We start from the raw sequence: 57,671 nt of genomic DNA, 5'->3' as shown, positions 1-57,671 counted from the left end.
AAAGCACTCGATGTGGCCCATGCCTTACTTTCCACACAGCGCTATAAGAACATCCTCATTGTCTCATCTGAAATCGCCTCCATTGGCCTTGATTGGAGCGTAAGAGAAACTGGAGGCTTATTTGGTGATGGCGCCGCAGCATTAATTGTTAGCCAAGCAACGCAGAATGCGACTCGGGTCGTCGCCAGTCACTTTGAAACCTACAGTGAAGGCTTTGAATTTTGCCAAGTTAGAGGCTATGGTACCTTACATCAACCCTCTAAAACTGAAGGAGAATATCAGCCTTTTGAGTTATTTGAAATGAAAGGTAAATCGGTATTTAAAATGACCACCCATCATATCAAGGGCTTTGTCGAACGTACTTTAGCAAAAACCAACTATCAGATTGACGATCTGGATTGGGTTATCCCCCATCAAGCTAGCCAACTAGGGCTGCAACATATTGAAAAACGTCTCAATATTTCCCCTGGAAAAATGGTCAATATCTTAAAAAATAGAGGTAATCAGATTGCCGCTTCTATTCCATCAGCACTGCATGAATTATTACAATCAGGCAAAGTCAGCACAGGTGATAAAGTCATGTTATTGGGTACATCAGCGGGACTAAGCTTTGGCGCGATCATATTGGAGATCGGATGAAAGCCATTATCACCGGTGCCACAGGGTTTCTCGGCTCACACTTAGTCAAATACCTAGAAGAGCAAGGTTATCAGGTATTAGCTTTGGGGCGAAATGAAACGAAAGGGCGCACACTCAATTCCGCCCAAACACGCTTTAAAATGGTCGACCTAACCCTTAAAAGTGATGTCATCTCAGGATTTGAAACCGCAGATGTTATTTTTCATTGCGCCGCTTTTTCCAGTGCCTGGGGGGCGGCAGAGGCCTTCTATCTAGCGAATGTTGAAGCCACAAGGCATGTGCTCATGGCGGCTAAACATCATAAAATCAAACGTTGTGTCTATGTGTCTTCCACCAGCGTTTATTTTGACTTTACCGACAAGTTGGACATTAAAGAGAGCCAAGTCCTGACATCGGGGTTTGCCAATGAGTATGCTAAGACTAAATATCTGGGCGAACAAGTCATGCTCAATGAATGCGGTGACACTGAAGTCGTGATCATCAGACCACGAGGGATCATCGGTGAAGGCGATAACAGTATTTTCCCCCGTATATTGAATTTACTTGATAAAGGGTTTTTCCCCTTAATGGACCAAGGTCGCGCCTTGGTGGATATTACCTACGTCAAAAATGTCGCCCATGCTCTCTACTTGGCCGGTAAAAAACCAAAAATCAATAAACACTGTTTTAATATCTCTAATGATGAGCCAATGACAGTGAAAGCCTTAGTCGATTTGCTCACTCTTCACGCCAATAAAACGGTTCGATTTCTACCAATGTCCTATGCGCTTTTGGCTAATATTGCTCGTGTATTGGAAACCATTGCTAAAGCCTTCGACACAAAAGAGCCCCTGCTCACTTGCTATGGCGCAGGGTTATTAGCCAAGTCACAAACATTAGACATCAGCGCAGCAAAAACAATTTTAGGCTACCGTCCAATTTATCGCCTTGAACACGCTATTGTACAATATTTTAATAGGAAGCCCCCATGCTAACCTTACTAAAAGTGGGTCATTGTTTTCACCCAGAAGCCATGGTGATGCGAGGTCATTCTTGGAAAAGTATGCAATTTCCTGCCTATGTCGGGCTCATCAAACATCCCTCTCTAGGCTACGTGCTGTTTGATACGGGTTACGCAAAACGCTTTATACAAGCAACTCAGCCTTTCCCTGAGCGCTTATACCGCTGCTTAACACCAATGCACTTATGCGAAAAAGAGCAACTGATCACTCAACTCTCTTTACGGGGCATTGCAGCAGAAGAAATCAATTTCATTTTCATTTCCCATTTCCATGCCGATCACATTGCGGGGTTAATGGACTTCCCTCAAGCGACGTTTATCTGCTCTCAAGCGGCGCTCAATGCCATTAATGCCTCAAGTCGTTTTAAAGGATTACTCAAAGGCTATCTGCCTAAACTGCTGCCCAATGACTTTACTCATCGTTGCCGCTTTATCGAAGACAGTCACACTTTAGCCTTACCTCACCATTATGCGCCTTTTCAATTAGGTTATGACCTATTCAATGATGGCAGTCTGTTGGCGATTTCTTTACCGGGTCATGCCGCTGGGCATTTTGGCCTGTTATTAGAACAGTGTCAGCAAACCGCCTTTTTGATTGGTGATGCTTGCTGGACACAAGAAGCTTACACCCAAGGCGCAAGACCCAATAAATTTGCCAACATTATCATGGATAATGGGCAAGCATATCTCAATACCTTAGATAAACTCTCTCGCCTCTACTCCCGTAATAAAGAGATAGTGCTTATTCCCAGTCACTGCAAAAAAACCATTGAAGCATTAACGCCATGATGAAAAACAACCCTATACAGCACCCTAAACTCAACAACACCCTAAATAAACTAATCTGTTTAGGTGCCTTTGCTGGAAGTTTTGTTAAAGCAAAATACTATCATAAAAGAACACGGACAAAGCTAGAGAAGCATCAAGAAAAATGCTTCATTCGCTTCAAGCAAAAAGTGTTAACGCATTCACCTTATTATCAAGCATACCTTGACTTACCCTTAGCCGCATTTCCTGTGATCAATAAAAAAATTCACATGGCCAATTTTGATCGTATCAATACCGCCCATTTATTACGGGATGAAGCTTTATCGATTGCGATTCAAGCTGAAAACACACGGGATTTCAGTCCAAGTTATGGGCAATATGCCGTGGGATTATCATCAGGAACCAGTGGCAATAAAGGCTTGTTTATCTCATCAAAAGCAGAGCAAGCTCAATGGGCTGGCGATATGGTAGCTAAAGCCTTTCCCCAATATTTAAAACCTCAACGAATTGCTTTTTTTCTACGTGCCAACAATAAGCTTTATGAGAGCTCGCGTAGCGTATTGACGCAATTTCGTTTTTTTGATTTATTAACGGAGTTGGAGCACCATGTCAGCACGTTGGAAGCTTATAACCCGACTATCCTCATTGCGCCAGCCAGTGTACTTCTGCATTTGTCACGCTTACAACCTGCGATTATTCCTAAAAAAATCATTGCTGTCGCAGAGGTATTAGAAGAAGAGGATAAACAGCAAATATCTGCTTACTTTGGCCAAAAAATACATCAAATATACCAATGTACTGAAGGGTTTTTAGGGATCACTTGCTCCCATGGCAACTTACACCTCAATGAAGACAACCTCATCATTGAAAAGCATTGGGTTAATCAAGCGCAGAAACGCTTTTCCCCAATCGTCACTGATTTAAGACGCACAACCCAGCCCATTGTGCGCTACTTGCTGGATGACGTATTAATTGAAAACACCACGACTTGCCCTTGTGGTTCATCCCATACCCGTATTCAGTCTATTGAAGGGCGCAAAGATGATGTGCTGCAACTAACTAACAACAGCAATAAACAAATTGATGTCTATTCTGATTTCATTCGCAACACCATCGTATCTCATTGCGAAAAAGTCAAAGAATATCGCGTCACACAAACCCATACCAATGCACTGCTTATTGAATGCGAACCTTATGACAACAAAGACAACATTGTCAGCAGTTTGCACTCACTTTTTAACAAACTTGATATTAAGCAGCCCGATTATCAGTTCAGGCCGTATCAATACCCTAAAAAAGGGGAAAAACGGCGTAGAGTGATAAATACCGTTAAATCAAAATAATAAATCGATAGCCATCAATCCCCATTAGGAATGACATTGAAATGAAACGTTTTCTTATTACTTGTGCTAGAGCCCCTGTTTCACTGGAGCTGGCCAGAAATTTAGCCAAGCATGGACATCAAGTGTTTATGACTGATTCATTGCGCTATCCGCTCGCTAAAAATAGTCGAAGCTTAACCCAATTTATCCAGAGTCCCAGCCCAAGAAATAATATCGAACACTATCAAACGGCATTACTGGACATCATTCAAACCCATGAAATTGATTATCTGTTGCCCATGTGTGAAGAGAGCTTTTATATCTCAAAAATCAAAGACAAACTGACGGCACATTGCGAGGTACTATGCCCCGATTTTGAGTTAATGCAGCAATTACACAGTAAATACGATATTTTATCTTTATGCCAAAATACAGGCATCAGCCTACCCAAAACGGAGCAATTGGATTTTAGCAGCGCAATAGCCACTGAGATGTTGTCTAACTGTATTGTAAAAAGAGAGTTTTGCCGCTTTGGTACCGATGTTTTACTGTCTCCCACCCCTAAAAGTGTACAGCACTTGTTTGACACCGGTTATGGTCGCATTCTAAAACAAGAAAAAATTCAAGGAAATGAGTATTGTACTTATGCGATTGCGGTACAAGGAAAGGTCTTTGCCCAAGCTATTTACCAACCCACTCATAGATTAAAAGTCGCTGCGGGTATTTACTTCAAACCTATTGTAAACCAAAAAATAAGTGATTTTATTCAAGCCTTTTGCCAAAAACATCAATACACTGGGCACCTTGGGTTCGATATTATTGAAACACCTGATGATATTTATATTATTGAATGTAACCCACGAGCCACCAGTGGCCTGCACTTATTAGAAGACGCCAATTTGGCCGATGCATTGTTAGGTGTAAGCACTCAACATCTTCCCCATTTTCAACAGCCAAAAATGATTTCACTCATGATGGTATTGGCAGGCTTACCCTTTGCCATACGTCAACGAAAAGTGAAAGCTTGGTACCGAGACTATCAACAAGCAACCGATGTCATGACATGCAAAAATGATAACGGATTTTCATGGTTTCAATTTATTTCACTGGCAGAACTGGCTCAAATCGCTTTTAAAGAGAAAATCTCCGTCAGAGAAGCCGCCACACAAGATTTTGAATGGGATGGAGAAGCCATCAAATGAGTACAAAAACCACACTCACAACACAGGAACACCCCGCTGAAGCTTACTGCCAACACTTCATGCCCTCATCACGTATGATAGACAATGTCGATACCCAGCTACAGACACTCACTGTGGGAAAACACTGCAAGCTGCCAATCAGCCTTAATAGTACAGAGTTTCACAACAGCTATGTGTGCTCGCCCTATACGGCGTTTATCCCTTATTGCCTTGAGGAGTTAGATAAACTGAATAAACCTTGGTTAGAATCTCTCATTCGACCTTGTATTCGTTTATTGGGTCATTATCTTAAAAAAAATGATATTAACAAAGTATTACATGTTAATAATTGGCTCTTATCGACTAATTTATACCCTACAAGTTTTCATGCTGACGCGATTGATAAACTGACTAAGACGTTAATTAAAGACTACAGTGAACACACCATTATTTTTCGCTCACTCAACCCTTATTCAAATGCCATTTTAATTCAAGGCTTTAAGCAAGCAGGATATCTCTTAGCCCCTTCAAGACAAGTCTATATTTATGATAAAAAGCTAAGCGATTATCAACAGCGCCGAGATTATAAAAACGATCTCAATTTACTCAAAAAAACGCCTTATCAACGAGTGGATCAAGCAGAGATCACGCCCAATGATTATCCTAGGATCATCGAACTGTATAACATGCTCTATGTCAGTAAATATTCTCAACTGAACCCTCAATTTACTGAAACTTATCTCGACGCCATATTTAGCCACCCACATTTCTCGTTTGAGGGCTATCGAAATGCGCAAGGCACATTGGACGCAATTGCAGGGCGATTTTGCATCGAAGGTATCGTGACTTCCCCCATTGTCGGATACGATATTACTCAACCTAAAAAGCTGGGTTTATACCGATTGGCTGCATTTTCAGGACTAGATTTTGCGCAGAAAAATCAAAAGATTTTTAATGCCAGTTCGGGGGCCGCCCATTTCAAACGACAAAGAGGTGGCCAACCTTTCATTGAGTATTCCGCCATATATACCCAACATCTGCCTAAAAAAACACAACGAATGTGGCAACTATTATCTTGGATCACCAACAAGGTTTTTGTCCCCTTAATTAAAAAGCATCAATTATGACTCTATCTTTAGCACAGGAACACTGGCGCCCTGTCATACAATCACATCAATTAAGAAAAAGTAAACCACTGGCTGTGACTTATCATGATCAAGCCGTAGTGATATTTCGCGATGGCCATCAACTGCATGCCTTAAAAGATCAATGCCCACACCGAGGTGTGCCTTTATCCAATGGTTGCTTAAAACAAGGGATACTGGAATGCCCCTATCACGGCTGGCAATTTAATGGCCAAGGGCAATTAGCCAATATTCCCGGTGATGTGAATTTCAAAGCCCCTAAAAACGCCTTGGTTAAAACCTATTCAGTATGTGAAGCCTATGGTCTCATTTGGCTGAGTTGTGGCAAGCCCCTTCAGCCACCTTTTATTCCAAAAGTACACACCAGCCACCGTTATTCAACGCACATAGGTACCATTGAAGCCAATCTTGTGGATATTGCAGAAAATTTCTTAGATGCACTGCATACTCATACTGTGCACACAGGGATCATTCGCACGGATCAACCCAAACGTCACCTATGCCATGTCCGTATTACCGATCATCAAACGGGTTACCAAGCAGAATATATTGAGGAAAAAAAGCAAACGGGACTCGTTAGCCGTTTATTTGGCGGCCACATCATTAAAGGTGTGGGTCGTATTCATCACTCTGGCATCATTGAATTAGAGTACTTCAATAAAAAAGGCATTGCGCTTTCAGTGATCATTTATCTTATCCCAGAAACGGCACAAAAAACCAAAATGGTTGTACGAACCTATGTGGAAGGGAAAACCTTACTGAGCTATTTTAAAATGAAAGCCCTATTTCCTTTTCAATATCTTGCTTTTTTTCAAGATAAACGGATCTTAGAAATTCAACAAGCCAATCTTAACGGTGATCCCGCGTTTAAACCTATGGTGACAAGAACCGATCTGATGCGTCCTTATATTGTCAAAGCCTTTAACAATGACATAGTACCCACCTTCAGAGAAAAACAGCTTCTTTTGTAATGTAGGGCTGTTCTTAATCGACTTTATTCACAGGATAACATCTTGATAGACCATCATATTGATACACTTTTTGACAAAGCAAAAGTCTTGGCCAAACGCGCCAAATTACCGGGCTTGGCGATTGTTGTGCAGCATAAAGACAAACAGCATTTTTGTCTCTATGGCAAACAATCCATTGACACAAATATTCCCCTCAATAAGCACACAGTGTTTCCTATTTCTTCTCTCACTAAGGCCATGACAGCCTGCCTCGTTGGCATATTGGTTGCGCAAAAAAAATTGACATGGGATCAACCCGTCAATCTCATTTTACCCAATTTTAATCCGCGGTTTACCCTTGTGCATTTAGTCACACATACTCTAGGGCTGCCGCCATACGCTATGGACTATCTAGGTTTTTTAGGCTTCTCATCTGATGAAATGCTCAATGCACTCACCCATTGCAGCCAAACATCAGCGCCCTCTGAGTTTGCTTACAATAACCTGGGCTTTGTTGCCCTTGAAAAAATCATTGAGACCACCCTCAATTGCGCCTTTGAGAAGGCACTATCGACATTCATTCTTAAGCCACTGGGGATGCATCACAGCTCATGTGGTAAACAGGCCTATTTGCAACACAACAATAGAGCCTCACCTCACAAACGAACATTCAATTTGCAAGGTAATACCCCGCTCGCTCTGTCTCGTTTTCCACATCAATTATTGGGCGCAGCGGGGATCAATTGCAGCATTGAAGATATGGGGAAATGGCTCACGTTTTGGACTCATAATCAACACGACAAACTCAATATGACTGCCTATGAGCAAGCCTATTTAACCCGAGGGGTAATACCTTGTACTATCAATGCTAAAACAGGTCATTATGGCGGCGGCTGGCTCATTGAAAATCACTCCCCATACACAATTACCCGTCATACTGGCGGTTTTCCAGGGATCACATCGCTTTTACTCACAGTCAAAGAAAAACAATTAGGCATTGGTATTTTGTGTAATCGTTCTAGCATCATTCCACAAAAAATTGCCGATAAATGCTTACAGCTTTTCATTGATGCCGATTACCCTAATACCCAATTTGCAATGCTTTCTCCTCGCGCATTAGGGCACTATTGCTATTCAAAAATCCCTGCTCTGCGAAAGCCAAAGTCCATGCCAACAATCAAAGGCCGTTACTATAACCCCATTGTTGGCGACATCATTATCACTCCAGAGCTGACTTTTAGTATTGGCCCCTTGGATCACCAAATCCAGCTTAGCCTATTTAAAAGCAATACTTTTAAAGGTCGCTTTAAAAATCGCGATCTTCAACGCAGTCTTGGCAGCATGAAACTCAAAGTGTTAGCGGAGCAAGCTGGTCAAGCCATCAGTCTTCGCCTCTATAGTGACAAAATGGAATGTTTTATGGTGCCTGAAGGTGGTCGGATCACCTTCACCCGCAGTGATCAAGCAGAAGGAAAATAGTATGACTGCCATTCTCATTACGCCAACTAATCTCGATAAAATACCACTTCATTGTGATGATGCCGATTACATCAAAGCCATGATAACCAATACACCCGCACATTATATTAATAATGTTCACGCTCAATACCTTGCGATCCTCATCAATGACCAATTATTGCCATTAACCCTTAACTCATACCATAAACACAACTCATTTGTATGCTCTCTTTATACGGCATTTATTCGCAGCCCTCAAACATCCATCAGCCATCCGCTGCTACGCGGTACCCTGACGGTTATCGGTAAAATACTTAAGCTCTTTAAAATAGATAATGTTATATTTGTCAATAACTTCCTAACAGGAACAAACTTACATACTCGTCAATTAACCTTAGATGAATTGAGTGAAATTCATGCATTATTGGTCGAGGCTTTTCCTACCCATAGTCATGTTTATCGTTCAATACAAGAGACTTATTTATCACCAAAAAAAAACACATTGGCCGCATTAGGCTATCATCTAAGCCCAACGATGAATGCTTACATTTTTAATCCGAATGACAATTTACAACAAAGGCGGGACAATAAACGCGATTTAACCTTGCTAAAAAACACCTCTCTGACAGTGTTGCAACACGATGACATTCACCATAGGCATTATGCAAGAATAGCGGAGCTCTATCAGCAGCTCTTTATCATCCAATATAGCGCGCTTAATCCACAGCTTAACGCTCACTATATTGCGCTCACTCATCAAAACCGCTTCTTTGAGTTTACGGCCTTGTATTGCAACCAATTAAAACAAGTGATGGGATTTACCGCCATCAAACAGAAAGGCAATATGCTAATGAACCCCATCGTAGGCTACGACACCTCTGCCTCTCAATCTCTTGGACTCTATCGGATTTTATATGCACTGAATTTACAAATATGCCAACAACGAGGCATTAAACTCCATTGTGGCACGGGGGTTAAACACTTTAAAATCAGTCGAGGCGCGAAAGAACACCGAGAATTTGGCGCCATTGCCTTTCAGCATTTACCCCGTTATCAACGCTACTTTTGGCAAATGACATTGAAATTGATCCACTGGAGTTCAGAAAAATTTCTGAAAAAAATATCATAATGCCTATTAACCTATTTTCTACTGATAATATTAGCGAGCTTCACCTTGACGGCGTGGATCATCTGATTGCCCAATACATGCTCTTGGGCTGCCAATCCTTTATTACCAATGTCGATACTGAAATCAATATATTGCAGTACCAAGGTATGACACTGCCTTTTAGCATAAACAATAAAGAATATGAATCCTCTTATGTGTGCTCCCCTTTTAATGCCTTTGTCAGTTATGGACGCGATGCCCTACTCTCAGCCACCCCTAAGCTCCTAAAAAAAATGTTGGAATTATTGATTAATGGCTTAGCTTCCCCACTGAAATGGATGCGTATTAACCGGTGCGTGCAAGTTAATAATCGACTGTGGTCAACCAATCTCTATGCCAATAACACATCTCTGGCCGTCACCGCCATAAGAAAGAAACTGACTCAATCCTATCCAAATCATACACTCGCCTTTCGTTCGTTAACGGCGACTTTAAACGGTCAATTAATCGACTCATTCAAAGCCGATGGCTTCATATTATTACCTTCTCGCCCTATTTGTCTGATTGATTATCGCTGCCCCACGCTCATGAAAAAAAGAGCCAATAAAAAAGATCGCCGTTACTTCAATAAAACACCCTACCAATGGCTTAAAAAAGTCGATAAGACGGATGCCTATCATTTACATGATCTTTACCAGAAGATGTTTATCAAACAGCACTCAGTCCATAATCCACAGTTTACCCCACTATTTTTTCAGACATGCATTGAGCAAGATGCCTTAGAAATAAAGGCATTACAAGATCCTCAAAGCGGTAACTTGGTCGCGATGCTAGGCCTGTATATAGAAGGTCATATTCTCACGGTTCCTTTTGCAGGTTACGATACATCTTTGGATAAAAAAGCCTATCTCTACCCCATACTTAACGCACTCATCGCAAAAATATGCGAAGAAAGACAACTGATTTACCATGCCAGTGCAGGGGCAATGGACTATAAACGCGCCAGAGGGGGCATAGAAGAAATGGAATACACCGCCATTTATGTCAACCACTTACCTTGGTTTAGACAATGGGGCTGGAAAATACTCAGTCGGCTCAGCCGCGCCTTTTTCAAGGAGCAAACTCAATGAATAAAAATGGGTTTCGTGCCTTAATTTGGGTCAACTTTTCCGGCGCGACGGTAGATCATTTAATTAAAAATACACTGGTAATATTCATTGGCTTTCAAGCGCAATCAGAACAACTGGCCGCGCAATTCACCACGCTTGGCTTAGCCCTCTTTATGTTACCTAGTGTGCTGCTATCAGGCTTAGCTGGGCAATGGGGCGATAATCATCAAAAGTTGCCGCTGTTTAAAAAACTGAAAACCATTGAATATGTCATCATCATTGTGATCTGCTACGGTTTATACATAAACAACCTTTATTTACTCTGCTTACTCTTACTTCCTGTCGGCATTATCGCCTGTTTAACGGGTCCACTAAAATTAGCCATGATTGATGAAAGGGTCGAAAAACAACAACGCAGTCAATCTTCGACACTGTTTCAATTATCCAGCATTATCGCCATACTCATCGGTAGCGCATTGGCGGGCGGTTTGTTACATGTAGGCCTTAAAATGGCCATAACTGGAATTTTACTGTGCACATTCATCAATGCTATTGGGGTATATCAGCAAAAAAATATCGCGATTAAACATAAAATTACCCATAACAAATCACCTTCTCCACGCTCATTTTACACACAATACCAACACATGTTTAAAACGATCAAGCAAGATCCTAAGTTAGTCTTAGGTTGTTTGCTCATCAGCTTTTATTGGTTTTTTATCAACTTAAGTTATTCACAAATGACCACACTTGCAAAGTATCAACTCAATATCAATGAGGTAAATACCAGCATGTTATTTGTTGTCATGACTGTCGCGATTGCCTGTGGCTCTCTAGTGTTTTTAATACTCAACACACGTCTCTCACAAGGTAAAATCATCTTTGTAGGAAGTATGAGTTTCGCATTAGGTTATGCAGCTTTAAGCATGATGATAGCATTCAAAGAAAATCTTCCTATTATTAGCCTGCTAAGCGAATTCCAACAAGTCATCATTATCATTTCACTATCAAACTTATTTAGCTCTCAGCTGCTTTTTCTCGGGTATGCATTATTGCAAGTAAATGGCGTTGATACACAAAAAACCACTATTTTTGCTGCCAGTAATGTTATTTCAGCTGCAGGCATGATAGCTTCCGCCACCTTAATTAGCCTCGCCCTCCATTATAATGTGAACATAAAATCACTTTTTTTGATTTACAGTCTGCTTTCCCTCGGTGGTGGCGTAATGTTATGGAAGCTGTGCATTTCACAAGAAAAAAAGTCGCTACAGCAAACCGTTTTCCCATCACTCACCGACTAAAAAAGCGAGATCCATCACATAACGTTTCGGGCGCTTTTTATCCACATAAACAGTGATCCACCGCTTATCAAGATACGCGGTGGGATCACGCCATAAATTTTGACTTTTAAAGGTTTGTTTCTGGCTGGTACGAGGATTAATTCCCTGAGTAATAATCTGATAAGGATGACGCCCATTGACTCTTATTTGAAAATTGCACTCAACACCTTGTAGTTGTGTGTCTATCCTATCGCCATATATAGTCAGGCTGGCTTTTTTTCGTCGCCTTATCCAGGCCAATACAGGGCTGAATAACCCTATCCCTAAAAACACTAAGCCTAAGCCTCCCACAATAAGCTCCCCTATCCACAAAGAGAAAAAGCCATTAATACTGACATTTTGAGGCTGCTTAGTGGAATACAAAATATCCACTGGCTCACCAATCTCATAGGCAGGCGGATAGGCACTGGTTGACGAAACAAAATGGGCGGTTTTACCATCGGGTAATTGGTATTCAATAATCGGTGCATACGTCATCGAGCGACTCGAATAGACTTCTTTAAAATCAACAACCTTACCAACACCGCTCGTCGCACCATGAATATAATCTAACGTATTGGATGCCATATAAAAAGCCAAGCCTAACATCAAAACAGCGATAATAAGCACTATTTTTTGGAGTAATGGCATCGATTTCATCACAGGTACCTTCAGTTGACCATTAAACGTCTTTGTTCATATAAACCATGTTAACTACTATTTTTAAAGCTTTTTTACTTTGATTCAAAAATTTATCACTCAAAGACCCGATTCAACACGCAGAATAAACAAAACAGAAACATAAAATCATCAACTCCCTTTCCCCATTCATTGTCTCTATTTTTATCTGAGCATTTCACCTAAAAAGAGATACCAACGCGATCTATTCGAGAGTAAGATATCGAATGAGAATCTTTAGATCAGGACAACGCTATGCCTACTGCACTAATCACTGGGGGGAGTCGAGGTATCGGCTATGCTATTGCCTGTTACCTTGCCAGCAAAGACTACGACATTATTTTAGTGGCTAAGAATAAAGAAAGGCTGATCAAAGCCAAAGAAATGCTCAGTAAATTGTATCCCGACATCGATGTCAGCATTTATCGATGTCATTTCGCTGACACCAACTGTGTTGAACAACTCATCGATAGATTGTTAATGCTCTATTCCACTATCGACATTCTCGTCAACTCTGCAGGCGTATTAACCTCTGATTTTATCGAAGCCGATGGTAATACCGTTGAGAATTTGCTCAATACAAATGTCACATCCACCCTAATAATGACTAATAAAGTGGCCCAACTGATGCAGCGGCAGCAACATGGCACTATTTTTATGCTCTCTTCTAACTGCGCGATAACCCCTCTGCCCAAAATAGGCCTGTATAGCGCCACCAAAGCCACCATACTCAATTATAGTGAAAGCCTCTTTAAGGCCTTACTGCCCCATAATGTCAAGGTCACTTGTCTGTGTCCCAGTGTTGTGGATACCGACATGACCAATGATGGTCGCATAGCTAATAAAGATAAAATCCAAGTAGATGATATCGTCAAGGCTGTTGATTTTGTGTTGTCGCTTAGTCCGAATGCCTTATTACCGCAAATGACCATTTTGTGTCGACCCATCGAGGAGGAGCTGAATCATTAACCTCTTAGAAGGTCTGTAAGCATGTGTTTAAAGCAATTGTGTTATTGAACGCACAGAATCAATATGGTTACGTACGCAATGACTTAAGTCACACACAAGTCCATTTCTTTGCTTTGAACCCCAATAAAAGTGTTAACTTTCCCTACCTCACATCGGTATTAGCTGACTTGAAAGATCAAGATAATCGGTTTAATAAAACGCAAAACCTCTCGCTGTTTGCTTTGTTGATTGCCGCGATATCCTTAACAGTCAGTATTGCCGATAAAGTATCAGCCTTTGAAAAGAGCCTAGAGTCAACAGCAGAACTGGTAAAACAAACCTTTACAGGGAAATAAACACCCATGCGAGGATAAAAAAGAGGCAATGAAAACCATAACCATATTGAGTCATTACACAGGAAGCTTGATTTTGAAACAAGCATTAAGAGATAAAATACGCACCTAAATCGCCTTAACCTCTGATTTACAGAGATCAATGAATAACAGTACTGACCTCAATCAGATTAAACCACCAGATCCTTAACCCTGATTAAATAAGTTGTGAAGTCGTGTTATGCACTCTACCCTTGATAAATGAAATCAAGTGTACATGTCTAACTAAATGCACACTCCTAACGTAAGTAAAATGCCAATAAATAATCAAGGAAGGTCATTTTGAACGGGTTAATCACATTTTCTTCTTGGAAAAAAGCAGGCGTATTTCTTATCTTAAACTTTATACTACAAATCATTATTTTATTCTTCGTGTATCCATTAGTCTCTTCCACCATCGAACCTCTTGATGTGCAAGTTGCACTTAGTCCCGAAATCATAAAGGAATTTTTTAATACAATAAGTTCGAGTGGCATGGAAGTTTACCGTTTAAATGAAATAACTCTCGATATGGTATTTCCATTAATCTACGCATTTGCTTACTCACTATTGCTAATAGAACTCATGAAATCATGCCATGTTATCCATTCAACGCTGAAATATATTGCCTTGCTCCCTTTTGTAATAGCACTATTTGATGTGATTGAGAATATCAATGTCATCATTGCTATCAATCAACTCCCTGACGTTAATAAGTTAATATACAAGATACTGTTTGTGGCTAACCTATCTAAGCACACTGTTACATTGATAGTGCTATCGGCTCTATTGATATTAATAGTGTGGTTAGGTGCCTCAACAATCACAAATCGGTTAACGAATAAGAATAAATCGCACTTCAGCTGATCTTCACTATAAGGTATTTATATTTGATAAAATAAATAGCCCCGTTTGCAACAGCCTAGCTTGGCGCTATATGTTCAGATGAAGAGAGTACATTTGCTATTTATTGAAATACACTTGGTCAAAAAATCAACACATTCTTAATAAATTAAAAGTCAGCGTATCATATGCATCAGGGCCTGTTGATCTTTGATGATAATTTATACAATTGAATTAACATAATATGAAGTCACTTAACATTCTCATCAATAAGCGTTTAGTGCTATTTTTCAGCTTCAATAATATAGCGCTTAATGCGGACTCCAGCGTGTTCACGCATTTGAGGATGAATTTTATTCATATAATCATCCATCACATGCTGTGCAAATTGTTCTCTTATTGGGGATTCTAGATGACGAAACTGCGGAACCCATGACAAGAAGAAGTCCATAAGCTTATTTTGAGTGTCAAAATATTCCACATGGTGTATTTCATCGATTCGAGGTAAGTAAAATCCGGCTTTTTCGATAAAGCTCACCATCTCATTTAAGGTAAAATGGTGGTAAGGATCGTGAAAATCCACAAAATAAGATTGCCATTGGGGGACTTGCTGATGCGCAAACACCGTATCCCAAAAGTGCTCATGATCCACTTGAAAACCACACAACACTGTGCCTCTTGGTAATAAATGTTGATAGAAATCATTCCAAACTTTTGTTTGATCCGCAACCCAATGCAAACAGCTAAAAGACAAAATAAAATCAAAACGTTGATTAAAGCCGATGTCATCGGCACTCATCTGCAGAAAACGAATATTTGCTTGTTCCCCATAATGGGTTTGAGCAAAATTGACCATATTTTCGACCAAATCGATGCCTATGATATTGCCATGCTCAAGCTGTTTTGCCACATAGTGGGTAATTTTTCCATCACCACAACCCACATCGAGAATGCTATCGCAGGCCCTATAATCACAACGTGATAATGCCTCTATGGCCTGTCGCCACTGCATATCTGACGCTTTGGCATAATCTTGCGCTAACCATTTATCATGCCTACTATGCTTTTCCATTGATTTGGGGCCCCAACCAGACTCTCACTCTAATGAGTCTAGTTGAGTTAAATCAAAAAAATAATCACCTTTATTTTAAAATGTTCCGTGTAAAATATGTTTATCTCAAATGGGAATGTCTTCAGGCTGTATACACACCACTTCATCATGATAATCGGCCACACTCTCACGATGAGCGACACTGACAATCGCACAATTTGGCAATCTCATCTGCAATAATTGGTACAATCTACGCTCATTATCTTTATCTAATGATGACGTACTCTCATCTAAAAACACCCAATCGGGTTGACTGAGGATCACTCGAATAAACGCCACTTTTTGCTGCTCACCCAATGACAATATTTCGCTCCAATTCTTCATGATATTAAGCTCCCTTTTCAACCTTGGTAATCCAACATCGTCTAAGAGTGCACATAAGTGTGCATCACTTACCGCCTTCTCATCGGGATACATGAGTACCTCCCGCAGGGTTCCCTGCGGAAAATACGACCGCTGGGGCAAGTACATCACTGTTTTATTCTTGGGTAATGACACTGTCCCAGTAGCAAAAGGCCAAATCCCCGCTAATGCTTTAATAAACGTGCTTTTACCAACACCAGAAGGTCCTTTAATCACATATTTTTTATTGGCATCAAAGGTCATATTCAGGCCAGAAAATAATGTATGACCGGTTTGCGTTTGTAGCGTCAAATTTTTCGCCACTAAACTAGTATTAGTATGTATTTTTCGTTTAAATTCTGTGCTATTAGCGTAAGTATTTTCCACTTCCCGTACTTTATTCATGAACGTCGTCAAACGCATGACCACCGATCGCCATTGAGCCAGATCTGTGTATGCATTGACAAAGAAAGACAGAGAACTTTGCACTTGAGCAAAAGCATTAGAAATTTGCTGTATGCCACCAATTTCAATCGCCTTAGAAAAATACATAGGCAAAGCGGCAAGTAAAGGAATAATAATCGAGATTTGATTAAAGCCCGCAGTAAAATACAGCAACATTTTTTCGCGGTTAATCACTCTTAACGTCACATCAATCACTTGGTGGAAAACAGATACTATTCCCCGCTTCTCTTTATCTTGTGATTGATAAAGAGCAATATTTTCTGCATTCGCACGAATACGCACCGCATTAAAACGAAAATCTGCTTCTCGCTTTTGCTGTTCAAAATTCAAGGGAATGAGTTTCTTGCCCATTTTATGCGTAATATAAGTGCCCACCACACTATAAATTAAGGCTATCCAGACCAAATACCCCGAGATATGCAGCGTCCCTAAACTGCCCAAAGGGATCGCTAGTGGGCCGGATAATATCCACAATAATGTCATAAATGAACAAAGTGTCACCACGGCATCCACCACACCAAGAAACAAGGATGTCGTTAAACTCACAAACAAATTAACATCTTCTTGAATACGCTGATCGGGGTTATCGGTATAAGCATCAAAATTTTCAATATAATAATACGCTTTATTATTTAACCAAGTATCAATGACATGTTCGGTCAACCAAGCTCGCCAACGAATACTAAAGCGTGCCTGCACATAAAACTTATAAACGGCTGTCACCACAAAAACAGCTGCCAGTGCAATAAAAACAAACACCAATTGAAACACACGTTCCTTGTTATATTCTTGTATTGCATTCCAAAAATATTTATACCAATAGGTCACAGCCACATTCATTGCGACTAGGAATAAGGTCAAAATAAGTAAGGTCACCAGATAAAAATAGGCCGTCTTTTTTTGCTCTGATTGCCAATATAATTTGACCAAATGCCAAGTAGTCATGGGAGGGGATAACTCACTCTTTGGATCTTGTTCTTTCATACGTTCTCTGAACACATTCACAGTCAATTTCTTTGAGTGTATTGCGAACTTAAAAAACAACCAAGCATAGCCCGTTATAAAATGCTAGTTTCACAGTTAGCTTCAACAAATAGTAACACCTTGCTTTCAATGAGACACATTGTATGCACTGTTCATCAAACAGATAAAACAATAACGGTGACTTTACTCAGCATCATCCACAAACAAAGATTAAAATGCGAGTACTCCCCTCCATACACAAACCTAATCTCCCACCTAATATCCCGTTAATTCAGCAAAGCCTGACCCCTCAAAACCTCCCGTTACCTGTACTCGGCCTTCCCAATAAGGAAACGTTAATTGATTACGAGAGTCCTTGGTCACGCTTTTAATCACGATCACTGGACGATTTGGTAACTCAAGCTGCCACTTGCTCGGGTATTGACGGTTATCCAATATCACGGTTTCCAGCACGGTCAATTGAATATTCTCGTGAGCAATGTCGGTGGTTTCACCATTGGGCACTATATGTGCTCCGCTACAATACTCATAATCTTGGTTCTGGCCTCGTATGCAAAACAACATCAGCCCTTTCTCTGCGGCTTGCTTATCAACCAAACTAAACCAATCCCAGCCTAATTGATTTGAGTCAAGTAAACTGGCTGACCATTCTCTGTCGTACCAAGCATTCCCTGTTACTTGATACTTATTCCCAGCAAAGGTTAAATTTCCTTTTACTTTTAAAAACGGATAACTGAAATAATAAGACGCATGACCACTTTGGGTTTTCTGGCTATAGCCCTTATCTCCCTGTAATACCCTAGGACTATCACTTAATGTCAGTGCCACTTGATAGTCTTCCTGCGCCGCTGTGAGTGTTAGCGGTAAAAAAGGCGCTGTCATACTGGCTAACTGCCAATCATCAATCTCAGCCTTAAACGGTGAAACGGTTATCTCTGCTTGCCCCGCTCTACCAAACCGTTCAAACGCCACATGCGCTTGCTGGTGCTGTATCGCAAAGTGCGCAAAGTAAAGGTTATTATCCCACCAGCGTGAATCCAGATGACTCGGCATCAAAGTGCGAAAAAGTGTCCATTGCACCCCAAAGGTTTCGCCAGTATCACTTTCTACATTTGCCGTCACATACCACCATTCAATGCCCTGCTCAGAATGAATACCATGATCTTTGGGAAACACCAGCTCAACTCCTTTTTTAACCGCAATACCACTCTCTATTTGAAACGCTGATGAGGTCGGTTTTTGTACTTCTGGTTGGCAAGCACACAAAAAAAACATTAAAGAAGACAGTAACAAAGGATATAATTGCCCTTTCAACATTATTCACCACTCCTAGCGTCTAAATGTATGAGTTTACGAATCGGCAAATAGGCACAGACAATCGACACGCCAACCAAGGTTGAACAGGTCACGAATAAACTCATCCCATCTAAATAAAAATGAATACTCCAACCAAAGGCAATCGGCATCACAAAGGTTAATAATGCCCAGCCCAATGCAAAGCCAAGTGGAATAGCAAACACGGTCGTAAAACTGACCACCCCGACGGTTTGTAATAATTTCATCATTAATAACTGTCGCTGCGTGACACCTAAGTTGCGTAATATAATCAATTGCTTTAATTGATTAGCACTTAAACTCAATAAACTCGTACACAGACTTAGCAGTGCAATAGCGAGAATAAAACCATTGAGCGCTTCGGTAACCACAAATGTGTCATCAAACAAGGCATTGGCATATTCTTTAAAGCGTTTATTGGGTACTATAACGGTACTGTCTTGTTTAAACTCGTCTATTAACCGTTCACTAAAAGCGGCCAGTGTTGTCTGATTAGTGAGACGAATGGCATACCCCAAATAATCACTGTTTAGCGCGGCCATTTGCTGCCTATTTTCCAATGTCAGCAGTAATATACTGGGATTGCCATAATCGTAAAAAAAGCCCGTTATACGGCAATCAAAACGCGTATCATTTTGCTCAAACTCAACCATACTCCCTAACGTCATACCAAATTTAATATGACTTTGCTCATTCGCCAAACAACCTTTATCGCTGAAATTTTCAGGGCCTATTGCCCTCCCCGAAGTCAACGAAATATGCTGATAGTGATTAACACTGTTACCGAAGCTGGACAGGTGTGCCGGTATATCCTTCACCAGCTTATTACTCACGCGGCCATCACTTTGCATATAAATACTGAGTTGGGCGACTTCTGGCAACTGGCTGAGTGTTTGTCTCAATGTATTATCAAGCTGTGTAGAACGCAAATAAATATCGGCACTCAGCTGTTTTTCAAGATGGGCATGTAACGTATGACTAAAACTGGTTACCATTATTTGCATGCCTATCGCACTCCCCAAAGCAACCAAAATGGCAATAATGGCAATATGTAAATCTTTTAAATGGCATCGCGTATCGGCATGTCCCCATTGAGCCAACGGATGGGTAAAACTAATGGGCAATGCCACCAGACTCGATAGGGCTTTAGGCACTAATAAAATAAATATCAACAAAATCATAAAACACAGCAGTAGCGCTTGATATTCACTCACGGCGAAATGAAATAACCAGAGAAATCCTGTTGAGGTCGATAGCAATAAGCCGTAAAACACAGTCGAACCTTGCCTCATCACACGCTTACTTTGCGCCAGTATTATCATCGCTAATGCAAAGATGTTCAGTCCAAATCCCAATAACACATTTGACCATTGCCAATGGATCACAAGCGCCTTATCCAATTGGTATAAGCCAATTAAAGTACGATTAACATCAAGCACCAGTGTATTGGCAATGAAATACCCGCCTACAGTGCCTAATAGCGCAGTCACAAGACTCACCATTATCAGCTCAATAATCAGGCTTAACTGAATACTGATTGAGGTACAGCCCAGCAAGTGCATTTGCTGTAATAATCTTGTTCGTGCCGTTAAGGTGAGTTTGATGGCATTAAAGCTTAAAAATGCAGCAACAATATAGCCCAGCATGGCCAATGCTGCGAGATTGAAAAAAAAGGCTTCAGACAATACATCAAATGCTTGCTGCTGAGCATCAATAAGCTGCGCTTTTCCTGCGATCAATTGTTTGATATGAACGAGTTGCTGCTCGGTGACATGTGATAGCTCAATAAAACTAAGTTGCCCATTTGCCTGTAGTAAATCATCCGCATAGGCAAGATCGGTCAGCGCCCATAAGCCCACATCCTCCATAAAGCGAATATGAGGTTGCGCTTGCCCTTTTTTCAGCACAAAAGCACCTTGGCTATCTGACTGAGTGTCAAGGCGATCAGCAAATTGCAGATCAACAAAAAGAGTCTCAAGAGAAAACCCCAACGCGCTATTATTGGGATCCTTTTGTGTATATCGGTGACTCAACTGAGGATGATTTAACCACTGTAAAGTATCCACACCTTGAATCGCTAAACGTCGACCTTCACGCGTCGTTAACCTCCCCCGCAGTACAGGTTGCGCATTGATGAAGCCTTCTCTTCGTAAACTGAGCCAAACATTGCCATCGATATACTGCTTCCCCGTCAGTGGCTTAATTAAATGAGTGACTGGATTATTGATAAGCGCTGCGGAGCCCTGATAGCGTGTTTTAGCCTCTTGATTCAAGCCCGCTATGGCGGTTAGCAATGCACTACCTAAACTAAATCCCAACAGAAACAAAGCCATTAACCAAGGATGTCGACGGTAAAATCTGACATGTGTGACTAAAATCAATCTAATGTCATTACGCAAAACAGCCATCTCTTAGCACTTTCACTTGATCAAAATAATCCGTTAACTGATGGCTATGGGTCACCATTACCAGGTTGATTTTTCGCTCACGGCACAAGCTTGTAAGCAACTCAACCACTTGGTGAGACCGCGTTTGATCTAAGTTACCTGTGGGTTCATCGGCAAAAATGATCTGCGGTCTATTTAACAGTGCTCTTGCGATCCCGACTCTTTGCTGCTCACCACCAGAGAGCGCTTCTGGTAATGCATCGAGCTTGGTTTGTAGCCCCAATGCATGAACCAGGGGTTCAAATTCACTTGTGGCTTGTTTGGGAAAATTAAGCTGATATTGAAACAGCATATTTTGCTTAACCGTTAAACAATCAAGCAATTGATAATGTTGAAAAATCAATCCAATTTTTCGACGATAAAGCGCGAGCGCTTGTTCGTTTAAGGAAGAGAGCACTTGGTTATTCACACTCACCCAGCCACTATCTGCTTGCAACAAGCCTGCTAAAATATGCAAAAAAGTTGTTTTACCTGAGCCACTATCACCCAGTAACGCAAGTTGTTGCGCTGCCGGTACAAACAAATTAAGTTGATTTAAAATCTGATGTTTATTGTCACCATCATGACGACTAAAACATAAATCCTTAACTTCGATCACGATAACTCCTTGTTAATCGCTAGTAACTTATCCTCATGCGCAATACCAAGCAAGCGCAGAAAGATTAGCCAGTGTCATTATTACCGCTGATCAGTCTAAACGGTTTATGCCTCCATTAATAATATTTGTAAAGAAAATAATGCCTCATAAAAAGCATTCAGTTGTGTTAATTTAGGGCTCAATGTCGATTGTTGTTGAAAAGAGAATAGCGGCAAAGCTGTCCTCGAGTTAACGTTCATCGATAAAGTGTCATTGTTTTTAACTTGATGATGTAAAGATGACTTCAATATATCATCAGTCAATGGCTCCATGGTTTTTTTCAATTTGGACAACAGCTCAAACGCTTTCATTCGCTGACTTTCCCCTTGGCATTGATTCAAAGCAATCGCCTCTGTTTCCCTCTTTTTCATTTTTAAAGCACCTTGGAGGGCCAATGCCTCTTCGCTACAATGCTGACTCACCTTTATAGAATAAGGCGGGAAGAGTGACTCAATCTCTGTAGTAAAGCTCTCAATGAAGTGCTCAAAATACACTCTATCAACCGTGTCTATTTGAATGCACTCCTTGCCTTTTTTTGAAGGATCGAGTTGATATTTCACGTCAAAGTTTTGTGCCATATCCATCACTTCATGCATTGTATGAAAGGGATAAGGGCAATCTGAGTGATACTCCACCCTAAAAAATGCGATTATGGCTTGAGATAATGCAGTCAGTTCAGCTTGCCTACCGCCCGCCCAGCGAGCGAGTTTAAGTGCCCTTACAACTGATGTAGAATGTCCAGACCATAGAAATAACTGTTGCTTTCTGCCCAACAAGCTTGATAGCGCCAATTCATTACGACACATGGCATTTTGTCCGGCTCCTCTTACGTGCCGACTTAGTTGAGAATTGGCATCACGTAAACACTCTCTTTTTACCCCCTCATCAGTGGATCCGATACTGATATAACAATCCCCTTTTATGGCTGTATCGATAAGTCCTTGACCTGCTGTTTCCGGTGCCCAAATTTGATGCTGACCAAAATAGTCCGCCAGATCGTGAATAAGCGCAATTTTTTCTCCTAAAGAAAAATCTTGAGGAGCCATAAGCACATTCATGGGCGCATCATTGATAAAACTCGACATCTTCAAGCTCATTCCCAGGGCTTGAACTTCTCTCTTTTGATGCAAACTTTGTCGATAGCTGCCAAAGGGTTTGGCAAGTTGTAATTGCCCACCTTTTCCCATGCGTAATAATGTATGGCCGCTTAATAATTCCATGGTCACGTCATAATAAACTGAGCCCTTATCTTGTAAGTCTTGCTTAATCTTTTCATAAATTTGATTAACCAAACTATTGATTAGCATATTAATATAAGGATTATGATAAACTCTTTGAGCAAAGTCTCTTTCAAAAACTCGACAAGGCTTACTGTGGACCCATGCATCTAACGCGATGGCCGCTTCATGCCAAAATAAGTATTCTCGCTGCTGATCATGTCGCTTATATTGATAGATAGGTTTATCTTCACCAACATATGAATCACTATCTAACCATTGACTTAACTGACTTTTATAACTGACAGACTCTTGCCTAAAATGATCCACGACTTGCTTTAAAACAGGCAGCAAGTGTATTTCCATTTCGGAGTGACTTTTCTGATTTTCTTCGATTAACATTAACTGATGTTTGGCGGATCTCCACATACTGTTAAATACCTCATTGACTAACTGCGTTAAGGTTTTTTGAGTTGAACCCGCGTTAGTCAAAGCGGCGCAAGTATATTTTTCTCCCGCAATGATTAACATCCTTTTTCCTCCTTGCTATTAATACCTATTGATGTGAATCTTTGATAAATTTTAATAAACTAGGAAAATTACCATTAAAATGGTTTAAATCCACTGGTGCATCGACACCGCTGACTCGACCATTTTGCGAATGCTGCCAAAGACACCAAGTTTTTTGACATATTCCCTCACCCAGCCATGATGTAGGCAGGTGCACTAGCTTGGCTTGATAAGCCGCTATCCAAAGTGGAAATCGACTGAATCGTGGATCATTTAAATAACGCTGAGCAAAAAACAAATCTGTATAAATAATCGGCCTTCGCTGAGTCTGTTTTTCAACAAAATCAAGCCAAACCAAACTGCGCTCTCGCAGCGCCACTTCACTCATATTATCCGTGATCTCAAGATCCAATATCGGCGGTAAGTCTGTAGGCATAAATTGCTTCACGACAGACAAATACTGCATTGCTTGTTTTTGCGGATCATCCGCAGCATAAAAAAAATGGTAAGCTCCCCTGATAATATTATTCTGCCTCATACCATGCCAATTCATATGAAATTGAGGATCAATATAGGTCTCTCCTCCCGTGGCTTTAGCAATGGCAAAAGGGAAAAGGGTATTGTCTATCTTGGTCCATTGCACGCTTCCTTGGTAGTGAGAAACATCAAAGCCTTGTACAAAATGCTCCTCTGAAGATAATGGCTTAATATACAGTTCGATCAAATACCAAACCAATATAAAACCGAATAAAATACCTCCTCTTACTTTCCAACTGGATTTATTTTTTTGACTATTCATATTCACCCTATGCTTAATAAAATAATATTAAGGTGCGAGCAGAATACATGCCAAATAACGTAAACAGCCATTTACAACCCATATAGAATAAATAATGGACTGAACTAGCCAAAATATAAAATAACGTTGTTATTCACCTAGCATTATCCTTATCATGTTCCTCATAAAATAATGAATAGTATTTAGCAATACTCAAATCATGCTCAAGGTAAAATCAACTAATCCAGAGTAATCTTCCCGTTGAATATTAGGATCTGAGCAGGTAAATCCCAATTTCATTAATACTTTTTGAGAAGCTAAATTATCAGGGTAAACTTGGGCTAAAAAATGATTAACCTGCTGCTTTTTTAATGCCGCCATTAAGTGTGATAAGGCTTGGGTTGCAAAACCTTGACCTTGATACTCCTTGCCAATCCAATAGCTTAGCAAGGCTGTGATGCTCTCTTTCTCTTCACCAACCAAACCAAAACTAATGCCGCCCACAATGCCTAAAGATCGATTAAGAATAAAAAATCGCCATTTCTGTAGTGAATAAGTTCCTTGAATAAAACAGGCCATATCTTTAACTGTTTCAATGGGTTTTATCGCGAGGCGCTGACAAATAACATCTGTCATCAGAGGAAGCACCTTTTTGGCCATAGTGGGCTCAGCAGGAATTAAATCAATCTCTTTCGCCTGTTTTTTATCGATTAAAGGTGTATACATATGATGGCCCAACCATTCGTCAATATTTAGAGCCTTTGATAGCATGAAGTTTGCCAACTTCACTTTATGGTCATTAATAACCACTTATTTCATTAAAAAAGAATTTGTCGTCCAAAAAATTTTAAAACGATTGTGAAACACAATTGACCATTCATCCATTATTCATTAATTAAAAGCATCATAATGTAAAATCAATTTAAAACTTAAGACCAACAGCCTTATTTAGACCAATATCCAATAAAAAAGGATAAAATTATCCACTTTATTAATCTGGCCCGTTTATTGATTTATTATTCTTAATAAAAATGTCGAATAGGAATCGATGATGAAAATACCTGAATATTTACCCTTGTTGTCAAGCATCAAACAACTCTTCTCCAATGAAGACAAACATCACCCAGATAAACACATACTGCTTAATTGGGCGAAAAAACTCGCCATATTACAATTACAGCAAAGTGCACAATCCCCCTCCCAATCACTCCTTGATTCGCTCATAAAGGACAAGGCTGACATAATGGCCATCATTGTCAAACTCAATGCATTATTCGACGCTTCACACATAAACAACAAGCAAGACTTACAACAGTTTCATCAAATCGTTGAACATTTTTACCAGCAACTTAATCGGCTTCACCACACTTATACAGAACTTGAGCGACACACATTATGGCGCAACCCGCTTTCCACTCATGAGAGCACAATCACGTTGAAGGCAAAGACACACGATAAACAAGATGGCATGCCATCCACTCCTTCTAGTACCTCCTCTCTCACTGCAACCGAGAATACATCCGTATTATCCAAAGTCAGTGGTGACTCTTCTCATGATGAAAACGCTCATAAAAACGAGTCACTGTTTTTAAAGCAGCTTTTCGATGACAAAGACATTTAAGCCATGCATCCCTCATCCATTCCATACACCAAGGAGCCACAACCATGTCAGATCTAAATCTCAAAGAAACTGGGTTTCTTAATATCAACACTGTACTCACACAGGTTATTACCAATAGCCAATTAAATGATGAAAACCCAAATAAATTAAAACCGTTAGAGCAACAGATGCGATCTTTTTTAATTCGCGTCAACGAATACCAGCTCAATGATCATGTTGATCCTCAACTTTTAAAGCAACAAGCCATCCAGTTTAGTCAGCAGTACCTATGCTTATTATCCGGACTCAGTCAAGTTTACTTAGCTTGCCTAGATCCAGAAGAGGTTAGAGGACGCTTTGATTACGGTAAAGAAAGACGCAAACGTACTCAACAACAACAAGATGTGATCCAACTTTATCATTTTGTACAAAAATTTTATATCGAACTCGTTAAGCAGCACCCTTATCTTCCTATCCCCGATCCTGAAAATATGTCACTTTATCCATCAAAAGATAAGGTGCAATAACGATACTCTGTGCGTTATCCATTTGATAACGCTCCTCTCACAACAAGAGTCACAACAGCATTCACTGTGAAGGAACAACATATGAAAACAGACGATATTTTTGATTGGTACTGGCAACCTCCAAGGGATCTCAATAGTGCTCCAATACTCAAGCGCACTCAAGATTGCATCGCACTGGCTTCCATCAAACACACGACACAAGATCAATGTAAACACATTGAAAATCAACACCAGTCTTATGTTAGAAAACTCCAGCAGGCAGTAGATAACATAAATAAACAATAAAGCTCAAAAAATAAGTAAAAAGAGGCATTAAAAGAAGAGAGGAAATGAAAGGAGTTAAGACAAATATATAAAATGGAAGGAGATAAGCATCAAGCCGCAAGCCATTGATACTAAAAGGTTGCTTCATCATTAGAAGCAACCTGATTAAAGGGTCAATAACGAGGCAAAAACCGTTCAAAAGATTCCAATAAAAACGGATATTCATCGGTCACATCAACCGCAGAGTACCAATATTGCGTCCCCCCTTGAGTCGACTGATATTCAAAAATAACTTTAACGACATACCTATCACCGCTTTGCAAAGGCACCACTTGAATATTCATCAATCGTGCATTAGCTAAAGCCTGTCCTCCTGTGCCCTCGCCATGAAGAAGCTCATAACTTCTCGAATAAATGGCTAAATTTTGATACAAAATGTAATTAAGGGCTCGGTCTTGATCATTATCACCACTATTGGTGCTTAATGATAAGATCTCAGCCACAATAAGCTTGAGTTTATCCACATCAATATTAGGCATCGTCGCTTTAATCGACTTAATGATGGATGAAGGACTGACTTTGGTTAATCGTCTCACATCGACTGTTGGAAGCTCCCCATTAACATGAGGGGTACTGTATCCCACCAGTACCATCGGCTTGGCTAGCTTGTTCTTTTTGGGTTTAATCGCCGCTATCATGGCCGGTAATTGTGACTCGGTCGGGGTAAGATTATAAATATCATGGCCATAACTATTAGTGAAACGCCAAGTCATTAAGCGGGCAATATAACGATAATCCGCTTTAGATACTAGATCATAGAGTTGTTGTTTAAACTCATCAGTAGATTGCTTGGCCACTGTCGACTCTTTCGCTGGTAAAAACTGGTGTTTTTCACCTTCATCATTGATGCATTGACAGCAACGCTCAAATTCTTTTTTTAATCCTTTGGTGGGAAAATCTGCTTTTATATATCCATTGATATATAAATAGGTGAGTTGGCCATCACCGCTGTTAGGGGTTATTTCATTCATCTTTTACTCACTCTTCATCGGGTTAAACATTAATGAACGGGTTAATTGAAGCCTTGCTAACACATTAATTAGAAGGCACATAATCCATCAAGTTAGAATGAAGAAAAGGATACAAGTCGGTCACATCGACACTGGTATACAAGGTACTCTTACGCCCACTTACATTACGTTGATAGGTAAAGATAACATCGATTATCTTTCTACCTGGTGATGTGTTAGACGGCTTAGTTTCTAGATTCTCTAAAAATTGATCGCTATCTTTGTCTTCAGTAGCATTGTTTTCTTTATTCGCCTGAAGTCCAGCGGTTTTCGCATAAATCGTGGCATAACGGTAAGCCAAAAAGTTCTTTGCCCGCTCACTGTCTGACTCACCAACATTGGGTTTAGGTACTAAGGCCGTTAGCACATCTCGAATAGCGGTTGTGGTGGTATTATGAACACTCAGCTCTGACATGAGTTCAGCCGTCGTGAAATGGTATAAATGATAACACCTCACCATATGTAGAGGCTGGCGATTACTTAATGCATCAGGGGCGACAGGCCCAAGCTCTCCAATAGCAACCGATAGCACTTCATCTGCCACATTATGTGCATCACTCACCTCAAGGGTATTAATAAACGCATTGAGCTCATCATTGCTATTTGGCAGCAATACATACGTATCTTGATTATCAATCGTTAGGATCCAACTGACTTGCTCAGCCAAATAGCGATAAGGTTGATCATTATGCTCATCTTGATAAGTAAACAGTGCATAATAATCATTGGGTTTTAAATTTAATAACTTGGTTGCAGCTTCACTCTCTTTTTCCAATCCTAAATTAGTAAAGTGAGGCCTTAAACGACCTGAAGCATAAATAAATTGAGTGGGTGTCGTGCTCGTTATCGCCTCGACTCTTTGTACAGGAGACTCCTTTGTCTCTTGTACTTTGCTTTGTGTATTTGATATTGCATGCGGTAACGCCTCATTTTCTGTTAACGGTGCAATATTGTCCGCAGGTCTTATTTCCTGAGGCACATTGTGGGTGGTTACGGAATGCGTAGCCTCTTCTATTGCCGCTACCGAAACTATACTTGTTTGTTGCTGTTCCATATATAATATCCTTAATCATTGATTACACATTTATTAAAAAGTCATTTTTATTATCCGTTTAACTTTGTTATTCAGTCAGCCTCCAAACCAAGACTAACCGAACAGATCAAGATGAGGCTCAACGGTTACATCAGCCTTATTACCTTCCTGCACTTTTTGTCGGCGGATCCCCTCTAAAAGAGCGGCATGAGAAATTTCATTGCCCCCTGTTCGTAATGCTTGCAAAGAAGCAAAACGGATCACATTCATGATTTCGGCCCCCGATAAGCTATATTCCTTGGCAATAAGCTCTAAATCGATAGCCGGTTCCAGTGTTGATAGAGGAGAAAAACCTTGACGCCATAAACGTAAACGCTCATTAGCATTGGGTTTAGGAAAATAAATAACAGATTCAAAACGCCTAAAAAAAGCATCGTCTAAATTATCTTTGAAATTAGTCGCTAATACACTTAAGCCTGAAAAACATTCAATACGTTGTAATAAGTAAGCCACATTTTGATTAGCAAATTGATCATTAGCACCAGACGCTTGCGTGCGTTTACCAAATAATGCATCGGCTTCATCAAAAAATAAAATCCAGTTTTGACTTTCAGCCAAAGTAAAAATTTGCTCTAAATTCGTTTCCGTCTCGCCAATATATTTAGAAATCACTTTCGATAAATCGACGCGATAAACACAGTGACTAATGGCTTTACCCAATACACTGACCGCCATGGTTTTTCCTGTTCCGGGAGGGCCATAAAATAGTGCTCGAAAGCCAGGTCTGAGCTTATGCATCAATCCCCATTCATTCAGTAATGCTTGTCCCTTATTCGCCCAAAACTGAATCTCTTCTAATGGCTCCATCACACTATTAGGTAAAACTAAATCTTGCCACTCTAATGTGCTGTTCATCCGCGTTGCACAAAAGTCATCAAATAACTCAGGGCGATGTTCATTGGCTGTTGTAAAGTACTCTAGATAGCTAGGCCGTAGCTTTAGCGGCACTTTCAATAAAACAGGAAAGTCATGAGAAACACTGAGTGCAAGTGCTTCTTGCAGCCCACTCCCTTCTGTTGTCTGCAGTATTGACTGTACCTTTAAACGCGTACTCAGATCATCACCTCCCAATAAGAAACTGACCGTTTCTCCTGTTGCATACCAATATCCCTTGTCTTCGACACAAGCGAATTCAGTAAATGGACGTAAAGTCAGTTCATTTTGGCAGGTTAGTACATCCAACATTTTTGGTTTTAATACTGGTACTAAAGCCAAAATGAGTATGAGCCTCGCCTCTACCTGTAAAGCATGCTTCATAACAAATTGAGCAAAATGTGATAATGCAGTAAGTCGTGCTGGCGTAGGGAGCTCGAAAACAGATAAATCATCCTTATCTTGTTTAAAATGCAATTTTAAACGTGTATCTATGATGTGCTCACACCAAGCCATTTCGTTTTCTAAATCTTGAATATTGGATTTAACTAAAGACTGTTCGTCATTAATCTGTTCCAGATTTAATACATTATTATTCAGCATAAGACGCCAATCTTAATGACCCAAAGACCTTACTATGCAGCAATTTAAATGCCATAAAAGCAATACGGTTAATATTAACCATAATAAAAAATGAAACTGCTCAAAAAAGACCAATGACAATATATACTCGTGATAATTCAGTGAAAATTAAAAGCAACGTAATAATAAAAACTCATTTACCATTGGTTAGATTATTTATTGACAGGTTTTAATCATCCATATTCATAAAATAAAAGGTCACTTATCGCCACCCATATTCACTTATTTCACACATTATGGAAATAAATGAATTAACCAAGGAATATCCTCGGTAATATTTTTCACTTCGATCATCACTAATAGCAACCAAATGAAAAAAACAAACAACACAAAGTCTATTTTCATCCACTTAACCTTTACTTTAATAGGCCAGTCTCAATTGAGCCACCAGCTCTTTAACCCTTTTCCCTTCTAACTTTGCCCAGTCAGACACTTCCAGCTCTATGGCTGCAAATTGAATGGCTCCCTCCGCCAAGGCAGCCAATAAATCTCGAGCCCGCAACACTTGGCTCACACCAATGTCAAAAGCCATATTAATCAACACAGCTTGATGATGAAAAGGCAGTGTTGAAAAACTCGCCCAAGCTTGACTCAATTGGACTTCAATACGTTTAATATCATTAGCCAATAAATAGTGGGCTTCTTGCTGGGTGATCCCATTATCAAACAAATAAGCCACTTTATGAGGATCTGAAAGCAATGCCGGCAAAGACAAAGCTGCCTCATTTTCCAATTGATGTACACCTTGGACGAATTGATTTTCTTCCTGTTCAAGTAAAGGTTTAAGCCTTTTTACGTCCCGACTAATTAAGTAGTAGGCTTCTTCCTCACTCACACCGACACGAGATAAATTACGTCCCACACCAATAAAAACTTCACTATTGCGACGCAAATAAAGGCCACACATCAAGCCTTCATGACGGATGAGTTGCTGTGTTAACGCTTCTTGATTAAATGATACGGACTTTTGTACAGGGGGAACTAATGCGACACGCGCAGTCTGTTTATGACTCATAGAATGGCTCAATAAAAAATAGGATAAGAAAAGAAGGATTAGTGTTACTTTTCACTTGCCCGTTTATGGGCAATGACCATGAGTTTTTTTCGATAAATAGTAATAGAGTGATCAGCGAGTGCTTTTTTCCAACCCAAATTTTTAATAATAAGCCCTTGCATGCGGCGAAAAAAACTCACTGAAACAAGAAGCTGTACATTTTTATAATCACCACTATCACAATGAGTCATATAACGCATATCACCACCATGATAATAGCCGCCAAATTTAGTTTGCAACTTTAGCCGCAATGTTTCTCCAAACCTCGGCATAAAGCGTAATAACCAGCTCAAAGCGGTAATGGTATCAGCCCCAGGCGGCATCATAGTGACACAATCAGCCGCATTCACGAGTCGATAAATGGGTGTTTTAATAGACATAACCCAAGTTTCATCACCCACTCGAGGAGAGCCAAAGGTATAGCAAGCGGCGATCCCCCCTTCATGAACGAGCCTTTTAGCTGCAATTGTGGCTAAAGCGCCACCTAAACTGTGACCGGTGATCAACAGTGGCTTTTGCTTCACACCCAGCTTGCTCAAGGCCAATTTAAGCGGGTTTTCAATTTTGTCATAAGCTTGATTAAAACCCGAATGCACCATGCCTCCTGACTGACACTGAGTCGTAAAGGCTTTAGCATCCGTTTTAATGTCTTCTAAACTATCCGATTCTGTGCCTCGAAATGATAAAATAAGAAATTGTGAACAACTCACTAAAATGGCTTGGGTCCCCCCCTCATCAAATGTTTCTACTAATTTCATGCGTAATTGATCTAATTCACGCATTAAAAATTTTTTCTCTGCCAAATGATCGTAACCTAAGCTGTCTATCATCTGCAGTAAAGAGGATTGGGATTGCTTTCCCATTAATTCACCGACTTGTGATAATAGTTGCAGCTTAGCCGTATCATCATTAATCAGCGGGTTAAAACGCACGTAGGCCAGTTCAGATAAACACGCCAATAACCACGCGGTTCTATCACTGTAAGCCTGCCTATAAGTCGGCACACTTCTATCTAATAATATTTCAACTTGTTGTCTATCTGCAGGGGATTGAATTATTTCGCTCTTCAACACTGTGCTCCTTATGACTTTTTATGCTTTCGATGCTTATCCATTAATGCTTGTCTTTTAACGCCTTAACAAGTGCCATGCCTTGCTTAGTTAATTGTGCTTGTTGGAAATCATCTGGAGAACTGGCAATATAATCTGCCGTCGCCAGCTTTTTATATGAGGTAATGGCTCTTTCCTCTGTATAACCTTGATTTTTCATCACCGAGAAAAAAGCCTTTTCGGTTAATCGACCATGACTCGAGAATGCTTGAATAACAGCTTTATCGACCTCATCAAGCCCCGATAAATCTGTTTTTACCTGTAGCTCTGTGCGGTACGATTCTAAGCTTTGGATCACTTCTTCTGGATCCTTTCTGCTTTTTAATAATTTATTGAGCTTATCGGTTAATTTCACTTCGACTTGATTAACCGATGTGATGGTAGGTGCTTCAAATTGACGACTGTCACGTATATTGGTTAATGGCTCGCCTTGAATACTCGCGGCAACTTCTAATAAGGACTCTTCATCGACCACCAGTGTCGATAAAATCATCAAGACCAATAAGGTTAATATGTTTCTCGGTGCATTAATTAACAATAACATCATGGCTAATGCACCAAATAAGGTCCATATTTGATTTAATTGCCAACCCACAATAATAAAAATAATATTTATCAGCGTTAATAATATAAACAACATTGACAGCCCAATACTTAAAAAATAGGTACGTTTTTCTGTCAACAATTCGATATGATTGCGTATGTTCATAATAAAAGTCATTGATTGGTTTTAAAATAAAGGAGAGTTAATCACTATCAATAGTGGATAATATGATATGAATTGTTATTCCGCTGCATTCATCGATTTAAACATGAATATATTGCTTCTCCCCCCCTTCAACCTTCATAGTCGCCTTGACAAATCCATTCACCAATTCAATTTCTCTGCATTAATAGCATCATTATGTGCAATAATCACTGTACGTACCGATCCTCTAGCACCGTTCAATGCCCCGGCACTCTGTCCATGCGTCGAATCAGGGATCGAACCGGTTGTCACACCGATTGCATTCCAAAACCAACCATTCCCATGTCCTCCGCCTAATGCTCCTTGATTCGAATTTACCGTAATGAAACCTTTAGCATTAATTTGATTGGTTAAGTAGTGAATAATGTCTCCCCAATTTAATGTACTTGAATCATTAGGATCTAACTTTAACTGCTCTAGCCCCGCCTTCACCTTACCTTTTAATGTGACAAATGCATTAAAGCGGTTCACACTGCCACTGTGCTCCTCATCACCATGCCAAATAGCTTCACTATCGCCAATGAAATGATCAATATCAGCCTTATTCGGTAATGCATGTGCATTGTGTAATGTATTAATATTATCCAACAAAGTATTCCACTCAGTCCCTTGTTCGGGTAATGGCGCATAAAAACGCCCTTGCACAATATTTGTTAACGAGTTAATTGACCGTTTCAATACCACTTTATTCACAAAACCTTTTTCTCGCGTGTTTTTTTTCATTTTACTATACATAATCATTTCCTTTAATTTAGGGTAAATAAATGAGGATTAGGGGCTGTTGATTTTTCATGGTTAAATTATGTTCGAACTCAATGTGTTTTAATCGCAGCGTAGTGAGTACAGCCTAGTCTTCTAAGCCCCTTTCTTTAATAAAGAGGTCTACAACAAAGAGTAAAACACGTTTAGTGGATCCTACGGGCAAGGTTTGTGGTGCCTTTTTACAGCGTTATCGCTTATTTAGGTACCACCCGTGGATGGAGGAATGTGATAAACAGACATTATGACTCTTCATCAATATTATTCTTTCTTAAAGAAGTAAGCACCAGCATGAATACGACTAATAATCCAGTGCTCTTGCTCTGCCTTCTTTCATCTTGTTACGATCTGAACCCGTTATTCTCGTGATCCTTTCAATTGGAAAAAGGGTATTAGCGCCTAGTGTTTGCCATCGATACCAATAAGAGGTATTTTGTTTACTCGCCCAATCGGTCGCATTGCCATTACGGTAAGAATGATTCAAGGTATTCACTAAATTGTTACTCGACCAGCTCCGTGGCCAAAATGTACTGTCTTTTGATGCCGACACTCGACGCGCACCCCCTCCAGGATTATTTTTCACCAATTTAAATCTATGTTGGTGGGCTGTGATACGATCCCCTGGTAATCCCCCAGCAAAATGCACTCCAGCAGCAGACTCACCATTCGGCATTGATTTTGCCACAGCAGGGCCATAAAGTTGCTCCATTGTACTAAGCAAATGCCCACCATCAACCGCATGGCCATTTATTCCATCCCACTCCCCTGCCATATGCATTAATATCGCCGCTTGATTATTATTAGGGTAAGGCACGGTTTCATCGAGTAAAATGCCATTGAGACTCTTTAACTGTATAACAGTGCGATAAAGTTGACGGCATGGAGTCTGGAAGTGCATCAACGTTTCAGGCTGTTTTTCAAGTTGATGCCTTGACGCTTTCATTTGCAACGCTTTCGCCCCCATCATATCAGCTTCTTTCTCCAATCCTGCATTATCATTCACCGCCATCCCCCCAATTGAAGTGGTTGGTCTGACGCGCCCTTGTGCTTGCTGCACGACATGACTCAGCTCATGAGGTAAATGTTTTTCTTGGCCAGCACTTAAATGTATATCACTCCCCTGCGCATACGCATGAGCCTGAAATGCTGCGGGTTTAGAAGAATTATAATGTACTTTGACATGGTCAAGACTTATGCCTGATAGACGCTCCATACCCATTTTTAATGTATCGGGAAGACCTGTATTATTAGGCTTTATCTGCAACTGAGCAATACTGTGCCTCGGACCTTTAGCGATATTTGGTCTCTTTTTTTTAACCCGTTTTTGCTTGAGTAACAACGGCGTTTTTGCACCTTGGTGGCATTGTTTACTTGTCTCTTTGGCTTGTTCTGATAGATAAACGGGCATCATATTCCCTTTGTCTTATTGTGTTGGCGTTAATTCATTATTGCTTAAACATGGTCTCCCTATAACCACAAAGAGTAGCAGCATAATATGATGTATGCGGTTAAAAAGCATTCTATTATATTTAATGCCTATTCATTAAGTTGAACGGCCATATTGGCATGATTACGCAGTTTACTCATGATGCTATTACCAATCTGCTCTGTTTGTACCGCATGATAAAGCACATTGATCATATTTTGAGTAAAATTAACAGGTAATGTGTATTGCCCACGAGAAGGGTGACTGGCTGCCACATTTGGGCCATTGGCCCAAAGCTCATACACATATTCGCCAACTTGTGGTGGATTACGCCAACCATTATTCGTCATAAACAATCGAGTTGCAGCGATCCCCTCCCCTCGCTTGGCACGGCTAGGTTTCGCCGCATCAATATTCCCATGGGTATAAACTTCAACAGGGTGAACATGAGACTCCACTGCTGGTCCCGATGGATGATTCAGGCGTATACGGCCATTATTACCTGCAGCATCTTCAAAATAAATACTGCCCACAATCCCATTACTCACTGACAGATATTGCAAATTTGCTAAACTAAATAACGCAGGTGCATTATTATTGTGGTAGGTATTCCAATAATAATCCGTATCGGGGTCATTGCGCAGTCGCGTGCTGGCTATCCAACCCACTTGGCCACCATAACTCGCCCAGCGATGATCCCGAGGAATGAGTTTAACGGCAAAGTTATTCACTCTGTCATCTAAAATCTTAACCAACACCCCATTGGGAACCGCAATAATTTCATCATGAGGCGCCGCGGTTTGCCGAAGTCGAGTGGCTTCTTTTGTTCGGTACCAACCCACCGCCCTTCTCCGTTGAATGATCCCTGACAAATGATTGACTTGGCTATGCCAATGCGACAAACCAAGCAATGACGTATTGGCAGCCTTTTTCATAGAGGCTTGTCTATTTTTTTGTGTGATTTTTTGTTTTTGAGTATACATATTACTTTGCTCGTTTAATTGATACTAAATAGATATATATTTAGCCTGAGTTAATTAAATTCATCATTAAAAAATAAAAAATCACCTTGTCGAAATAACTCTGGAAATTATTAACAACCAACATCACCTAAGAGGGCCTTCAATATCATCTTTTGAATATTAATCAGTGAGCATTAATGAAAAGAATTATTCATTGAAAAAACACACTGAATAAAATAAAGATGAGAAGTAGATCATTTATTTTTGGGATCAATAAAATATCAGCAAGGTTATTATTGACTGCTTATGATGATAACTTTGGTTCTTTGCACCGAAAAAAGGTCATGGTCTCAAATGCATCACCATGTTTTCTATTGTCATTTTCGACCATGATATCGCCAATTGCATTGATAAACGGGTTACCTGTTTCCAGTTTATCAGGTGTACGATAGATCGTTTTTTGAGACTCAACCACATAATACTGGTCTCCTCGTTGTTGACAAAACACCCTAAGATCATGTGCAGCTTGTCGTAATACCATCGCTTTATCATTCGCAATGACAATAGATTGATATTTTCCTCCCTCAAAAGGGACTACGGTGCCATATAATGATTCATATGAAGACGTACAACCACAGATTAACCCACAAAAGCTCACTATGATGCTGAATTTGGTACTCATAATATTCCCCCTGTATTGAAACCAATACAATAGAAAAAATAACACTGACACGTTAACGCAGCATTTAACATCAATTGCACCCTTATGTTTATGAATCTTTATACTTAAAAATCAATTAGTTGTATCATGATACACCTCATGTATACATACACTGCCTTTCCTTTATCTGACTTAATCCAATCATTCAAAATAAGGCTGTATTTTCATCAAACTCGCTCACTCAGCCATGCTCTTTTGAGTGCTTGCTCCCCTAATAAAGTGGCATGCTGCTCGAGGCGTTCATCATCATTAATGTCAAGACCATTAAGTTTACGAGTGGGTTTAACCATGCCTTTCAATTGCTGCACAACATGGCCTAGTTCATGGGGTAAATGGTGTTCTTGTCCTGGCGCAAGGTAAATATCAAGCCCTTGAGCGTAAGCATGGGCTTGTACTTTGGCAGGCTCTGAAGAATTATAATGAACGCGAACACATTGAAGGTTCTCTCCCGTAATGGCCTCCATGGCCGATTTTAATTTAAGCGGTAAATTACCAAAATGTCTTTCCCGCACTAACACATTCGTCGGCCAGCTCCCTTGCCTGATGCTAGAACATGATTGATAAGGCCAATGCCAGATCGAAAAAAGTGCCTGTTGATGATAAAGCATAATTATTTCCTATCGTCAATTATCCCCAAGCCACAGGAAGAGACAGCATGTACCTGGAAAAACCGATTTATTTTTCAATGATGTATTAACGCTTGACCGGTGCACTCAACTGAGCCGCTCCTGCAGGGGCCGCTCCCTTAGCAGCTGCACTCACTGAGGCTTGGGTTGTTGAATTTGAGATTTCCATGGCTTTTTTAGCGATACTTTTCACTTGAAACAACCACATAATGAGTTGATTGATATCATCAAGCGCCAATGTCGTTTTCAAATGCTGATGATCAATATCCATAAGCACCGCAGGACTGCTCAAAGTAACGGTAAAATCCACTTCATTTTGTGCTTTATTAAAATTAAATGACCATTGATGGCCGCAGTTGTCATCTCCAGGGATCGCTTTAAACAATCCACTTATCCCACTAGAGGCGCCACCTTGTGTAGAGATCATTCCACTGTTTTCATGCTGTTGACTATCCGTTTTACTCACATCTTCACTGCCCGCTTCGCTCATACTTTCTTCCCCATTCGATAATCATTCATTGCTCAAGGCTGACTGAATCAATTGACAATATCCTCACCGAACCCGGTGAGGATAAACATAACCTTAGTGATTACTTATTTTGCGAGAATAACTTAGTGATCCCTAAGGTATTTGCCGCCTGACAAGTCACATTGGCTTGTTGCTGTGCATACACTGCGTTCGCCGCCGCCATGGCAACAGAATTACCGATAGTTTGATATAAACTGCCCATCGCCATTGCTGGCGCTTCCGCTAACACTTTCGTATTTGTCGCTGAAACTGCATCGATAACAGCACCATTAACTACAGTAGGTTGAGTTGCTTCTGCCATGATTTTTCTCCATTTTAAAAAATAAAATTAACGTCTTAAAATTAAAAACAAGCATTCAATAATACGCTTGCCCACTCCCATTAAGATTACTTATTGTCCGAAAACAACTTAGTGATCCCTAAGGTATTCGCCGCTTGACAAGTCACATTGGCTTGTTGCTGAGCATATACGGCGTTCGCCGCAGCCATCGCCACTGAGTTACCAATGGTTTGATATAAACTGCCCATGGCCATTGCGGGGGCTTCGGCGAGCACTTTAGTGTTTGTTGCTGATACTGAATCAATAACGGCACCATTGACTACAGTGGGTTGCTTTGCTTCTGCCATAATTGGCCTCCTTGGTTATTACGAGTAAAAATAAACAATTGATGATATTTAGCTTTTCAGCATCAATTACCTATCCATTTTGTGAAAACATTTTCGTGACACCTAACGTACAAGCCGCTTGGCAAGTCACATTCGCTTGCTGCTGTGCATAAACAGCATTTGCTGCAGCCATAGCAACAGAATTACCAATCGTTTGATACAAACTGCCCATAGCCATTGCAGGTGCTTCGGCCAATACTTTAGTATTGGTCGCGGATACCGCATCAATAATCGCACCGTTCACTGTGGTTGGTTGCTTTGCTTCTGCCATATATCTCTCCTTTTTCGAGTTTAAATTACACTTAAAATGTGTTTTCTCATTTGAAATACCAATACAAGCTATCATTTAGAGAAAACGTTAGATAAAACTGAATTAACACTTCAGTCAGTTTATTGCTGGACCAAACGCCCCTATTATTCACTGCATAAAGACGGGTTATCACAACAAGGTTTAAAAGGTGAGAAAAATAAACGAATGAACTCACCATCACTTTAAAAATTAACCGTTAACGGTTACTATTTAAAAATAAAGTTGAAATAAAAATATCTAGCACTTAATGAGTTAGGTTGTACATAAATTAAAGCCAATAAGAGTATATAGGTAATACATATATTAAAATCATCAATACCTATTATCTTTTAAATATAAAACGTGCAAGGTAAGTTTATTAATAAAGTTTAAACTATACTGGATATTTGTAATATTTAGTCTGTATAAATCAAAAAAATATTTTATTCATACATTCAAGATTCAAACTCTCTTATTACTTAGGTTTTAAATCAGACAATACACTTGCGCCAGCCGTACCCACATTGGCTAAGTTCTCTACTGCAAAAGCAATATTTTGTGTCGCATTTTCAATAATTTCTTTATACGCCACATTCGCAGGCTCAGCTAACCATTTTGCTGACGCAACACCAATCACTGTTGTTTCTATTGTGCTGATATTACGAAGTAAATCAGTGGCACTTTCGACAGCCGATGCAATGGACTGATTAATATTTGCCTGGATTAACTCCGTTGCATTTTCTTTCTCTTCTCCATCACTCATGGCTCACTTTGCCTTTTTTCATGGCATCGGTAATTTGCATTGAACGCGCATCGACATAATCACAAAACAGCGTAGGGTCTTGATATTCATTACCCTGAAGTACCACTTTGCTCATCACTACCTTATACACTTCATCATACTTGAGTGCTAAGCAAGGTGAGCCATCTTCGCCTTTTTCTGCTTGTTCAAAAGTCGCAATGGCTTGCTGCATCTTGCTATGATCTTGTTCGGCTTTTTTCGCGACACTTCCCAAGCTAGATACAACGCCTTTACTCGTCTTCATAAACTCATCAAATTTTTTTAGCTGATCCGTTTGAAAATCTTCCGTTGTGGTCAACATTTTATTCAAATCAGCTGTCATAAAATCATTTACTCATATTTTTAACAAAAGTGAATGACTCCATTTGATCAAGCATGGCTTGGCGCATTGCATCAAATTGTTGACGCATATTGTGAATATAATCGTGATGCCCTTCAACAAAATTTCGCTGGTAACTTTGCTTAAACACACGATCCGCTTGTGCTGCATCAAAGGCCTGATAATAGCTCCCTTTTTGAAAATGTGGACGGTGATCATCTCGGTACTCTGCATCAAAATAGGGCTCAGCCTGGATCTCAGACACAAGATCGCAAATAAATTCTCCATGGCTGTTTTTTGTCGCCTCAAATTCATAATTCACTCGACGTGTCATGCCTCTTCCCCCTCATCGTCAGCAAAAGGTAAAGTGTCGCTAATGTTACCCAATAACCCCCCTAAACCGATTTGATGCACCGCTTTAATTTTTTGCATCCCTTCCACAGGAGACAATAAAGCACCTCTTAGACGTAAGCCATCAAGGAATAGAGGAGCACGTTGCTCTGCTTTATCGCTAGGAGCCACCATTGAAGTCGACATCAATGCCGCTTGCGCTTTCAGCTCTGTGAGTAACTCAGTCAACTTTTCTTTTTCTTGCTGTTTTAAATGCGCTATCCGCTCACTGACATCAACCGCTATCGCTTGTGAATCGAGCTCTTCCCCATTTTTCTCTGGTGCTTGTGCCCCTACATTGGCATGAAAGAGGGCGTCATCAATATCAAGGTTACTGATGACGTTATCTTCAGCAATATTTCCTGCCTCGCCTCTTTCCTTTAGTGCTTCATGATGTTTTGATTCTTTTACAGCCTTCGCCACACTTGCTTGATTATCATCACACACCCTTGTCATCTTGCCTCCCTTGCTTTAACGCCGTCATTGATCCTATGTAAGCGACGCTCCACCACTTTGCGATGTACACCTAATAATTCAGCCGCTTTTGTTTTATTACCTCGACTTTGTTCCATGGACTCTTCCACTAAGGCATCATAAATCGCTTTTATTTTATTCTCTCTTGGCAGTGCAATAATTTCTTTTGCCAGCTGCTTTAATATATGTGGATCCGTTTCACAAGTAAGTAAATTTTGAATACACTGAGCCGATAAATAATCGTCATCTGCTAAGATCATCAGTTTATCTATGGTATTTTTAAGCTGCCTAATGTTACCCGGCCATAGTGCATACTTAAGTAATTCCAATGCACATTGGCTAAAAATCATATTCTTATTTTGTTTCGCAAAGTGCTGCACAAGCAAAGGGATATCTTCACGACGCTGAGACAAAGAGGGAATAGATAGTTCAAATAAATTTAAACGATAATATAAATCTTCACGAAAGCGCTTCTCTTTAACTCTTAATTCCATATTTTCATGGGAAGCTGAAATGATCCTTCCGGTGAACTTGCGTTTTTCTGCACTGCCTATTCTGCTAAAGGATTTGGTTTCTAACACTCGTAATAATTTAGGTTGATGTATGAGCGGTAATTCAGCGATTTCATCAAAAAAGAGTGTCCCCTGTTCCGCCTGGGCAAAAAAGCCATCATGATTTTTATCGGCCCCTGTAAACGCCCCTTTTTCATGACCAAACAAGAGTGACTCAAATAAATGTTCAGGAATAGCACTGCAGTTAACGGCTATCACTTCCCCTTTACGGCCACTCAATTGATGAATGGCATTAGCAAATAGCTCTTTGCCTGTCCCCGTTTCCCCCTTTAATAGAACAGGATGATCTGTCACAGCAATTTTCTCTATTTGCGACGCTAATGCATGAATAGAAGCCGCATTGCCTATAATGCCAGGTAATGCTGTTGTCGAATACGTCATATTTCATCTCCCTATAATGGGTCAGTTATCTAAGCCAGACAACCAATAAATCACTCTCGATTTCTAATTGTTATGTCTCTGTCACTAAGAAGGAACATAGCGTGTTAATTCTCACAATGCTCCACTCATCTTCTAATCTTTTCGTTGACTCATATAAGCTTGTTGATACACACTCATCACTTTTGTCGCAGTATCAAACGGAGTTTTAGGATCGCTGACTTTCGCCTCCTTAATAATGGCGCTGTACTCATCTTGCATCATGGGATTGGCCAACCACTTAGCATAGGCACTCGCCATCACCGTTGTTTTAATAATATTCTGATTACGAATGAGATCCGTTTGATCTTGAGCGGTATTGGCCACTGTTTGCGCCAATGCAGCCCCCGCCGCTTCATGAGGATTAATGCCAATATCAAAATCGGGTTTGTCTGCTGGTTTCTTCATGTTCACTCTCTCTCCTTGTAACTCACATTCAGCCAATCTTCATCAATCTTATGTATGCAGGTACGATGAATGCTCATACCTAAGATATTGTTCATATAAAGGGGATCCTGCATCATGGGTATTACTCAGTCGTCGGCATTTCAGTAGATTTGGCGGTATTATCACCTTTGTCAGCATTAGCCTGTTTAGCAGCTTGTTGCATACTGGTTTTCACTTGAAATAACCATACCAATAATTGATTTAAGTCCTCTAGCGCCAGCGGAGCTTCAAGGTGCTGATTACTCATATCCACTAACATCGTCGGCGTATTAATCGTGACATTCACACTGATCAAGTTCTGATTCTTATTAAAACAAAATGCCCAAGTATTATGGCTTGATGTCTCTTCTTTTAATGGTTTGAACACCCCACTAACACAGCTCGATACGCCTTTTGTATTGTTTTGTAAATCACTCATTAATTTCACTCCTTACACGCAAATGTTGATTTAACTGCCTAAGATTTTTTCACACGCTGCCACCATGGCAGAATTACCTAAATTTTGAGACGCATATTGATTCGACGTATTATTTAACATACTCAGTGACAACGCATTCACTAAGCCACCTAGAGACAAGGTTCTTAGCGTCGCAGCACTTTGCTCTTGCACTTCATCATTAATCGCTTTTGAAGAGGCGATATATTGGTTTTCATCTTGACTCATGTTCTTCAACCTTATTGCTATCTAATATGAAGGTGCAGATAAACTGATTACCGCAATCAATAGCTATCCACACCTGTAATGAATGAGATCCTTGTTGCTTATTTATTCGCGGAATACAGCTTAGTGATCCCCAGTGTTGTTGCGGCTTGGTAAGTCACGTTGGCTTGCTGCTGCGCATACACCGCATTTGCTGCCGCCATCGCCACTGAATTACCTATCGTTTGGTACAAACTGCCCATTGCCATAGCCGGTGCTTCCGCAAGCACTTTGGTATTGGCTATGCTGACCGAGTCAATCACTGCACCATTCACCGTTTCAGGTTGCGCCATAATACCTCTCCGATTATTCTGCTTCTATTTAGCTCGTTGAATTTAAGTCATTACTACTTGTTTTGCTCAAACATTTTTGTGATCCCTAGCGTGGTTGCCGCTTGGCAAGTCACATGAGCTTGCTGCTGCGCATAAACCGCATTCGCAGCTGCCATGGCGACTGAATTACCAATGGTTTGGTATAGACTGCCCATCGCCATTGCTGGTGCTTCTGCAAGTACTTTAGTATTGGTTGCTGAAACGGCATCGATAATGGCGCCATTGACGGCCTCGGGTTGTGTTGCATCTGACATACTTTTTCTCCTTTTTAACTCTCTTTATGGTTGTTTAAATGATAATAAAATGTATAAGCTCAACTGATATTGAGCATTTAACAACACTCTTTATATTGCTCAATTAATGTAGAAACGCTTAATGCTGATAAACAATCTGTCTCTCAATGGTTTTAATCAGCCATCACATTAAAATAAATCTAATAACATTTTTGATGCCGGTAATAAACTTTCCACCATAGATTCGCTCTGTATTTTAAATCCTAGTTTCAATAATATTTCTTTGACATTTGGGTTATAAGTTTCAATAACAATACTGTTGACGTTAAAGTGGTTTGAGTTCAATTCAATATTCCGAACAATCTCTTTTAATAAGGAATAATAAATATTCCAGTTAAACCTAACACTGCTTGCCGTATTTTTATCAAAATATAAGTACAAAATATTTATTTTATCGTCATCAATAAAATATATACATTCTGACTTTAACAATGATAGGCTTCTGTCCTTATCATTAAACGCTTTTTCCCATCGAATTTCACCCACTTTTAAACTGGGGGAATTCACTACCTTTAAGATATCACAAGGTCGTGGCAGAAAGTGGCACTGACGATTTCTTACCACATAACTATCAATTAATATATTAACCATAGTATAAAATGCAATAGGATAAGATTGCTTTAATAATGCGATATCCTTCAATTCAATAACCGATATTTGACCTCCATAAATATCCTTCATTGACTCCATTGGCAACAAAAAATCATTAAGTTTATTCACAAATAACCTAAACGTTCCTGTTATATCGCATTAAACATATCAGTAATTGAATTCAACCCAGGATCGTCTTCAGAACCCTCTTTACGAGTATTTTCCTCCTTCACTGAAGCAGCTTCTTGCTGAACATCTTGCTGCTCACTAAATAAATTTTCTTGGGATCCAAATAAATTTTCAGCTTGATGAAAAAAGGTTTGATCTGATAGCTGTGGAATAGGGTTAGCATTCACTTCATTTCCTTGAATAACTTGAGGGATCATTAATGCAGCCCCTTCAAAACCTTCTATTCCACAAGATTTAATCGCTTCATCAATTAAGGACATAGACTGCTGGTATAATTCCTCAGCTGAAGGAGCTCCCTTACCGCCTTCTTCATTATTCATTAAACACTCCTTGAAAAAATTGATATCTGTTTATTAGCCAAGATCATACATTCTCTTTATACCAACCACTAATGCCGCCTGCTGATTGATATTCGTTTGCTGCTGTGAAAACACATGATTCATCGCCGCCATTCCCATAGAGTTTGCAACATTCATATACAAACTTCCCATTGCCATTGCTGGTGCCATACTCACATTCATCGTATTAATCATTGCAATGGCATCCATCATTTTATCGATTGCCGTCATGTTTAACTCCTATCCGCACTTTGTCCTGTGTCATTCCAGCCCTGTCTCATGATGTCGGCTAACTCTGTTGCTCTTTGGCCCACTTGCCGAGCCCATTTTGATTGCAACATTTCATCAGCAGCAACCTGATAATTCCCCAATTCAATTGCTTTTAACATGCGTTTAAATTTGAGTAACCCAGTGATCCCTAAATTAAAGGCCATATCACACAATACCACTTTGCGGATCTCATCTAGACGTCCAATGAAATCAATATTCCTCATTAACTGCAATTCAACTAAATCAATGTCATTGTCCAATAAGTACAAAGCTTCTTCAGTCGTTATTCCCCCTCTGCACAGTGTCTTGACGTGTTCAGTGTCATTAGCTATTTCAGCAAGAGTCCACATTTCTGACATATTCATATTGTCTTTATGCAATATATTAACTCGATGATTATTATTGGAAATTAACGCTTCTACCTCTTTTATTGATAAACCTTGCGCATCAAGATTACGGCCAACACCTATCGTGTTTTTCCCCACTGAGCACTGATATATTTCACAAACTAAACCTTCATGTTTAATTAATAACTCTTTGAGTATAGTTTTATACTTTACACTTAATAATTCCATCAATACCCCCTAACACCTAACAATGTTATCCATTGGTATATTTAAAACAAAACTGTGCTTTAAGTTTTTAATATGCAGGGCGACTTTACTTTCACCTTCAAATTTAATTAACACTCCTACATATCCTTTTAATGAACCTGATACAATTCTAACCTTATCTCCTTTAATAAGCCCTGCAGTTATTTTTTTACTATTAACACTATCAACAATTAACTTCATCAATCTCATTTCAGAGTCAGAGATCACAGACACTTTATTGCCAAATCTGACATACTGTAAAAAACCAGGAAAACGTGTAACGGTATAGTAATCATCAATATCCTGATAAACAAATAAGTAAGACTTAAATATTGGCTTAACGATCACTTTCTTTCGATCACTCCATTGACGCGTTATTCGCTCTAAAGGTAAATAGGCTTCAATACCTGATGCTATCACTCTCTTGTACAGTTTTTGTTCTGCATTTGCGGCAGTATAAATAGCATACCATTGTTTCACTATTGATTCTCCATTGCTTCACAAGTATGTAAGCTCCGCCATAACAGTCCCAAATAACTGTATAATGGTTGTGAAAAACGAGCTTTAAAATAACTGTTTAACTCAATATCAATTAATATAATACATGAAATAAAAAAAACTTTTTAATACGGATTGATTTATTCATTTATCATCAATATATTTCTTTGTTCCCTTGGTGATAAATTAAAAGATTTTTTATATAAAGTAGAAAAATTTGCAGCATTGGTATAACCTACTTCTAGGGAAACTTGTTGAATAGACATTCTTGTACTCACTAAGTAATATTTAGCCAATAACATTCTCTCTTTTCTTAACCACTCAAAAACACTTTTATTTAAAACAAGTCTAAATGTTGCAGACAACTTACTTCTATTGGTCCCCATCTCTCTTGCAACACCATCTAGGCAGAACTTCTTATCAATATTGTCAATAAGGTACTGGCAGGTTTTTTTAACTAATTTCTTTTCAGCACTTTCAAAGTTAACATCATGGATATAACCAGCCATTTTATTCATTTCAATAGAAAGATTACACCCCTCCTCATTCTCATTATAAAAATAGTTAATTCCACTCTCGATTCGATAGACCAACTCTTTATCATCTATGGGGTGGAAAATATAATCTTGAATCCCTTTTTGATATAATTCAGAGCGCAAGAATTCATCGTTAATAATAGCCAATATGGGAACAGAAATATTACTATTAAAGTGATTGAGTAAAGTATCAAAATCAATAATAGGGTGAATAAAATCAAATAAAATAATAGAGTGAGCGTTTTCTCTAGTGTCGGCGTCTAATTGATATTTAACCTTATACCCAGAACAATGAAGATAATATGAACACCTTTCTTTAGTAACAGTGTTATTTCCTAGGAAAATAACCTCGTCCTTTTCTATACTCATAAACATCCCTTACGTCAATATTAACATTTATTCAAGCCAATATTACTCTTATGTATTTAGTACCATAAAATACCTATTTCAATCATTTTAAGTACTCCAATAATCCATTTAAATTGAAATAATGTCTGTATATCGATTGAATATGCGTGATCTGCTCACAAACTACCCCGCTATTACAATCAATTCCTCTCTTAGCGTAAATGATACCTTTGTAGGCGTAAATGATAATATAAACAGTGCCTAATTGTAATAAATATGCTTTAGCTACGTTGATTGGCAAAGTGGTGAGAAAGATCCAGATTGGACTATCCTCCCCCTGTTTTGTCGCCATTGTATTAAAATCAGAACCTATATCGATTTAACTTAAGATAATCGGTGACAATAAGTTTCCTTGATGACCCATGCAACAATCAAAGCCAATATGAACGCAATAGGCATTAACCACATGCTCCAAAAAAGTCAGCACACTGATCACTAAGCCAAATGAAGACGTCATACTCACAAAATGCAGGCGAATAGAAAACGATTGAGGAGCATTCAAGTTGAAATACTCAATTAATTCAGCAGCCATTGCATTAAACAGATCCATTTGAATAAAAGTATAGAAAAAGAACAACACACTGCTTAATACAAGCATCCAAACACCTAGACCATGAAGAGGCGTATAGGAAGATAATGCTCACATTAACTCACCGTTTTCGAATTTAGCTCAATCAATTGATATAGATCAGTTTATTTAACCCTTGGTAGATTCCATACTAATAAAACAAAAGAAAAAAGGCGCCGTAGCGCCTTTCTCATTATGCTGACATCACACTCTGTCAATCACCTCTTTATTGTGATAACTCCTTTTCAAGCTGTTTTGCGACGCGCTCTGGCGAACCTGAGCCTTTCGATAAAATAAAATAAGCCACAGGAATAACAAACAAAGTGAAAAAAGTGGCCAACGTAATACCCGATAACACCACGACACCAATCACAAAGCGAGTTTCAGCACCGGCTCCAACTGCCATCACCAGAGGCACGGCACCAATGGCAGTGGTGATCCCCGTCATTAAAATCGGTCTCAAACGTTGACTAGAGGCTTGAATTATCGCATCAGTAAAGGTTAATCCCTTATCCCTTAACTGATTAATAAATTCGACAATTAAAATCCCATTTTTAGCCGCTAAGCCAACCAACATGATAATACCAATTTGACTATAAATATTGAGACTTTGATCGGTTACCCACAAACCAATCAGCGCCCCTAACGTTGCTAAGGGTACAGTTAACATGATCACTAATGGGTGCACATAGCTTTCAAATTGCGCCGCTAAAACTAAAAATACCACCCCTAAAGCCAGAATGAACACAAAATACATCGAATCACCCGACTCTTTATAATCCAATGATTGCCCCTTGTAACTGATCACCGCTTCTGCTGGTAAATAGGTATAGGCAATGTCATTTAAATCATCCAACGCTTGCCCTAAACTATAACCTTCTGCCAAATTGGCTTCTAAGGTAATAGAGCGCATTCGATTATAACGATTTAGCGTACTCGCATCGGCAAACTCTTCTACCGTGACCAAATTAGACAGCGGGATCAGCTCCTGGGTCCTATCAGAGCGGACATAGATATTTTCCAGATCTTCAGCAGTATTTTGAGTGTCACGCACACCTTCAATAATCACATCATATTCCCGCCCGTCTCGCATAAATGTCGTCACCAAACGTGAACCTAACATCGACTCTAACGTGCGACCAATATGCGAAATAGACACGCCTAAAGCCGCAGCCCTGTCTTTATCAATCATCACTCGTAATTGTGGCTTGGTTTCTTTATAGTCATCGTCAAGCCCCACTATACTCGGATAATCTTTCGCTTTTTCTAGCATGATATCTCGCCAATGGGCCAACTCTTCGTAACTTGTTCCCCCCAATACAAACTGAACGGGTTTTCCAACACCTCGTCCAAACGCTTGCCTTGTGACAGGAAAAGCCCTCACTCCGGCTAAATCAGCTAACCGACCACGAATATCATTAATGATTTCGCCCACTCCCCGACGCTGACTCCAATCTTCAAGCACAATAATGGCCATCCCATTGGAAAAGTTAGCACTGGTACCAAAAGAGCGAGGTGCTCGGATCAACAAGCGTTTAATCTCACCCGCTTCAACCAATGGCATTAATCGGTTTTCAATTTCATCCATATAGGATTCAATGTATTCAAAACTCGCGCCTTCAGGGCCATTAACGATTAAAAACAATGAGCCTCTATCTTCCCTCGGTGCAAACTCCTGCGGGATTTTCGTCATTAAATAGCCGCTACACACTAATGCAATCAACACAATTGATGTGACAAAATAGGGATGCTTCATCGCAGAAGCTAAACTTTTTCGATATTGGCTAGATAACTTATCCATTCCCGCATCGATTTTTTGTACTAACCAAGGTGATTCACTGGTCGGTTTTAATAGCTTTGAGCACATCATGGGGCTTAAACTTAACGCAACAATGCTGGAAAAAATCACTGCCGCGCTCATCGCTACTGCAAACTCTTTAAACAATTTACCTAAATCACCTTCTAAAAAGGTAATGGGCATAAAAACAGAGACCAGCACTAACGTCGTTGCCACAATCGCAAATCCTACTTCACGTCCCCCTAAAAAGGCCGCTTTTAGCGGTGAATCCCCTTCCTCTATCCGCCTGTGCACATTTTCTAGCATCACAATCGCGTCATCAACCACCATGCCTATGGCTAAAATCATGGCCAAAAGTGTCAATAAGTTGATCGTAAACCCTAAGCTATACAATACGATAAAGGTTGCCATCAGCGACACGGGAACTGTCAAGGCTGGGATCAACATGGCCCTAACACTGCCTAAAAATAAGTAGATGACAATTATCACCAAAAACATAGCGATAAACAGGGTTTGATAGACTTCTTTCACTGATGCTTCAATAAATACCGAACTATCATAAGAGCGCTTGATTGACATGCCAGCAGGTAATGTCGGGTTAATTTGATCCACTAGCGCATTGGCTGCGCGAGCCACAGATAACGTGTTGGCGGTCGACTGCTTTGAAATCCCAAGTCCTATCATAGACTCACGATTGCCACGAAAGGTGATCCTCTCTTCTTCAGAGCCTATCTCTACTTTTGCGACATCACCTAATTTAACTAAATAGCCATCTTCTCCCTCTTTAAGGACCAAATTGGCAAAGTCATCGGCGTTATTAAAACTGCGTTCCAATCGCACTGTAAAGTGCCTGTCTTTCGACTCTATACTACCTGCAGGTAATTCTACATTTTCTTCCCGCAAGGCCGACTCGATATCCTCCACCGTTAATTGGCGCGCGGCTAATGCTTGCCTATCAATCCAAATTCGCATGGCATAAACCTTACCGCCTCCCAAACGAATATTCGCCACCCCATCAAGTACTGAAAAACGATCGACTAAATATCGCCTTGCATAATCCGTTAGCTGCATGGTATTCATTTGATCTGAGACCAAATTTAACCACATAATAACCTCGTCGCCGCCATTCGCTTTTTCTACTTCAGGTGGATCGGACTCCTCAGGTAAGTTATTGAGTAACCCTGAAATTCGATCACGTAAATCATTGGCGGCCGCTTCAATATCCCGACCAACACTAAATTCAATCGTGATATCTGAACGACCATCGCTACTTGATGAATTAATATTACGTATGCCTTCTACACCACTGATCCTATCTTCAATCAATTGTGTAATACGACTCTCTACGACCGAAGCCGATGCACCGCGATAATTGGTTTGTATAGAGACAATAGGGGGATCAATATCTGGATATTCTCGAAGCGGCAGTTTATCAAACGACACCAAACCAAAAACAATTAATAAGATACTGATAACAGAAGCGAATACCGGTCGCTTAACCGAAAGATCTGTTAATATCATGCGATGGGCTCAACCTTAGCTTGTTTTAAAAAACTAAAATTTTCACTCAACGACATTGTCACTTTATCACCTGGACGCACTTTTAAAATGCCGCGAACTATCACTTGTTGATCGAGCTTAATGCCACTCACAATCTCGACCCAGCCCCGTTTACGGATCCCCAGCTCGACTAGTTGACGCCTCACCACGCCTTCACTATCAACCACATAAACATAATGCCTATCTTGAACAGGAATGATCGCAGACTCAGGTAAGATCAGCGCCTCTCGACTGGCTTTGATTAATTTAACCTTCATTAACATGCCAGGCAATAATCGACCATTTTCATTAGGAATGTCGGTTCTCACGATCACCGCGCGCGTCGCAGGGTTCACTCGGCTGTCAATAGATGTCACTTCACCAATAAAGGGCTCATCACCATAGGCCATCGCTTTGGCTTCCACTTTTTGACCTATTTTAATGGCTTGTAAAAAGCGCTCAGGCACGGAAAAGTCCAATTTAATGATGGAAATATCATCTAAGGTGGTAATTTCATCACCGGGAGACACCAATGCCCCCACACTGACTCGGCGCAAACCTAATACACCAGCAAAAGGGGCGGTTATTTTTCTATTGGCTAATTCTGCTTCTGCTTCTAACAATTGGGCATTAGCCGTATCAATTGCCGTTTGTAATCGGTCACGTTCAGAGCCAGCCACAGTTTGAGAGGTGACTAGTTCTCTAATCCTATCAAGCTCGCGTTTATGATCGTGTAGCTGAACTTTTGCTATAGTGACTTGCGCCGCCTGCCCTCTGTCATGAAGCTGAACGAGTAATTGTCCTTTTTTGACTTCATCGCCATCATTAAAATTCACTTTGGTGATCACATCACTGACTTTTGAGGTCACAATGATCGACTCATTCGCTTGCGTGGTCCCTAATGCCTCAACTTCTTCTCTTATAGGGCCCAATGAGGCTTTTGCCACCACGACATTCACCAAGGAGCGAGGTTTTGCCTGTGTAATTTGCTCTTCCTTCAAGAACTGGTAACCCAAACCTGCCATTACCAACACAAAAATAACCAGTATTTTTTTCATTCCCTTCCCAAACAACCTTTATTAGTATCCTTTTAGTTTACCTTTATCAGTCAATGACACAATATGTTTTACTTTTGGTTACAATTTAAAATTTGACTAAAAAACAATAAAAAGCCAGTAAGGATTGCTTACTGGCTAGATAAAAATCAATGTAACCTTTAATCTTAAGCCGTTAGCGTCGAAGCCATACTGGCTTCGTCAGTAACAGTCACCTCTTTACTTATTTCACTCATTATCAAAATACATTTGCTATTATAAATAGCGCTCACTTAAATGCTGTTTAAAATAAGCTGCATTTAATGTCTCACTCGTCGCTTGTTTAACTAGCTCATTCGTCGTCAATAAACTGCCTTGAGACCAAATATGTGTTTCAAGCCAACTAAAAATAGGTGATAAGTCGCCACTTTGAATAATAGTATTCACATCGAGCACTTGTTTCATCGACGCCATAAATTGCGCTGCATACATGGCCCCAAGTGTATAAGAAGGAAAATATCCAAACGCACCATCGGTCCAATGAATATCTTGCATGCAGCCATGATTATAATTACCTGTGGTTGATAATCCCAAATAAGCTTTCATTTTTTCATTCCACAGTTCAGGTACATCAGTATGCTTGATATGGCCATTAATCAAATCACGCTCAATTTCATAGCGTAAAATAACATGGGCAGGATACGTCAGCTCATCAGCATCGACTCGAATGAAACCTCTCTCGACTCGCGTATAGAGCCTTTGAAAGTTGGCTTTATTGAACAAGGCCTGCTCATTTTGAGGAAAGTGTTTCGAGGCCAAGCGCGCTAAATGCTCAATAAAGGCCGAACTTCTGCCTACTTGCATTTCAAAAAATAAAGATTGTGATTCATGGATCCCCATAGAGCGTGCGCACCCCACTGGCAAACCAGAAAACGCGTGGGGCAACCCTTGCTCATAGCGAGCATGGCCGGTTTCATGCACTATGCCCATTAACGATTGCATAAACTCATCTTGACTGTATCTTGTGGTTATTCGCACATCTTGCGGCACACCACCACAAAAAGGATGCGCACTTTCATCTAATCGTCCATGATTAAAATCAAACTGCAGCAACCTCATCACCTCCATACCAAGAGCTTTTTGTTGGCTTATCTCAAATGTCCCTGAAGGCGCAATGAAAGACTCTGAAGCCTGCTTTTCAATCACTTGCTCTATAAGCGCTGGCAACCAATTTTTGACATCGCCAAAAACAACATCCAGTTGAGCAGAGGTGGTTCCAGGCTCATAAATGTCCAACATGGCATCATAAGCTGATAAGCCTGTCGCTTCTGCACGGATTTGCGCTTCTTCTTGGGACAATTTAACCACTTCAGCCCAGTTTTTCTCAAAACCTTGCCAATCATTCTCGCCTCGCTGAGTGCGCCAAGCATGTTCACATTTTGCTCCAGCCATTGATTTAGCTTGCACTAAATCTTTTGATAACACATTGGCATGTTGCCACTGACGGTGCATTTCACGCAAACTGGCCTGCTCGGGTACCGACAACGCCCCTTCTTTAGCCTCATTAAAGCTATCTGATAATTCAGGCGCAGTCAGTAATTGATGGATATGGACTGATAATTCAGCCATCGCTTCCGCTCGAGCCACATTGCCCCCACTGGGCATTTTTGCGGCTTGATCCCAGCCACAAATGGCTTGTAGATGCTGAAAATGTGATATTTTTTTAAAATGTGCTGTCAATGTTTGATAATGGGTCATGATTAAATTTGATGCCATAGAAAACCTGTCTGCATCATAAATGAAAAAGACAACGACGTCTTTAAAACCTGCCCGCATGATGCAATTTGCAATATCTTCGATATTTTTTGCGAAAGTAAGCCATATTAATAGCACTGCTAAGCTCTTCACTATTCACAGCTAACAACACGAATGGGCAAAATATCAGTATTAAGCGGCACAACATAATCTCAAGTACGGGTTATTAAATAACCTGAACTCGGGATAATGAGTGTCAGATAATCTCAATACTTCATTTAAAGTCAACAGCTTAATTTTGTTCTGCTTATTCTTTATTTTCATATTTGGCTTAATGCTGAAACTTTTGTCGATATCAAGGCGGAATTTCGTATCTAATAGCTGGCTATTAGTAGAAAAAACAACACAGATAGGGGCAAAAATAGCGGTATTAAGCGGCGCTGCTTATCCAGAGTTCAGGTTAAATAAAACCCACTTAACCATATCACCTTAGAGATCATATGATGGACAGCCCCTAGATAAAAAGCGTTACTTGAAAGTCAACACAGCGCACAAAACAACCTCAAACTGATGGATAACTGGACCATTTATCAGTAAGGTGATAACGATCTGAAGTTTATCCACTCAATATGAAGACGATAATAGATCCGAGTATTTTTATGCTAGAAAACAAAAACACCTTTCAAGTCATAAAATAACCGATATCATTTAAAAGGAAGATTAATGACATGTTATATTATAAAAAATCTTTATTATTGATTACCTTACTTTCTTCATTTAACCTCTCAGCTAATATCTTAATGGATAGCCATTCCAATAAAACAGATTTACACCCATCGACAAGGCCTTTTCCTGTTAATGCTCAAAACCACTTAACCTCAGTGCCTTTACCTTTATTACCAACCCAAAAAATATCAAATTCAATTTTTAAAACAAAAAATATGGGACTAGATAATACTCTTAGTCCATTAGCTTACACGCCTTTATGTACGACATTAAATACTGGCGTACTTTATACCTTAAATGGTACCCAAACAGGTGGAACTTATTGTTATCATTTCACCATTACCGATAGAGCAAAAACCACTGCCATTTTGGTGGGGCAAGACGCACAAACAGATTTTACGCTATCCGTTTATCAGGATATTGACGGCACTATTTATAACTTAGGCACATCTAGCAATGCCGCTAATGCCGATGAAGTAGTTAAAGTCATCACAGAGCCCGGTGAATACTATTGGTACATGCAAGCCGTCAGCGCCACCAACGCGACGATTAATTTTGGCGCAGAAGTGGCCACTAATATTGACAGCTATGAAGTGAATGATACTTATGCCGCGCGGGCTTATTTAGCCAACCCAAGGAATTTTGTTCAAGGCAATCATGAAAGTGGCAACGATATTGATTACTTTGTTTACCAAGCCTCAAGTAAAGGCAACATAGATTTAGCCCTTAATGATGTAGAAAACCCCAATCAGTGGATTTTTGAATCACTCAATACTAACGGTGTGTGGCAGCCTTTACTCACAGGTGCTGGCACAAACAATAATCAAAGCGTCACCACAGGACAAATTGTGGATGTGCGCGTACGCCCTAACCTTGCGATAACAACGGATGCAAACAAGCATTACCGTATGAGCTTGGGCACAGCCGCGCCGCAATATTATCAGTATAATATGGGCACATTTAATGGCAGTGTGGCGCTACAGCAAAGAGTGGATCATTCCTTTACTGTAGCGCCAAGCAGTGCTTATGAAGATTTAATCAGTGTGGTGGTGATCCCCAACATCAGTGGCAGTATCAGCGGTATGAATTGTGATTTAGACTTGTACAATCAATACAATCAAAAATTTGCCTCTTATAAATGCTCAGCCAGTAAACAATATAATCTGCCCACCAACGCGATTGTGAAACCCGGCAGTGTGACGGCTAAGATGTCGATTTATCATGCCAGTTTTTCCGATCCCAGCACACGCAGTTTTACTATTCCTGTGACCTTGAGTTTTGGCTCGCCGCTGGACTTAGATAATGACTCTCTGCCTTATTGGTTCGAAGCGCAAAATGGACTCAGTGATGAAAACCCCGATGATGCGCTCATTGATAGCGATAATGACGGATTTAGTAACTTAACCGAGTTTAATGCCAATACCTCGCCGGTTGATGCCAATAGCCATCCTTAAATCCACTATCACGTTGATTAGTAAAAGCAGGTTGAAATATCCAGACCTGCTTTTCAGCCCTCCACTTTTCTGGGCTTTTTACATAAGCCCGAATTTCAACCTAAAATACAGTTAAAGCTAATATCAATAAGTTAAGCACATAAACATATATATAAACCTCAGCTGACAGAAGTCTTATGGAGCATTGAGCCCTGACAGCTAAAACTACTATTTATTAATTATATAAATTGACAACAGAATGCGGATTAAACCTATTAAAAGGCAACGTGTTTTCTCCATACATAATGACATTAACGTCATTTACCCCATCTGCAAACCCCTTTTCCTTCCAAACATTATCCATAAAATGTTCTTGACGTTGATATTCAAGCCTTTGCCTATTTAGCCTTACAGTCTCTTGCCTTAGTTTATATTCATCTCGTGCTTTCCGTGTTCCTCGGCCTAAGCCCCAACCCACCAAAGCCCCCAGTGCCGTGTAACCTGCTGCAATACCAAACTTGGTGAGCAAACTTTTCCAGCTATGATCCCCATTAGAATAGCTAATCGCGACCACAACGCCTCCTGCTATAATTGGCGTAATAAGTAAACCAATCACCACCGCCGCAACAATACCAACAGCAAAAACCCCTAACACAACTCCCACTAACGCCCCCGCAATAAACGCCCACATGTAAGGGTTTTTCACATTCCAAAACTTACCGCTTAAAATATTAGTATTCTCATGCTTATTTTTCGCACTATATCCATGAGGGTCGTGTAGATTAATTGGATCGCCATTGGCATAACTATAAGGACTGCTGCCCCCATTTAACTGTGGATCAAGTGTGGTAAAACTGTGTAATGTCGGCAAGTACACCCGCGCCCCCATTAAGGCCATATCAAACACCATCCCTTCAGTTTCAACACCGCTGCCACTGTCAAATCCAAGATTAGGCGCCCCTTCCATATTGGTATTACTGCCACCTAAACGCTCACCGTAAGGACTGAATAAGCTCATATCACTCA

Annotated in this window: 63 protein-coding genes (1 of these 63 running past the window's edge); 18 read left to right on the top strand and 45 right to left on the bottom strand. The window is 40.1% G+C overall.

Annotated features, from left to right (window positions below; translation table 11 throughout):
• The 11 genes in view from Q0779_RS04535 to Q0779_RS04485 are tightly spaced (at most 42 nt apart) and all read left to right on the top strand, a layout consistent with a single transcriptional unit that may run on beyond the window.
• Window positions 1-639, top strand: the 3' portion of a protein-coding gene (locus Q0779_RS04535; protein ID WP_298769966.1) for a 3-oxoacyl-[acyl-carrier-protein] synthase III C-terminal domain-containing protein. The gene continues 384 nt to the left of window position 1, outside the view; 639 of the gene's 1,023 nt are visible here — the last part of the coding sequence; its start codon lies off the left edge, out of view; it ends in the stop codon at window positions 637-639.
• On the top strand, window positions 636-1,613 hold the full coding sequence (locus Q0779_RS04530) for an NAD(P)-dependent oxidoreductase (RefSeq protein ID WP_298769964.1): 978 nt from the start codon (window positions 636-638) through the stop codon (window positions 1,611-1,613). The genes Q0779_RS04535 and Q0779_RS04530 overlap by 4 nt, the downstream gene beginning before the upstream one ends.
• Window positions 1,607-2,428, top strand: coding sequence for an MBL fold metallo-hydrolase (locus Q0779_RS04525; protein WP_298769962.1), 822 nt, complete (start codon window positions 1,607-1,609; stop codon window positions 2,426-2,428). Before Q0779_RS04530 ends, Q0779_RS04525 begins: the two co-directional genes overlap by 7 nt.
• On the top strand, window positions 2,425-3,750 hold the full coding sequence (locus Q0779_RS04520; RefSeq protein WP_298769960.1) for a F390 synthetase-related protein: 1,326 nt from the start codon (window positions 2,425-2,427) through the stop codon (window positions 3,748-3,750). Before Q0779_RS04525 ends, Q0779_RS04520 begins: the two co-directional genes overlap by 4 nt.
• Before the next feature lie 41 nt (window positions 3,751-3,791).
• On the top strand, window positions 3,792-4,931 hold the full coding sequence (locus Q0779_RS04515) for an ATP-grasp domain-containing protein (RefSeq protein ID WP_298769959.1): 1,140 nt from the start codon (window positions 3,792-3,794) through the stop codon (window positions 4,929-4,931).
• Entirely contained in the window at window positions 4,928-6,037 is a 1,110-nt protein-coding gene (locus tag Q0779_RS04510; protein WP_298769957.1) for a hypothetical protein, read from the top strand. Before Q0779_RS04515 ends, Q0779_RS04510 begins: the two co-directional genes overlap by 4 nt.
• Window positions 6,034-7,026 (top strand): aromatic ring-hydroxylating dioxygenase subunit alpha, encoded by a 993-nt coding sequence (locus Q0779_RS04505; RefSeq protein WP_298769954.1) that lies wholly within the window; start codon window positions 6,034-6,036, stop codon window positions 7,024-7,026. The genes Q0779_RS04510 and Q0779_RS04505 overlap by 4 nt, the downstream gene beginning before the upstream one ends.
• 42 nt (window positions 7,027-7,068) lie before the next feature.
• Window positions 7,069-8,484 carry a serine hydrolase gene (locus tag Q0779_RS04500; protein WP_298769952.1) on the top strand — a complete coding sequence of 472 codons (1,416 nt, stop codon included), beginning with the start codon at window positions 7,069-7,071 and terminating at the stop codon, window positions 8,482-8,484.
• A 1-nt stretch (window position 8,485) separates the two neighbouring features.
• A complete protein-coding gene (locus tag Q0779_RS04495; RefSeq protein ID WP_298769950.1) occupies window positions 8,486-9,592 on the top strand; it encodes a hypothetical protein in 1,107 nt (368 codons plus the stop codon).
• Entirely contained in the window at window positions 9,592-10,701 is a 1,110-nt protein-coding gene (locus Q0779_RS04490) for a GNAT family N-acetyltransferase (RefSeq protein ID WP_298769948.1), read from the top strand. The genes Q0779_RS04495 and Q0779_RS04490 overlap by 1 nt, the downstream gene beginning before the upstream one ends.
• Window positions 10,698-11,981 (top strand): MFS transporter, encoded by a 1,284-nt coding sequence (locus Q0779_RS04485; RefSeq protein ID WP_298769945.1) that lies wholly within the window; start codon window positions 10,698-10,700, stop codon window positions 11,979-11,981. Before Q0779_RS04490 ends, Q0779_RS04485 begins: the two co-directional genes overlap by 4 nt.
• Here Q0779_RS04485 and Q0779_RS04480 read toward each other — a convergent pair.
• On the bottom strand, window positions 11,967-12,659 hold the full coding sequence (locus Q0779_RS04480) for a DUF3592 domain-containing protein (protein WP_298769943.1): 693 nt from the start codon (window positions 12,657-12,659) through the stop codon (window positions 11,967-11,969). The genes Q0779_RS04485 and Q0779_RS04480 overlap by 15 nt on opposite strands.
• Before the next feature lie 273 nt (window positions 12,660-12,932).
• On the opposite strand from Q0779_RS04480, the gene Q0779_RS04475 reads away from it, so the two are divergent.
• The 3 genes from Q0779_RS04475 (at window position 12,933) to Q0779_RS04465 (ending at window position 14,863) form a co-directional block, all read left to right on the top strand.
• Window positions 12,933-13,646: an SDR family oxidoreductase gene (locus tag Q0779_RS04475; RefSeq protein WP_298769941.1), complete on the top strand. Its 714-nt coding sequence runs from the start codon at window positions 12,933-12,935 to the stop codon at window positions 13,644-13,646.
• Window positions 13,647-13,669: 23 nt separating this feature from the next.
• Window positions 13,670-13,981, top strand: a complete 312-nt coding sequence (locus tag Q0779_RS04470) for a hypothetical protein (protein WP_298769939.1) — start codon at window positions 13,670-13,672, stop codon at window positions 13,979-13,981.
• 318 nt (window positions 13,982-14,299) lie between these two features.
• Entirely contained in the window at window positions 14,300-14,863 is a 564-nt protein-coding gene (locus tag Q0779_RS04465) for a hypothetical protein (RefSeq protein ID WP_298769937.1), read from the top strand.
• Window positions 14,864-15,122: 259 nt separating this feature from the next.
• Here Q0779_RS04465 and Q0779_RS04460 read toward each other — a convergent pair whose 3' ends face one another.
• The 8 genes from Q0779_RS04460 to Q0779_RS04425 form a co-directional block, all read right to left on the bottom strand.
• Window positions 15,123-15,911, bottom strand: coding sequence for a class I SAM-dependent methyltransferase (locus Q0779_RS04460; protein ID WP_298769935.1), 789 nt, complete (start codon window positions 15,909-15,911; stop codon window positions 15,123-15,125).
• A 105-nt stretch (window positions 15,912-16,016) separates the two neighbouring features.
• Window positions 16,017-17,762, bottom strand: a complete 1,746-nt coding sequence (locus tag Q0779_RS04455; RefSeq protein ID WP_298769933.1) for an ABC transporter ATP-binding protein/permease — start codon at window positions 17,760-17,762, stop codon at window positions 16,017-16,019.
• A gap of 234 nt (window positions 17,763-17,996) precedes the next feature.
• Window positions 17,997-19,058, bottom strand: coding sequence for a lipocalin-like domain-containing protein (locus tag Q0779_RS04450; protein WP_298769931.1), 1,062 nt, complete (start codon window positions 19,056-19,058; stop codon window positions 17,997-17,999).
• Window positions 19,058-21,484: an ABC transporter permease gene (locus Q0779_RS04445; protein WP_298769930.1), complete on the bottom strand. Its 2,427-nt coding sequence runs from the start codon at window positions 21,482-21,484 to the stop codon at window positions 19,058-19,060. The genes Q0779_RS04450 and Q0779_RS04445 overlap by 1 nt, the downstream gene beginning before the upstream one ends.
• Window positions 21,468-22,121 carry an ABC transporter ATP-binding protein gene (locus Q0779_RS04440; protein WP_298769929.1) on the bottom strand — a complete coding sequence of 218 codons (654 nt, stop codon included), beginning with the start codon at window positions 22,119-22,121 and terminating at the stop codon, window positions 21,468-21,470. Before Q0779_RS04440 ends, Q0779_RS04445 begins: the two co-directional genes overlap by 17 nt.
• Window positions 22,122-22,225: 104 nt before the next feature.
• Window positions 22,226-23,908, bottom strand: coding sequence for a hypothetical protein (locus Q0779_RS04435; RefSeq protein WP_298769928.1), 1,683 nt, complete (start codon window positions 23,906-23,908; stop codon window positions 22,226-22,228).
• A 25-nt stretch (window positions 23,909-23,933) separates the two neighbouring features.
• Window positions 23,934-24,686, bottom strand: a complete 753-nt coding sequence (locus tag Q0779_RS04430) for a GH25 family lysozyme (RefSeq protein ID WP_298769927.1) — start codon at window positions 24,684-24,686, stop codon at window positions 23,934-23,936.
• A gap of 192 nt (window positions 24,687-24,878) precedes the next feature.
• The gene (locus Q0779_RS04425; protein WP_298769925.1) at window positions 24,879-25,391 is read right to left on the bottom strand and encodes a GNAT family N-acetyltransferase; all 513 of its coding nucleotides are present in this window, start codon (window positions 25,389-25,391) and stop codon (window positions 24,879-24,881) included.
• Window positions 25,392-25,716: 325 nt separating this feature from the next.
• On the opposite strand from Q0779_RS04425, the gene Q0779_RS04420 reads away from it, so the two are divergent.
• From Q0779_RS04420 to Q0779_RS04410, 3 genes are all read left to right on the top strand, one after another.
• Window positions 25,717-26,286, top strand: coding sequence for a hypothetical protein (locus Q0779_RS04420; RefSeq protein ID WP_298769924.1), 570 nt, complete (start codon window positions 25,717-25,719; stop codon window positions 26,284-26,286).
• A 44-nt stretch (window positions 26,287-26,330) separates the two neighbouring features.
• On the top strand, window positions 26,331-26,792 hold the full coding sequence (locus tag Q0779_RS04415) for a hypothetical protein (protein WP_298769923.1): 462 nt from the start codon (window positions 26,331-26,333) through the stop codon (window positions 26,790-26,792).
• Between the two features lie 81 nt (window positions 26,793-26,873).
• Window positions 26,874-27,077 carry a hypothetical protein gene (locus tag Q0779_RS04410; protein WP_298769922.1) on the top strand — a complete coding sequence of 68 codons (204 nt, stop codon included), beginning with the start codon at window positions 26,874-26,876 and terminating at the stop codon, window positions 27,075-27,077.
• A 152-nt stretch (window positions 27,078-27,229) separates the two neighbouring features.
• Here Q0779_RS04410 and Q0779_RS04405 read toward each other — a convergent pair whose 3' ends face one another.
• The 35 genes from Q0779_RS04405 to Q0779_RS04235 form a co-directional block, all read right to left on the bottom strand.
• Window positions 27,230-28,087: a hypothetical protein gene (locus Q0779_RS04405; protein ID WP_298769920.1), complete on the bottom strand. Its 858-nt coding sequence runs from the start codon at window positions 28,085-28,087 to the stop codon at window positions 27,230-27,232.
• 64 nt (window positions 28,088-28,151) lie between these two features.
• On the bottom strand, window positions 28,152-29,180 hold the full coding sequence (locus Q0779_RS04400) for a hypothetical protein (RefSeq protein ID WP_298769918.1): 1,029 nt from the start codon (window positions 29,178-29,180) through the stop codon (window positions 28,152-28,154).
• 93 nt (window positions 29,181-29,273) lie between these two features.
• Window positions 29,274-30,695: an ATP-binding protein gene (locus Q0779_RS04395; protein ID WP_298769916.1), complete on the bottom strand. Its 1,422-nt coding sequence runs from the start codon at window positions 30,693-30,695 to the stop codon at window positions 29,274-29,276.
• Between the two features lie 400 nt (window positions 30,696-31,095).
• Window positions 31,096-31,749 (bottom strand): hypothetical protein, encoded by a 654-nt coding sequence (locus tag Q0779_RS04390; RefSeq protein WP_298769914.1) that lies wholly within the window; start codon window positions 31,747-31,749, stop codon window positions 31,096-31,098.
• Between the two features lie 44 nt (window positions 31,750-31,793).
• Window positions 31,794-32,858 (bottom strand): lipase family protein, encoded by a 1,065-nt coding sequence (locus tag Q0779_RS04385; RefSeq protein WP_298769912.1) that lies wholly within the window; start codon window positions 32,856-32,858, stop codon window positions 31,794-31,796.
• A 43-nt stretch (window positions 32,859-32,901) separates the two neighbouring features.
• Window positions 32,902-33,606 (bottom strand): hypothetical protein, encoded by a 705-nt coding sequence (locus Q0779_RS04380; protein ID WP_298769910.1) that lies wholly within the window; start codon window positions 33,604-33,606, stop codon window positions 32,902-32,904.
• Window positions 33,607-33,765: 159 nt separating this feature from the next.
• Window positions 33,766-34,380 carry a hypothetical protein gene (locus Q0779_RS04375; protein ID WP_298769908.1) on the bottom strand — a complete coding sequence of 205 codons (615 nt, stop codon included), beginning with the start codon at window positions 34,378-34,380 and terminating at the stop codon, window positions 33,766-33,768.
• A 325-nt stretch (window positions 34,381-34,705) separates the two neighbouring features.
• A complete protein-coding gene (locus Q0779_RS04370; protein ID WP_298769906.1) occupies window positions 34,706-35,812 on the bottom strand; it encodes a DUF4157 domain-containing protein in 1,107 nt (368 codons plus the stop codon).
• Between the two features lie 128 nt (window positions 35,813-35,940).
• Complete coding sequence (locus tag Q0779_RS04365) at window positions 35,941-36,813, bottom strand: hypothetical protein (RefSeq protein WP_298769904.1); 873 nt, start codon at window positions 36,811-36,813, stop codon at window positions 35,941-35,943.
• Window positions 36,814-37,096: 283 nt separating this feature from the next.
• Window positions 37,097-37,474: a hypothetical protein gene (locus Q0779_RS04360; RefSeq protein ID WP_298769903.1), complete on the bottom strand. Its 378-nt coding sequence runs from the start codon at window positions 37,472-37,474 to the stop codon at window positions 37,097-37,099.
• A 206-nt stretch (window positions 37,475-37,680) separates the two neighbouring features.
• The gene (locus tag Q0779_RS04355; protein ID WP_298769902.1) at window positions 37,681-38,121 is read right to left on the bottom strand and encodes a DUF4157 domain-containing protein; all 441 of its coding nucleotides are present in this window, start codon (window positions 38,119-38,121) and stop codon (window positions 37,681-37,683) included.
• An 85-nt stretch (window positions 38,122-38,206) separates the two neighbouring features.
• Window positions 38,207-38,629, bottom strand: a complete 423-nt coding sequence (locus Q0779_RS04350) for a hypothetical protein (RefSeq protein WP_298769901.1) — start codon at window positions 38,627-38,629, stop codon at window positions 38,207-38,209.
• 100 nt (window positions 38,630-38,729) lie between these two features.
• Window positions 38,730-38,969, bottom strand: a complete 240-nt coding sequence (locus tag Q0779_RS04345) for a RebB family R body protein (RefSeq protein ID WP_298769900.1) — start codon at window positions 38,967-38,969, stop codon at window positions 38,730-38,732.
• Window positions 38,970-39,055: 86 nt separating this feature from the next.
• Window positions 39,056-39,295, bottom strand: a complete 240-nt coding sequence (locus Q0779_RS04340; RefSeq protein ID WP_298769898.1) for a RebB family R body protein — start codon at window positions 39,293-39,295, stop codon at window positions 39,056-39,058.
• Between the two features lie 70 nt (window positions 39,296-39,365).
• Complete coding sequence (locus tag Q0779_RS04335; RefSeq protein ID WP_298769896.1) at window positions 39,366-39,605, bottom strand: RebB family R body protein; 240 nt, start codon at window positions 39,603-39,605, stop codon at window positions 39,366-39,368.
• 493 nt (window positions 39,606-40,098) lie between these two features.
• On the bottom strand, window positions 40,099-40,386 hold the full coding sequence (locus Q0779_RS04330; RefSeq protein WP_298769894.1) for a hypothetical protein: 288 nt from the start codon (window positions 40,384-40,386) through the stop codon (window positions 40,099-40,101).
• Window positions 40,379-40,747, bottom strand: a complete 369-nt coding sequence (locus Q0779_RS04325) for a hypothetical protein (protein WP_298769892.1) — start codon at window positions 40,745-40,747, stop codon at window positions 40,379-40,381. The genes Q0779_RS04330 and Q0779_RS04325 overlap by 8 nt, the downstream gene beginning before the upstream one ends.
• A gap of 4 nt (window positions 40,748-40,751) precedes the next feature.
• Complete coding sequence (locus tag Q0779_RS04320) at window positions 40,752-41,078, bottom strand: hypothetical protein (RefSeq protein WP_298769890.1); 327 nt, start codon at window positions 41,076-41,078, stop codon at window positions 40,752-40,754.
• On the bottom strand, window positions 41,075-41,590 hold the full coding sequence (locus Q0779_RS04315; protein ID WP_298769888.1) for a hypothetical protein: 516 nt from the start codon (window positions 41,588-41,590) through the stop codon (window positions 41,075-41,077). The genes Q0779_RS04320 and Q0779_RS04315 overlap by 4 nt, the downstream gene beginning before the upstream one ends.
• Window positions 41,587-42,561: a sigma 54-interacting transcriptional regulator gene (locus Q0779_RS04310; protein WP_298769886.1), complete on the bottom strand. Its 975-nt coding sequence runs from the start codon at window positions 42,559-42,561 to the stop codon at window positions 41,587-41,589. The genes Q0779_RS04315 and Q0779_RS04310 overlap by 4 nt, the downstream gene beginning before the upstream one ends.
• A 132-nt stretch (window positions 42,562-42,693) precedes the next feature.
• Window positions 42,694-43,011: a hypothetical protein gene (locus Q0779_RS04305; RefSeq protein WP_298769884.1), complete on the bottom strand. Its 318-nt coding sequence runs from the start codon at window positions 43,009-43,011 to the stop codon at window positions 42,694-42,696.
• A 115-nt stretch (window positions 43,012-43,126) separates the two neighbouring features.
• Window positions 43,127-43,462 carry a hypothetical protein gene (locus Q0779_RS04300; RefSeq protein ID WP_298769882.1) on the bottom strand — a complete coding sequence of 112 codons (336 nt, stop codon included), beginning with the start codon at window positions 43,460-43,462 and terminating at the stop codon, window positions 43,127-43,129.
• A 30-nt stretch (window positions 43,463-43,492) separates the two neighbouring features.
• A complete protein-coding gene (locus Q0779_RS04295) occupies window positions 43,493-43,708 on the bottom strand; it encodes a hypothetical protein (protein ID WP_298769880.1) in 216 nt (71 codons plus the stop codon).
• Between the two features lie 98 nt (window positions 43,709-43,806).
• A complete protein-coding gene (locus Q0779_RS04290) occupies window positions 43,807-44,037 on the bottom strand; it encodes a RebB family R body protein (RefSeq protein ID WP_298769878.1) in 231 nt (76 codons plus the stop codon).
• A gap of 53 nt (window positions 44,038-44,090) precedes the next feature.
• Window positions 44,091-44,330 (bottom strand): RebB family R body protein, encoded by a 240-nt coding sequence (locus tag Q0779_RS04285; RefSeq protein ID WP_298769876.1) that lies wholly within the window; start codon window positions 44,328-44,330, stop codon window positions 44,091-44,093.
• A gap of 168 nt (window positions 44,331-44,498) precedes the next feature.
• On the bottom strand, window positions 44,499-45,089 hold the full coding sequence (locus Q0779_RS04280) for a hypothetical protein (protein WP_298769874.1): 591 nt from the start codon (window positions 45,087-45,089) through the stop codon (window positions 44,499-44,501).
• A 20-nt stretch (window positions 45,090-45,109) separates the two neighbouring features.
• Entirely contained in the window at window positions 45,110-45,469 is a 360-nt protein-coding gene (locus Q0779_RS04275) for a hypothetical protein (protein ID WP_298769871.1), read from the bottom strand.
• A 33-nt stretch (window positions 45,470-45,502) separates the two neighbouring features.
• Entirely contained in the window at window positions 45,503-45,718 is a 216-nt protein-coding gene (locus Q0779_RS04270; RefSeq protein ID WP_298769869.1) for a RebB family R body protein, read from the bottom strand.
• A gap of 2 nt (window positions 45,719-45,720) precedes the next feature.
• Window positions 45,721-46,332, bottom strand: a complete 612-nt coding sequence (locus Q0779_RS04265) for a hypothetical protein (RefSeq protein ID WP_298769867.1) — start codon at window positions 46,330-46,332, stop codon at window positions 45,721-45,723.
• 9 nt (window positions 46,333-46,341) lie between these two features.
• Complete coding sequence (locus Q0779_RS04260) at window positions 46,342-46,830, bottom strand: UpxY family transcription antiterminator (RefSeq protein WP_298769866.1); 489 nt, start codon at window positions 46,828-46,830, stop codon at window positions 46,342-46,344.
• Window positions 46,831-46,988: 158 nt separating this feature from the next.
• Complete coding sequence (locus Q0779_RS04255; RefSeq protein WP_298769864.1) at window positions 46,989-47,753, bottom strand: DNA-binding response regulator; 765 nt, start codon at window positions 47,751-47,753, stop codon at window positions 46,989-46,991.
• 358 nt (window positions 47,754-48,111) lie between these two features.
• Complete coding sequence (locus tag Q0779_RS04250) at window positions 48,112-48,390, bottom strand: hypothetical protein (protein WP_298769862.1); 279 nt, start codon at window positions 48,388-48,390, stop codon at window positions 48,112-48,114.
• A gap of 196 nt (window positions 48,391-48,586) precedes the next feature.
• Complete coding sequence (locus tag Q0779_RS04245) at window positions 48,587-51,679, bottom strand: efflux RND transporter permease subunit (RefSeq protein ID WP_298769860.1); 3,093 nt, start codon at window positions 51,677-51,679, stop codon at window positions 48,587-48,589.
• Window positions 51,676-52,755: an efflux RND transporter periplasmic adaptor subunit gene (locus tag Q0779_RS04240; RefSeq protein WP_298769858.1), complete on the bottom strand. Its 1,080-nt coding sequence runs from the start codon at window positions 52,753-52,755 to the stop codon at window positions 51,676-51,678. Before Q0779_RS04240 ends, Q0779_RS04245 begins: the two co-directional genes overlap by 4 nt.
• 252 nt (window positions 52,756-53,007) lie before the next feature.
• Window positions 53,008-54,489: a carboxypeptidase M32 gene (locus tag Q0779_RS04235; protein WP_298770216.1), complete on the bottom strand. Its 1,482-nt coding sequence runs from the start codon at window positions 54,487-54,489 to the stop codon at window positions 53,008-53,010.
• Window positions 54,490-55,214: 725 nt separating this feature from the next.
• On the opposite strand from Q0779_RS04235, the gene Q0779_RS04230 reads away from it, so the two are divergent.
• The gene (locus tag Q0779_RS04230; RefSeq protein ID WP_298769856.1) at window positions 55,215-56,666 is read left to right on the top strand and encodes a hypothetical protein; all 1,452 of its coding nucleotides are present in this window, start codon (window positions 55,215-55,217) and stop codon (window positions 56,664-56,666) included.
• 214 nt (window positions 56,667-56,880) lie between these two features.
• Here Q0779_RS04230 and Q0779_RS04225 read toward each other — a convergent pair.
• The coding region (locus Q0779_RS04225) for an RHS repeat-associated core domain-containing protein (RefSeq protein ID WP_298769854.1) at window positions 56,881-57,671 on the bottom strand (791 nt) is incomplete at its 5' end.

The sequence above is a fragment of the uncultured Shewanella sp. genome (genome assembly GCF_947491715.1).
In the GTDB taxonomy this organism is placed as follows: Bacteria; Pseudomonadota; Gammaproteobacteria; order Enterobacterales; family Shewanellaceae; genus Shewanella.
Note: the sequence above shows the minus strand (reverse complement) of the source record. Positions and strands in the feature narration are given on the sequence as shown.

Bases quoted from the DNA above. Each gene is read 5' to 3' on its own strand.
- Q0779_RS04295 (WP_298769880.1), bottom strand. From the start codon at position 43,708: ATGAGTCAAGATGAAAACCAATATATCGCCTCTTCAAAAGCGATTAAT.
- Q0779_RS04290 (WP_298769878.1), bottom strand. From the start codon at position 44,037: ATGGCGCAACCTGAAACGGTGAATGGTGCAGTGATTGACTCGGTCAGC.
- Q0779_RS04240 (WP_298769858.1), bottom strand. From the start codon at position 52,755: ATGAAAAAAATACTGGTTATTTTTGTGTTGGTAATGGCAGGTTTGGGT.
- Q0779_RS04365 (WP_298769904.1), bottom strand. From the start codon at position 36,813: ATGTATACTCAAAAACAAAAAATCACACAAAAAAATAGACAAGCCTCT.
- Q0779_RS04480 (WP_298769943.1), bottom strand. From the start codon at position 12,659: ATGAAATCGATGCCATTACTCCAAAAAATAGTGCTTATTATCGCTGTT.
- Q0779_RS04310 (WP_298769886.1), bottom strand. From the start codon at position 42,561: ATGACGTATTCGACAACAGCATTACCTGGCATTATAGGCAATGCGGCT.
- Q0779_RS04355 (WP_298769902.1), bottom strand. From the start codon at position 38,121: ATGCTTTATCATCAACAGGCACTTTTTTCGATCTGGCATTGGCCTTAT.
- Q0779_RS04335 (WP_298769896.1), bottom strand. From the start codon at position 39,605: ATGGCAGAAGCAAAGCAACCAACCACAGTGAACGGTGCGATTATTGAT.
- Q0779_RS04235 (WP_298770216.1), bottom strand. From the start codon at position 54,489: ATGACCCATTATCAAACATTGACAGCACATTTTAAAAAAATATCACAT.
- Q0779_RS04445 (WP_298769930.1), bottom strand. From the start codon at position 21,484: ATGGCTGTTTTGCGTAATGACATTAGATTGATTTTAGTCACACATGTC.
- Q0779_RS04485 (WP_298769945.1), top strand. From the start codon at position 10,698: ATGAATAAAAATGGGTTTCGTGCCTTAATTTGGGTCAACTTTTCCGGC.
- Q0779_RS04255 (WP_298769864.1), bottom strand. From the start codon at position 47,753: ATGAGTATAGAAAAGGACGAGGTTATTTTCCTAGGAAATAACACTGTT.
- Q0779_RS04450 (WP_298769931.1), bottom strand. From the start codon at position 19,058: ATGTTGAAAGGGCAATTATATCCTTTGTTACTGTCTTCTTTAATGTTT.
- Q0779_RS04270 (WP_298769869.1), bottom strand. From the start codon at position 45,718: ATGACGGCAATCGATAAAATGATGGATGCCATTGCAATGATTAATACG.
- Q0779_RS04405 (WP_298769920.1), bottom strand. From the start codon at position 28,087: ATGAATGAAATAACCCCTAACAGCGGTGATGGCCAACTCACCTATTTA.
- Q0779_RS04475 (WP_298769941.1), top strand. From the start codon at position 12,933: ATGCCTACTGCACTAATCACTGGGGGGAGTCGAGGTATCGGCTATGCT.
- Q0779_RS04530 (WP_298769964.1), top strand. From the start codon at position 636: ATGAAAGCCATTATCACCGGTGCCACAGGGTTTCTCGGCTCACACTTA.
- Q0779_RS04415 (WP_298769923.1), top strand. From the start codon at position 26,331: ATGTCAGATCTAAATCTCAAAGAAACTGGGTTTCTTAATATCAACACT.
- Q0779_RS04285 (WP_298769876.1), bottom strand. From the start codon at position 44,330: ATGTCAGATGCAACACAACCCGAGGCCGTCAATGGCGCCATTATCGAT.
- Q0779_RS04330 (WP_298769894.1), bottom strand. From the start codon at position 40,386: ATGAGTGATGGAGAAGAGAAAGAAAATGCAACGGAGTTAATCCAGGCA.
- Q0779_RS04245 (WP_298769860.1), bottom strand. From the start codon at position 51,679: ATGATATTAACAGATCTTTCGGTTAAGCGACCGGTATTCGCTTCTGTT.
- Q0779_RS04325 (WP_298769892.1), bottom strand. From the start codon at position 40,747: ATGACAGCTGATTTGAATAAAATGTTGACCACAACGGAAGATTTTCAA.
- Q0779_RS04525 (WP_298769962.1), top strand. From the start codon at position 1,607: ATGCTAACCTTACTAAAAGTGGGTCATTGTTTTCACCCAGAAGCCATG.
- Q0779_RS04515 (WP_298769959.1), top strand. From the start codon at position 3,792: ATGAAACGTTTTCTTATTACTTGTGCTAGAGCCCCTGTTTCACTGGAG.
- Q0779_RS04410 (WP_298769922.1), top strand. From the start codon at position 26,874: ATGAAAACAGACGATATTTTTGATTGGTACTGGCAACCTCCAAGGGAT.
- Q0779_RS04275 (WP_298769871.1), bottom strand. From the start codon at position 45,469: ATGAATAATGAAGAAGGCGGTAAGGGAGCTCCTTCAGCTGAGGAATTA.
- Q0779_RS04265 (WP_298769867.1), bottom strand. From the start codon at position 46,332: ATGGAATTATTAAGTGTAAAGTATAAAACTATACTCAAAGAGTTATTA.
- Q0779_RS04510 (WP_298769957.1), top strand. From the start codon at position 4,928: ATGAGTACAAAAACCACACTCACAACACAGGAACACCCCGCTGAAGCT.
- Q0779_RS04395 (WP_298769916.1), bottom strand. From the start codon at position 30,695: ATGCTGAATAATAATGTATTAAATCTGGAACAGATTAATGACGAACAG.
- Q0779_RS04375 (WP_298769908.1), bottom strand. From the start codon at position 34,380: ATGTATAGTAAAATGAAAAAAAACACGCGAGAAAAAGGTTTTGTGAAT.
- Q0779_RS04495 (WP_298769950.1), top strand. From the start codon at position 8,486: ATGACTGCCATTCTCATTACGCCAACTAATCTCGATAAAATACCACTT.
- Q0779_RS04390 (WP_298769914.1), bottom strand. From the start codon at position 31,749: ATGAGTCATAAACAGACTGCGCGTGTCGCATTAGTTCCCCCTGTACAA.
- Q0779_RS04370 (WP_298769906.1), bottom strand. From the start codon at position 35,812: ATGCCCGTTTATCTATCAGAACAAGCCAAAGAGACAAGTAAACAATGC.
- Q0779_RS04345 (WP_298769900.1), bottom strand. From the start codon at position 38,969: ATGGCAGAAGCAACTCAACCTACTGTAGTTAATGGTGCTGTTATCGAT.
- Q0779_RS04435 (WP_298769928.1), bottom strand. From the start codon at position 23,908: ATGTTAATCATTGCGGGAGAAAAATATACTTGCGCCGCTTTGACTAAC.
- Q0779_RS04315 (WP_298769888.1), bottom strand. From the start codon at position 41,590: ATGACAAGGGTGTGTGATGATAATCAAGCAAGTGTGGCGAAGGCTGTA.
- Q0779_RS04505 (WP_298769954.1), top strand. From the start codon at position 6,034: ATGACTCTATCTTTAGCACAGGAACACTGGCGCCCTGTCATACAATCA.
- Q0779_RS04380 (WP_298769910.1), bottom strand. From the start codon at position 33,606: ATGAACATACGCAATCATATCGAATTGTTGACAGAAAAACGTACCTAT.
- Q0779_RS04320 (WP_298769890.1), bottom strand. From the start codon at position 41,078: ATGACACGTCGAGTGAATTATGAATTTGAGGCGACAAAAAACAGCCAT.
- Q0779_RS04300 (WP_298769882.1), bottom strand. From the start codon at position 43,462: ATGAGTGATTTACAAAACAATACAAAAGGCGTATCGAGCTGTGTTAGT.
- Q0779_RS04400 (WP_298769918.1), bottom strand. From the start codon at position 29,180: ATGGAACAGCAACAAACAAGTATAGTTTCGGTAGCGGCAATAGAAGAG.
- Q0779_RS04230 (WP_298769856.1), top strand. From the start codon at position 55,215: ATGTTATATTATAAAAAATCTTTATTATTGATTACCTTACTTTCTTCA.
- Q0779_RS04425 (WP_298769925.1), bottom strand. From the start codon at position 25,391: ATGTATACACCTTTAATCGATAAAAAACAGGCGAAAGAGATTGATTTA.
- Q0779_RS04520 (WP_298769960.1), top strand. From the start codon at position 2,425: ATGATGAAAAACAACCCTATACAGCACCCTAAACTCAACAACACCCTA.
- Q0779_RS04460 (WP_298769935.1), bottom strand. From the start codon at position 15,911: ATGGAAAAGCATAGTAGGCATGATAAATGGTTAGCGCAAGATTATGCC.
- Q0779_RS04420 (WP_298769924.1), top strand. From the start codon at position 25,717: ATGAAAATACCTGAATATTTACCCTTGTTGTCAAGCATCAAACAACTC.
- Q0779_RS04490 (WP_298769948.1), top strand. From the start codon at position 9,592: ATGCCTATTAACCTATTTTCTACTGATAATATTAGCGAGCTTCACCTT.
- Q0779_RS04350 (WP_298769901.1), bottom strand. From the start codon at position 38,629: ATGAGCGAAGCGGGCAGTGAAGATGTGAGTAAAACGGATAGTCAACAG.
- Q0779_RS04340 (WP_298769898.1), bottom strand. From the start codon at position 39,295: ATGGCAGAAGCAAAGCAACCCACTGTAGTCAATGGTGCCGTTATTGAT.
- Q0779_RS04430 (WP_298769927.1), bottom strand. From the start codon at position 24,686: ATGAATAGTCAAAAAAATAAATCCAGTTGGAAAGTAAGAGGAGGTATT.
- Q0779_RS04250 (WP_298769862.1), bottom strand. From the start codon at position 48,390: ATGCTTGTATTAAGCAGTGTGTTGTTCTTTTTCTATACTTTTATTCAA.
- Q0779_RS04360 (WP_298769903.1), bottom strand. From the start codon at position 37,474: ATGAGTACCAAATTCAGCATCATAGTGAGCTTTTGTGGGTTAATCTGT.